General features: G+C 37.6%; 52 protein-coding genes, 1 pseudogene and 1 riboswitch (1 of these 54 running past the window's edge). Of the genes and pseudogenes, 25 read left to right on the plus strand and 28 right to left on the minus strand.

The features are described 5' to 3' along the window. From RMO03_RS13630 to RMO03_RS13645, 4 genes and pseudogenes are all read left to right on the plus strand, one after another. A pseudogene (locus tag RMO03_RS13630) lies at positions 1-549 on the plus strand (ribonucleoside-diphosphate reductase subunit alpha); the annotation flags it as partial. A 253-nt stretch (positions 550-802) separates the two neighbouring features. Continuing rightward, a complete protein-coding gene (locus RMO03_RS13635) occupies positions 803-2,146 on the plus strand; it encodes a deoxyguanosinetriphosphate triphosphohydrolase (RefSeq protein ID WP_309642658.1) in 1,344 nt (447 codons plus the stop codon). 75 nt (positions 2,147-2,221) lie between these two features. Beyond that, a complete protein-coding gene (locus RMO03_RS13640; protein ID WP_309642659.1) occupies positions 2,222-4,918 on the plus strand; it encodes a T9SS-dependent M36 family metallopeptidase in 2,697 nt (898 codons plus the stop codon). Positions 4,919-5,056: 138 nt separating this feature from the next. Beyond that, on the plus strand, positions 5,057-7,732 hold the full coding sequence (locus RMO03_RS13645) for a T9SS-dependent M36 family metallopeptidase (RefSeq protein WP_309642660.1): 2,676 nt from the start codon (positions 5,057-5,059) through the stop codon (positions 7,730-7,732). Positions 7,733-7,775: 43 nt separating this feature from the next. On the opposite strand, the gene RMO03_RS13650 is transcribed toward RMO03_RS13645, so the two are convergent. Further along, complete coding sequence (locus tag RMO03_RS13650; RefSeq protein ID WP_309642661.1) at positions 7,776-9,545, minus strand: 1-deoxy-D-xylulose-5-phosphate synthase; 1,770 nt, start codon at positions 9,543-9,545, stop codon at positions 7,776-7,778. 44 nt (positions 9,546-9,589) lie between these two features. Then, complete coding sequence (locus RMO03_RS13655; RefSeq protein ID WP_309642662.1) at positions 9,590-10,243, minus strand: hypothetical protein; 654 nt, start codon at positions 10,241-10,243, stop codon at positions 9,590-9,592. On the opposite strand from RMO03_RS13655, the gene RMO03_RS13660 reads away from it, so the two are divergent. After that, the gene (locus tag RMO03_RS13660) at positions 10,242-10,688 is read left to right on the plus strand and encodes a nucleoside deaminase (protein WP_309642663.1); all 447 of its coding nucleotides are present in this window, start codon (positions 10,242-10,244) and stop codon (positions 10,686-10,688) included. The two genes, RMO03_RS13655 and RMO03_RS13660, sit on opposite strands and share 2 nt — an antisense overlap. 204 nt (positions 10,689-10,892) lie before the next feature. On the opposite strand, the gene RMO03_RS13665 is transcribed toward RMO03_RS13660, so the two are convergent. Continuing rightward, positions 10,893-12,437 carry a ribonuclease E/G gene (locus RMO03_RS13665; RefSeq protein WP_309642664.1) on the minus strand — a complete coding sequence of 515 codons (1,545 nt, stop codon included), beginning with the start codon at positions 12,435-12,437 and terminating at the stop codon, positions 10,893-10,895. 396 nt (positions 12,438-12,833) lie between these two features. Beyond that, on the minus strand, positions 12,834-13,124 hold the full coding sequence (locus tag RMO03_RS13670) for an HU family DNA-binding protein (protein WP_166333787.1): 291 nt from the start codon (positions 13,122-13,124) through the stop codon (positions 12,834-12,836). 132 nt (positions 13,125-13,256) lie between these two features. Here RMO03_RS13670 and mutY point away from each other — a divergent pair, with 132 nt between their 5' ends. Genes mutY through gldD form a run of 4 tightly spaced genes read left to right on the plus strand, consistent with a single transcriptional unit; the run spans position 13,257 to position 16,656 of the window. Beyond that, positions 13,257-14,297, plus strand: a complete 1,041-nt coding sequence (gene mutY / locus RMO03_RS13675) for an A/G-specific adenine glycosylase (RefSeq protein WP_309642665.1) — start codon at positions 13,257-13,259, stop codon at positions 14,295-14,297. Between the two features lie 46 nt (positions 14,298-14,343). After that, positions 14,344-14,769 (plus strand): single-stranded DNA-binding protein, encoded by a 426-nt coding sequence (locus RMO03_RS13680; RefSeq protein ID WP_309642666.1) that lies wholly within the window; start codon positions 14,344-14,346, stop codon positions 14,767-14,769. Positions 14,770-14,792: 23 nt separating this feature from the next. After that, positions 14,793-16,088, plus strand: a complete 1,296-nt coding sequence (locus RMO03_RS13685; protein WP_309642667.1) for a gliding motility-associated protein GldE — start codon at positions 14,793-14,795, stop codon at positions 16,086-16,088. Between the two features lie 4 nt (positions 16,089-16,092). Next, complete coding sequence (gldD, locus tag RMO03_RS13690; RefSeq protein WP_309642668.1) at positions 16,093-16,656, plus strand: gliding motility lipoprotein GldD; 564 nt, start codon at positions 16,093-16,095, stop codon at positions 16,654-16,656. A 50-nt stretch (positions 16,657-16,706) separates the two neighbouring features. Here the strand turns inward: gldD and RMO03_RS13695 are convergent, their stop codons facing one another. After that, complete coding sequence (locus tag RMO03_RS13695; RefSeq protein ID WP_309642669.1) at positions 16,707-17,075, minus strand: heavy metal-associated domain-containing protein; 369 nt, start codon at positions 17,073-17,075, stop codon at positions 16,707-16,709. A gap of 125 nt (positions 17,076-17,200) precedes the next feature. Between RMO03_RS13695 and RMO03_RS13700 the strand changes: the two genes are divergently transcribed. Then, positions 17,201-18,067, plus strand: coding sequence for a DMT family transporter (locus tag RMO03_RS13700; protein ID WP_309642670.1), 867 nt, complete (start codon positions 17,201-17,203; stop codon positions 18,065-18,067). Between the two features lie 46 nt (positions 18,068-18,113). Here RMO03_RS13700 and RMO03_RS13705 read toward each other — a convergent pair whose 3' ends face one another. Further along, positions 18,114-20,231, minus strand: coding sequence for a pitrilysin family protein (locus RMO03_RS13705; protein ID WP_309642671.1), 2,118 nt, complete (start codon positions 20,229-20,231; stop codon positions 18,114-18,116). Between the two features lie 4 nt (positions 20,232-20,235). Further along, a complete protein-coding gene (locus RMO03_RS13710) occupies positions 20,236-21,558 on the minus strand; it encodes a pitrilysin family protein (protein WP_309642672.1) in 1,323 nt (440 codons plus the stop codon). Between the two features lie 180 nt (positions 21,559-21,738). Here RMO03_RS13710 and rplU point away from each other — a divergent pair, with 180 nt between their 5' ends. Beyond that, positions 21,739-22,113, plus strand: a complete 375-nt coding sequence (rplU, locus tag RMO03_RS13715; protein WP_309642673.1) for a 50S ribosomal protein L21 — start codon at positions 21,739-21,741, stop codon at positions 22,111-22,113. Positions 22,114-22,136: 23 nt separating this feature from the next. After that, positions 22,137-22,397 (plus strand): 50S ribosomal protein L27, encoded by a 261-nt coding sequence (gene rpmA, locus RMO03_RS13720; RefSeq protein ID WP_309642674.1) that lies wholly within the window; start codon positions 22,137-22,139, stop codon positions 22,395-22,397. 60 nt (positions 22,398-22,457) lie between these two features. On the opposite strand, the gene RMO03_RS13725 is transcribed toward rpmA, so the two are convergent. Both RMO03_RS13725 and ahcY read right to left on the minus strand, forming a co-directional pair. Further along, complete coding sequence (locus tag RMO03_RS13725; RefSeq protein WP_309642675.1) at positions 22,458-24,452, minus strand: endo-beta-N-acetylglucosaminidase; 1,995 nt, start codon at positions 24,450-24,452, stop codon at positions 22,458-22,460. A 127-nt stretch (positions 24,453-24,579) separates the two neighbouring features. Next, complete coding sequence (gene ahcY / locus RMO03_RS13730; RefSeq protein ID WP_309642676.1) at positions 24,580-25,896, minus strand: adenosylhomocysteinase; 1,317 nt, start codon at positions 25,894-25,896, stop codon at positions 24,580-24,582. A gap of 274 nt (positions 25,897-26,170) precedes the next feature. Between ahcY and RMO03_RS13735 the strand changes: the two genes are divergently transcribed. The 6 genes from RMO03_RS13735 to RMO03_RS13760 all read left to right on the plus strand — a co-directional run bounded on the left by RMO03_RS13735 (position 26,171) and on the right by RMO03_RS13760 (position 33,243). Next, a complete protein-coding gene (locus tag RMO03_RS13735) occupies positions 26,171-26,809 on the plus strand; it encodes a 4'-phosphopantetheinyl transferase superfamily protein (protein WP_309642677.1) in 639 nt (212 codons plus the stop codon). Between the two features lie 60 nt (positions 26,810-26,869). After that, positions 26,870-27,586, plus strand: a complete 717-nt coding sequence (locus RMO03_RS13740) for a geranylgeranylglyceryl/heptaprenylglyceryl phosphate synthase (protein ID WP_309642678.1) — start codon at positions 26,870-26,872, stop codon at positions 27,584-27,586. A gap of 3 nt (positions 27,587-27,589) precedes the next feature. Beyond that, positions 27,590-28,219, plus strand: a complete 630-nt coding sequence (gene pnuC / locus RMO03_RS13745) for a nicotinamide riboside transporter PnuC (RefSeq protein WP_309642679.1) — start codon at positions 27,590-27,592, stop codon at positions 28,217-28,219. Then, positions 28,174-30,288 (plus strand): DUF4301 family protein, encoded by a 2,115-nt coding sequence (locus RMO03_RS13750; protein ID WP_309642680.1) that lies wholly within the window; start codon positions 28,174-28,176, stop codon positions 30,286-30,288. Before pnuC ends, RMO03_RS13750 begins: the two co-directional genes overlap by 46 nt. Next, positions 30,288-30,701, plus strand: coding sequence for an alternative ribosome rescue aminoacyl-tRNA hydrolase ArfB (arfB, locus tag RMO03_RS13755; RefSeq protein WP_309642681.1), 414 nt, complete (start codon positions 30,288-30,290; stop codon positions 30,699-30,701). The genes RMO03_RS13750 and arfB overlap by 1 nt, the downstream gene beginning before the upstream one ends. A gap of 68 nt (positions 30,702-30,769) precedes the next feature. Beyond that, a riboswitch (TPP riboswitch) is annotated at positions 30,770-30,866 on the plus strand. A gap of 82 nt (positions 30,867-30,948) precedes the next feature. Beyond that, on the plus strand, positions 30,949-33,243 hold the full coding sequence (locus RMO03_RS13760; RefSeq protein ID WP_309642682.1) for a TonB-dependent receptor domain-containing protein: 2,295 nt from the start codon (positions 30,949-30,951) through the stop codon (positions 33,241-33,243). Positions 33,244-33,287: 44 nt separating this feature from the next. Here RMO03_RS13760 and RMO03_RS13765 read toward each other — a convergent pair whose 3' ends face one another. Beyond that, the gene (locus RMO03_RS13765) at positions 33,288-33,713 is read right to left on the minus strand and encodes a hypothetical protein (protein ID WP_309642683.1); all 426 of its coding nucleotides are present in this window, start codon (positions 33,711-33,713) and stop codon (positions 33,288-33,290) included. Between the two features lie 163 nt (positions 33,714-33,876). On the opposite strand from RMO03_RS13765, the gene greA reads away from it, so the two are divergent. Together greA and RMO03_RS13775 are read left to right on the plus strand one after the other, a co-directional pair. Next, positions 33,877-34,350 carry a transcription elongation factor GreA gene (greA, locus tag RMO03_RS13770; RefSeq protein ID WP_309642684.1) on the plus strand — a complete coding sequence of 158 codons (474 nt, stop codon included), beginning with the start codon at positions 33,877-33,879 and terminating at the stop codon, positions 34,348-34,350. A gap of 2 nt (positions 34,351-34,352) precedes the next feature. Then, on the plus strand, positions 34,353-34,742 hold the full coding sequence (locus RMO03_RS13775; protein WP_309642685.1) for an HIT family protein: 390 nt from the start codon (positions 34,353-34,355) through the stop codon (positions 34,740-34,742). Between the two features lie 131 nt (positions 34,743-34,873). Here RMO03_RS13775 and RMO03_RS13780 read toward each other — a convergent pair whose 3' ends face one another. Together RMO03_RS13780 and RMO03_RS13785 are read right to left on the minus strand one after the other, a co-directional pair. Further along, positions 34,874-36,019 (minus strand): HAMP domain-containing sensor histidine kinase, encoded by a 1,146-nt coding sequence (locus tag RMO03_RS13780; protein ID WP_309642686.1) that lies wholly within the window; start codon positions 36,017-36,019, stop codon positions 34,874-34,876. A gap of 224 nt (positions 36,020-36,243) precedes the next feature. After that, positions 36,244-38,601 carry a starch-binding protein gene (locus RMO03_RS13785; RefSeq protein ID WP_309642687.1) on the minus strand — a complete coding sequence of 786 codons (2,358 nt, stop codon included), beginning with the start codon at positions 38,599-38,601 and terminating at the stop codon, positions 36,244-36,246. A gap of 374 nt (positions 38,602-38,975) precedes the next feature. On the opposite strand from RMO03_RS13785, the gene RMO03_RS13790 reads away from it, so the two are divergent. The 4 genes from RMO03_RS13790 to ald all read left to right on the plus strand — a co-directional run bounded on the left by RMO03_RS13790 (position 38,976) and on the right by ald (position 42,155). Then, complete coding sequence (locus RMO03_RS13790) at positions 38,976-39,863, plus strand: flavin reductase family protein (RefSeq protein WP_309642725.1); 888 nt, start codon at positions 38,976-38,978, stop codon at positions 39,861-39,863. A gap of 21 nt (positions 39,864-39,884) precedes the next feature. Then, on the plus strand, positions 39,885-40,262 hold the full coding sequence (locus RMO03_RS13795) for a DUF3127 domain-containing protein (RefSeq protein ID WP_309642688.1): 378 nt from the start codon (positions 39,885-39,887) through the stop codon (positions 40,260-40,262). 99 nt (positions 40,263-40,361) lie between these two features. Further along, the gene (aat, locus tag RMO03_RS13800; RefSeq protein WP_309642689.1) at positions 40,362-41,000 is read left to right on the plus strand and encodes a leucyl/phenylalanyl-tRNA--protein transferase; all 639 of its coding nucleotides are present in this window, start codon (positions 40,362-40,364) and stop codon (positions 40,998-41,000) included. 81 nt (positions 41,001-41,081) lie between these two features. Then, positions 41,082-42,155: an alanine dehydrogenase gene (gene ald, locus RMO03_RS13805; protein ID WP_309642690.1), complete on the plus strand. Its 1,074-nt coding sequence runs from the start codon at positions 41,082-41,084 to the stop codon at positions 42,153-42,155. A 5-nt stretch (positions 42,156-42,160) separates the two neighbouring features. Here the strand turns inward: ald and RMO03_RS13810 are convergent, their stop codons facing one another. The 16 genes from RMO03_RS13810 to RMO03_RS13885 form a co-directional block, all read right to left on the minus strand. Continuing rightward, positions 42,161-44,047, minus strand: a complete 1,887-nt coding sequence (locus tag RMO03_RS13810) for a DUF3857 domain-containing protein (RefSeq protein ID WP_309642691.1) — start codon at positions 44,045-44,047, stop codon at positions 42,161-42,163. Next, positions 44,044-45,936, minus strand: a complete 1,893-nt coding sequence (locus RMO03_RS13815) for a DUF3857 domain-containing protein (protein WP_309642692.1) — start codon at positions 45,934-45,936, stop codon at positions 44,044-44,046. Before RMO03_RS13815 ends, RMO03_RS13810 begins: the two co-directional genes overlap by 4 nt. A 13-nt stretch (positions 45,937-45,949) precedes the next feature. Further along, complete coding sequence (locus RMO03_RS13820; protein ID WP_309642693.1) at positions 45,950-46,522, minus strand: DNA-3-methyladenine glycosylase I; 573 nt, start codon at positions 46,520-46,522, stop codon at positions 45,950-45,952. Continuing rightward, the gene (locus RMO03_RS13825) at positions 46,522-47,169 is read right to left on the minus strand and encodes a queuosine precursor transporter (RefSeq protein ID WP_309642694.1); all 648 of its coding nucleotides are present in this window, start codon (positions 47,167-47,169) and stop codon (positions 46,522-46,524) included. Before RMO03_RS13825 ends, RMO03_RS13820 begins: the two co-directional genes overlap by 1 nt. Positions 47,170-47,265: 96 nt before the next feature. Beyond that, on the minus strand, positions 47,266-48,246 hold the full coding sequence (locus RMO03_RS13830) for a hypothetical protein (protein ID WP_309642695.1): 981 nt from the start codon (positions 48,244-48,246) through the stop codon (positions 47,266-47,268). A 12-nt stretch (positions 48,247-48,258) separates the two neighbouring features. Further along, positions 48,259-49,188 (minus strand): DUF6175 family protein, encoded by a 930-nt coding sequence (locus RMO03_RS13835; RefSeq protein ID WP_309642696.1) that lies wholly within the window; start codon positions 49,186-49,188, stop codon positions 48,259-48,261. Between the two features lie 44 nt (positions 49,189-49,232). Further along, positions 49,233-49,712: a hypothetical protein gene (locus tag RMO03_RS13840; RefSeq protein WP_309642697.1), complete on the minus strand. Its 480-nt coding sequence runs from the start codon at positions 49,710-49,712 to the stop codon at positions 49,233-49,235. A gap of 13 nt (positions 49,713-49,725) precedes the next feature. Beyond that, positions 49,726-50,244, minus strand: coding sequence for a hypothetical protein (locus RMO03_RS13845; protein WP_309642698.1), 519 nt, complete (start codon positions 50,242-50,244; stop codon positions 49,726-49,728). Between the two features lie 21 nt (positions 50,245-50,265). After that, positions 50,266-51,483, minus strand: a complete 1,218-nt coding sequence (locus tag RMO03_RS13850; RefSeq protein WP_309642699.1) for a hypothetical protein — start codon at positions 51,481-51,483, stop codon at positions 50,266-50,268. Positions 51,484-51,493: 10 nt separating this feature from the next. Next, positions 51,494-52,072, minus strand: a complete 579-nt coding sequence (locus RMO03_RS13855) for a porin family protein (protein ID WP_309642700.1) — start codon at positions 52,070-52,072, stop codon at positions 51,494-51,496. 128 nt (positions 52,073-52,200) lie between these two features. After that, positions 52,201-53,025, minus strand: coding sequence for a translation elongation factor Ts (gene tsf / locus RMO03_RS13860; protein ID WP_309642726.1), 825 nt, complete (start codon positions 53,023-53,025; stop codon positions 52,201-52,203). Positions 53,026-53,123: 98 nt separating this feature from the next. After that, complete coding sequence (gene rpsB, locus RMO03_RS13865; protein WP_309642701.1) at positions 53,124-53,972, minus strand: 30S ribosomal protein S2; 849 nt, start codon at positions 53,970-53,972, stop codon at positions 53,124-53,126. A 166-nt stretch (positions 53,973-54,138) separates the two neighbouring features. Continuing rightward, positions 54,139-54,525 carry a 30S ribosomal protein S9 gene (rpsI, locus tag RMO03_RS13870; protein ID WP_309642702.1) on the minus strand — a complete coding sequence of 129 codons (387 nt, stop codon included), beginning with the start codon at positions 54,523-54,525 and terminating at the stop codon, positions 54,139-54,141. Further along, positions 54,525-54,980, minus strand: a complete 456-nt coding sequence (gene rplM, locus RMO03_RS13875) for a 50S ribosomal protein L13 (RefSeq protein ID WP_309642703.1) — start codon at positions 54,978-54,980, stop codon at positions 54,525-54,527. Before rplM ends, rpsI begins: the two co-directional genes overlap by 1 nt. A gap of 201 nt (positions 54,981-55,181) precedes the next feature. After that, positions 55,182-56,009: a ferritin-like domain-containing protein gene (locus RMO03_RS13880; protein ID WP_309642704.1), complete on the minus strand. Its 828-nt coding sequence runs from the start codon at positions 56,007-56,009 to the stop codon at positions 55,182-55,184. A gap of 24 nt (positions 56,010-56,033) precedes the next feature. Beyond that, positions 56,034-56,789 carry a ferritin-like domain-containing protein gene (locus tag RMO03_RS13885; protein WP_309642705.1) on the minus strand — a complete coding sequence of 252 codons (756 nt, stop codon included), beginning with the start codon at positions 56,787-56,789 and terminating at the stop codon, positions 56,034-56,036. A gap of 375 nt (positions 56,790-57,164) precedes the next feature. On the opposite strand from RMO03_RS13885, the gene RMO03_RS13890 reads away from it, so the two are divergent. Then, positions 57,165-57,671: the 5' end (the start) of a LacI family DNA-binding transcriptional regulator gene (locus RMO03_RS13890; RefSeq protein WP_309642706.1), read on the plus strand. Its footprint extends 519 nt past the window's final position; 507 of the gene's 1,026 nt are visible here — the first part of the coding sequence; its start codon is at positions 57,165-57,167; its stop codon lies beyond the right edge, outside the window.

Below are 57,671 nucleotides of genomic sequence, written 5' to 3' on the forward strand. Positions count from 1 at the left end.
AACATTTATACCCGACGCGTATTGTCTGGAGAGTTTATCGTAGTCAACAAACATTTGCTAGAAGACCTAGTAAAACAAGGATTGTGGAACGAAGATTTGAAACAAGAAATCATGCGTCACAATGGTTCCGTACAAAACATCGATGCCATTCCTGAGGATTTGAAAGAATTGTACAAAACCGTTTGGGAAATGTCGATGAAAGATATTATCGATATGTCGCGCCACAGAGGATATTTCATCGACCAGTCGCAATCATTGAACCTGTTCATGCAGGATGCGAATTATTCAAAACTGACCTCGATGCATTTCTACGCCTGGCAGTCAGGATTGAAAACCGGAATGTATTATCTCAGAACCAAATCAGCCGTAGACGCGATCAAGTTTACGCTGAACAACGATAAAAAAGCAGAACCGACTCAAGAAGTAGCCGCCGCAGTAGAAGTGGCAGAGCCGAATGAAACGGGTGAAATGTCTGCCGAAGATTTCAAAGCCATGATCGAACTAGCAAGAAATGCTGGTCCCGATGATTGCGAAATGTGTGGATCGTAATTTTTGAGACGATTACAATCCCATCAAAAAACAGCTATCTTTGGGTAGCTGTTTTGTTTTTTAGAAGCTTATCCTGCTATCCGCTAAATCTTTTGCGCCGAACGCCGGCGCAAAAGGATATCGCTGCTATCAGGGCTAGGAAATTGACTATAAGATTTTAAGACTATAAGACCAAATCTAAAAATCTTACAGTCTTAAAATCTTACAATCTAATTGTCTAACAATCCAAAAATCCAATAATCCAACCATCCAAATGAACTGGGAACAACTCTTATCACTAAAACGTCAAGGCGACACAAGCAAACGCTTGCGCAAAGAACAAGACGACACACGCTTGGGTTTCGAAGTCGATTATGACCGTATTATATTTTCTGCGGCTTTCCGAAGTTTGCAGGACAAAACGCAAGTGATTCCATTATCCAAAACCGATTTTGTGCACACGCGACTTACGCATAGTTTGGAAGTTTCTGTCGTTGGGCGTTCACTCGGAAGATTAGTCGGCAAGAAAATCATCGAGAAGTATCCGTATTTGCAAGAAGTGCATGGTTTTCACATGAATGATTTCGGTGCGATTGTGGCAGCTGCTTCTTTGGCACATGATATCGGAAATCCACCGTTTGGGCATTCGGGTGAAAAAGCCATTGGCGAATATTTTTCGATTGGCAAAGGGCAACAATTCAAAGACCAACTTACCGAAAAACAATGGCAAGATTTGATTGATTTTGAAGGCAACGCGAATGGGTTTTCAGTACTTACTGCGAGTCGACCGGGCATTGAAGGCGGACTCAGAATTTCATACGCTACTTTAGGAGCCTTTATGAAATATCCAAAAGAAAGTTTGCCCAAAAAGCCAACCAAAAACATTGCGGATAAAAAGTATGGTTTCTTCCAATCGGACAAAGAATTCTTTCAAGATGTGTCATCAGAATTAGGATTGATTTCAAATAAAACCGGAAATGATATCGGTTTCGAAAGACATCCGTTGGCTTATCTCGTTGAAGCTGCCGATGACATTTGCTATACGATTATTGATTTCGAAGATGGTATTAATCTCGGATTGGTTTCTGAAGATTACGCTTTAGAATACCTAATCAAATTGGTCAAAGACACGATTGATACAGCTAAATATAAAACATTAACCACACGCGAAGATCGCATCAGTTATCTGCGCGCGCTGGCGATTGGCAATTTAATCAATGATGCGGTTCGTGTTTTTGTCGACAATGAGGAATTGATTTTGCAGGGAAAATTTCCTTTTGCACTAACAGACAAAAGCCAATACAAAGCCCAAATGGATGACATCATCAAACTTAGCGTGAAGAATATTTATCAAAGTCGCGAAGTCATCGATAAAGAACTCAAAGGCTATCAAATCATCAACACACTTTTGGATAAATTCATTACAGCATACAACAATAATTTTGAAGGAAAACCTACGAGTTATGACAAGTTGTTATTGCAGATTTTACCAGAAAAGCATCACCTTGAAAAAGAGACATTATACGACCGTTTGCTGCATATTTGTCATTTCATTTCATTGCTTACCGATGGCAATGCGTTGCTGTATTATCAAAACATTATAGGATTTAAGCATTAGATTGTTAATGTTTTAGAGTATTGTTTGAAATATTAAAAAAAATGAATTAAGTTTGTTTCTCAAAATTTAAAAAACATGAAAAAAATTACACTATTAACCGCTCTATTGTTCTCTTTTATAGGCTTTTCGCAGTCGAATAAGAAGACGATTCAAACCTATTTAGAAACCAATCGCGCCCAATTCGGATTGACAACTCAGGATATTGCTGATTTGACTATTCAAAACGAATTTCTAGGTAAAGGAACAAAAATAACCAGTTGTTATGTAGTTCAAAGACACCAAGGAATTGAGATTTTCAACAGTCAATCTAATATTTCTATTAAAGATGGAAATGTTATGAAAGTTGGAAGCAACTTACAAAGCAATATTGCACAAAAGGTCAATACAACATCACCTTCTTTGTCAGTAATTGAAGCATTAAACAAAGCTTATGTTTCGTTGGCATACAGTGCTTCAAACTTTTCGATTTTACAATCTGCAGATGGTAAAAAATTCAACATTACAGATGGCGTTCATGAAGATCCTATCGTAGCGCAATTAGCTTATCAAAGTACATCTGATAACAAATTGAATTTAGCTTGGGGATTTCAATTCTATTCTCCGGACGCAAAACATTATTGGGATGTTAAAATTGATGCCGTAAACGGTAAAGTTTTAGACAAAAAAGATTTGACCATCAGCTGTAATTTTGGTGATGGAACAAATAAAAAACACGATCATAAAAATGATTTCAGTTTTGAAAGAAATGCTTTCAATGCCACAAATAATTCTATGTTAGTGGTAACTCCGGGTACCTACAGAGTAATTCCTTTTAATTATGAAAGCCCAAATCATCATTCGTTCGATTTGATTACTACTGCAGGTGATGCTTTGGCTTCTCCAAACGGATGGCATGATGCTAATACTACCATTGGAGGAACTAGTGCTGCTTTAAAATTTACTTACACCAGAGGAAATAATATTCTTGCTCAAGAAGATGCTACCGGAGATAATGGAAATGGAATTAGAGCTGACGGTGGTGCTGGTTTAGTTTTCGATTTCCCTTATGTTAATGGCGTTTCACAAACACAACAGCCAACAACTTATACTTCTGCAGCTACGACCAATTTGTTTTATATGACTAACATCATGCACGACATTTGGTATCAATACGGATTTGATGAAATCAATGGTAATTTTCAACAATCAAATCTAGGAAGAGGCGGAACAGTATCAGCTACTGGTGATAACGTATTGGCTGATTCTCAAGACGGATATTCTCAAACTGTACCAACACTTGATAATGCTAATTTCACACCTACGAATGATGGTGTGAGACCAAGAATTCAAATGTTTATGTGGACAACTGGTGCGCCACCAACGGATTATATTCAAATTAATTCTCCCGCTACAATTGCAGGACCAATGTCTGCAACAACCAATGTTTTTGAAGGTACTGATAGAATCCCAGTGCCGGCAGCTCCAAACGGAATTACGTCTGACCTTGTATTATATACAAACACACCGGTTGTTCCTACGCAAAACCCTAACAGTGCATGTGCAGCTGCTACAAATCCTTTTGAAGTATCAGGTCATATCGTTTTAATCAAACGAGGTGGGTGTTTCTTCAGCAATAAAGTCAAAGCAGCTCAAGATGCTGGAGCAACTGCAGTAATTGTTACTGATACAGTACCTAACAATACGGTAAGATTGTCAATGAGTTCTACAGGTTTGTTAGGGATTACTATTCCTGCGGTTTTTATATCTAAAGAAAAAGGAGATATATTACTTGGAGAAATGGCCAATGGTCCTGTAAATATAAAATTGGAAGTGCCTTCTAATTTGTATTTGTATGCTGATGGTGATTTTGACAACCTTATTATTGGTCACGAATACGGGCATGGTATTTCTAACAGACTTGTCGGTGGAGGATTAGCTGGGGGAATGAATAACCAAGAACAAATGGGAGAAGGTTGGTCAGATTTCTTTGGTCTTATCAATCAAATTAAAGTGGGCGATGTTGGAACGACTCCAAGAGAAGTCGGTACATATGTTATCAACCAACCGGTCGATGGATTTGGATTCAGAGATTTTCCATATACTACAGACATGACTTTGAACCCTAGAACCTTTGCAGATTCTAATGCAACTTTTGATGCACTTGGTGCTTACAAATATAAAATCGGAGAATTTTGGGCTTCTTGCTTATGGGATTTGACTTGGGCTTATATTGACAAGTATGGTTTTGATCCGGATATCTATAATGGTAATGGTGGAAATAATAAGGTTATGCAATTGGTTATCGATGCACTAAAATTAGAAACTTCTGGGGCTACTAATATTGTAGCAGGTAGAAATAATTTATTTGCAGCCGAACAAGCTACAAGCGGTGGAGTAGATTATTGTATGATTATGGAAGTTTTTGCTAGAAGAGGTGTTGGAATGAATGCGTCATCTGGAGATTCTAATCTTTCAGATGATCAGGTTGAAGATTTCACTTCATTTCCAGCAGGACCAAACTGTTTGTTGGCAGTAAATGACTTCAATAAGGAAAATATGATTAGAGTATATCCGAATCCGTCAAATAGCATAGTAAATGTTAGAGTTAATAAATTTGTTGGAAAGCTTGCAATTCAACTGATTGATATTAACGGTCGTGTTATTTTGAATCAAGTAGATGATAATTTTAATATTGAAAAAGCGATTAATATTAGCAATTTACAATCAGGAATATACATAGTAAAAATCACAGGAAATGATTTAAATTATTCTCAGAAGTTAATTAAGAATTAATCCACATTAATAAGTTATACTAAAAAATCCAAATCGAAAGGTTTGGATTTTTTTTTATTCAATATGCACCTAATGTATACCCGAGTTTTAACTTTCGAATGGAAAAATAATATATGTTTGTAGAATATAATTTAAGCTATGAAAAAAATCACTTACCTAGTATTGTTCATTTTCTCAATGACAAGTTTTGCTCAAACCAACAGGCAAATCATCAAATCGTATTTAGAAAATAGCAGCGCCCAATTAAAACTTACCAATTCAGATATTTCGGATTGGATTATCGAAAGTGAAGTTCAAGGTTCGGGAACAAAAATTACGAGTTGTTATATTGTTCAACGATACCAAGGGATAGAAATTTATAATGCGCAATCCAATGCGTCTTTAAAAGATGGGAAAATGCTGCGTTTCGAAAATAAATTCTTACCTGAAATCGCAAAAAAAACCAATGCAACTTCGCCGTCTTTGTCAGTAATACAAGCGATTTCTAAAGCTTATTTATTATTGGAAATTCCTAATTCAAACGCATTTTCGATTTCGGAAACTATCAATAACAGAACATTTAAATTGACTGACGGATTGCAAGAAGATCTTATCAGCGCCAAATTAGTATATCAAATTGCGAGTTCGAATGCTTTAAAATTAGCTTGGGCATTTCAATTTTATTCACCCGATGGAAAGCACCTGTGGGATTTAAGAATCGATGCTTTAAACGGAACTATTCTAGAGAAAAATGACTTAAACTTAAGCTGTAATTTCGGACAAACTAACCGCAAAAACCTTGATTATACAAAGGCATTTAGTTTTACTAAAGCAGCTTTTCAAAATAAGACAGTTTCTCCTATTCAAATCAATGCTGGGTCATACCGTGTTATTCCATACAATTATGAAAGCCCAAATCATTCTCCTTTTCAATTAATTACAACCGAAGGAAATACTTTGGCTTCCCCGCAAGGATGGCATAATTCAAATGCTTTGGGTGGTACAACTGCGGCATTAAATTTCACTTATACAAGAGGTAATAATGTACTAGCGCAAGAAGATGCTAATGGCGACAACGGAAACGGAATTAGAGCCGACGGAACCGCAGCTTTAAATTTCGATTTTCCGTATGTTAATGGCGTGTCACAAACCCAACAACCAACTGCGTATACTGCTGCTGCGACCACCAATTTGTTTTACATGATCAATACCATTCATGACATATGGTATCAATACGGATTTGATGAAGTGGGAGGGAATTTCCAACAAAATAATTATGGCAGAGGCGGAGCAACATCGGCAACAGGAGATTATGTATTAGCGGATGCTCAAGACGGATATTCTCAAGCGGTTGCTAGCTTAAACAATGCCAACTTCTCAACACCTAATGATGGTTTGCGGCCAAGAGTTCAAATGTTTTTGTGGGATACTGGAGCACCACCTACAAATTTTATCACAGTGAATTCTCCTGCAACTATTGCCGGACCAAGAGTAGCTACGACCAATGTTTTTGAAGGAACAGATCGCATACCAGTTCCTGCTGCACCCAATGGCATTACCTCTGATTTAGTATTGTATAATAATAACCCATCGCCTCCAGGATTTCACTCGGCTTGTCAAGCAGCGACCAACGCATTTGAGTTGTCCGGAAAAATAGTGTTGATAAAAAGAGGCAGTTGTTTTTTTAGTAATAAAGTTAAAAATGCTCAAGATGCCGGAGCGACTGCTGTTATTGTAATGGATTCGATTGCAAATAATACGACAAGACTATCCATGAGTTCTACCGGTATTTTAGGAATTACGATTCCGGCTGTTTTTATTACCAAAGAAATTGGGGATGAATTATTGGCAGAAATGGCGAATGGCCCTGTGAATGTAAAATTGGAATCACCATCTGGTTTGTATCTTTTCGCAGACGGAGATTTTGATAATGGTATTATCGGACATGAAGTTGGACACGGTATTTCGAATCGATTGATTGGTGGCCCGGCCAATTCATCTTGTATGACTAACGGAGAACAAATGGGTGAAGGCTGGTCTGATTGGTTTGGTCTGATGTTACAAATAAAACCTGAAGATAATGGAACCGAAGCAAAAGGGATTGGTACTTATGCCATCAACGAACCTATAACTGGTGGTGGTATCAGAGCATTTCCTTATTCAACCGATGTTAGTATTAATCCTTTGACACTTGTAGATTCCAATGACGCAGAACCTCACAATAGAGGAGAAACATGGACAGCAGTACTTTGGGATTTGACTTGGGCTTATATTCATAAATATGGTTTTGATCCGGATATTTACAACGGAACTGGTGGAAATAATAAAGTAATGCGATTGGTTATTGATGCTTTAAAATTACAAACCTGTAATACAGCTTCTTTTATCAGTGCAAGAGACAATCTGTTCGCTGCAGATCAAGCCACTACCGAAGGTCAGGATTATTGTATGATTGCTGAAGTTTTTCAAAAAAGAGGTATGGGTTTGAATGCTTCTTCTGGAGATGCAAACAACGCTACAGATCAAGTGGAAGATTTTACAGCTTTCCCTGCAGGACCAAATTGCACGTTGGCGGTTGATTATTTCAATAATGAAGATATGATTCGAGTCTATCCAAATCCAACCCATGGGATGTTGAATATTCGCATCAACCAATTCGTAGGCGATGTTTCAATTGAAGTTGTTGATGTCAATGGAAGAGTAGTTTTCAACCAAATGGACCAAAATTTCAATATGGAGAAACCCATCAATTTAAGTTCTTTACAAAAAGGAATGTATATTTTGAAATTGAAGCATTCAAGTATCAATTACACAGAGAAAATCATCATCAAATAATTTGATTTTAAATAAAAAAGCCTGTACTCAATACAGGCTTTTTTTATGCTTCATTTTTAAGTAATTGTACTAAACTATCAACATCAATGCTGCAAATTTTTTGCAATTCGAGAATCGATCCATGTTCGATAAACTGATCAGGAATACCTAATGTTTTGATTGTAGTTGTGTAGTGGTGTTCTTTTCCAAATTCAACAATAGCACTGCCGAAACCACCTTTAATAATACCATCTTCTATTGTAATTATCAATTGGAATGTATTGAAAATAGTGTGCAATAATGTCTCGTCTAAAGGTTTTATAAAAGCAAAATCATAATGAGCAATAGTTTCATTCTGTTCTACCTTTGATAATGCTTCAATGACATTATTGCCAATAGCACCATTGCTTATTACGGCGATTTTTGTTCCTTGTTTTAGACAGTTGCCTGCGCCGATTTCAATTTTTTCAAAAGGTTTTTGCCAATCAATACTAACGCCACGACCTCGAGGATATCGAATCGCAATCGGATGATTCAATCCCAATTGCGCGGTATACAAAATATTTCGCAAAGCCATTTCGTTCAACGGTGCGTAAATAATCATATTCGGAATGCATCGCAAATAAGCGATATCAAAAACGCCATGATGTGTTGCGCCATCTTCACCGACCAAGCCCGCACGATCCAAACAAAAAATCACAGGTAAATTTTGTAAAGCCACATCGTGTATGACTTGATCATAAGCTCTTTGAAGAAAAGTAGAATAGATATTACAAAAAACCACCATGCCTTGCGTAGCCATTCCTGCGGATAAAGTGACGGCATGTTGTTCGGCGATTCCAACATCTAGTGCCCGTGTTGGGAAAGCATCCATCATATATTTTAAGGAGCTTCCGGTGGGCATTGCCGGTGTGATACCCACAATTTTTTCGTTTAATTTGGCTAACTCTACTATGGTAAGCCCAAAGACATCTTGGTATTTTGGAGGTAAATTTTCTTCGGATTTGTAATGAATTTCACCCGTCGTTTTATCAAATTTTCCCGGCGCATGATATTGTACTTGATTTTCTTCAGCTTGTTGCAATCCTTTGCCTTTCGTGGTGAGCAGGTGGAGAAATTTTGGGCCTTTAATTTTTTGCAATCGTTTTAATTCTTTGATTACCGCAAAAATATCATGGCCGTCGATGGGTCCGGAATAATCAAAGTTCAAGGATTTGATCATATTATTTTGCTTCGGATTTTTTCCTTCTTTGACGGCAGTGAAATAATTTTTTAAAGCACCGACACTTGGGTCAATTCCAATGGCGTTGTCATTTAAAATCACCAATAGATTTGCTTCAGTAACGCCGGCATGATTCAATCCTTCAAACGCCATTCCTGAAGCGATAGAAGCATCGCCAACAACTGCAATATGCTGTTTTTCGAAATCGCCCTTTAGATGCGATGCCAATGCCATTCCGAGCGCAGCTGATATGGCTGTAGAGGAATGACCAACACCAAAAGTGTCATACACACTTTCACTTCGCTTTGGAAAACCTGATATGCCGCCGAGTTGTCGGTTGGTGTCGAATTTTGCTCTTCTTTCGGTTAGGATTTTATGTCCGTAAGCTTGATGTCCTACATCCCAAACTAGTAAATCTTCGGGCGTATTGAAAACGTAATGCAAGGCAATGGTAAGTTCTACAACACCAAGACTGGCGCCTAGATGACCTTCTTTTACGGAAACGATATCGATGATAAAATCGCGTAATTCTTGGGCGAGTTGAGGAAGTTGATCTTCTTTTAACAACCGTAAGTCATTCGGATTTTGGATATGTGAAAGCAATTGCTGCATGTGAAATTATTGATGCGCTAATTTACAACAATCGGTTTAGTTTCTTATTGAATTGTATCAATATGTAATTTTACTTTGCCTTTGATGGGTTCTTCTTTATACTTTGGCGGTGGAGGTTGCTGACGGGACGGAGAAATTGCAACGTCTCCTGTAGTTACCGTAGGTATTGGCAGTACTTTCTGCGTTTGCGTTGCTTCTGGTGTTTTTGAAATTATAGAATCATTTTGTGGTCGAATAGGTATTCCCATGACTACATTTTCGCTTGGGTCTTCTTCAACGATTTCTATCTTTCCGATGCTTTGTTTGTCCCCATTAGTATTCGAGCAGCTTAAAAGGGTGGTGCCCATCGACACAAACACTGCAAGTAAAAAGATTTTGTGGAATTGTGTCTGAGAATACATCACGCGCGAGGGAATGCTGATTCTAATCGATTCGAGTTGATTGTTATTGAATCTTCCGCAGACTTTTTTGCCTTGATTATTGATGAAGTATTGCTGAATTTCGGGCGCTTTCATTTTGGTGAAATCAACTACGCTTTTGGCGCAACTGCCACAGAACCGGCCTTGCTCATTTGGGGTCATTGCATTCCAATCCTCGTGACAAGGTTTCGGAACCTGAATTTTGAATTGTGTTGCCATCGTTTTTAGTTTGTTTCTAACATAACGCCATTTATTCCTAAAACCGTATTTTTGACGCATGGAAAATATGTTCACCGACGAATACTTCATGAAGAAAGCTTTGCAGGAAGCCGAAGTGGCTTTTGAAAAAGGCGAGATTCCTGTAGGTGCGATTATCGTCATTGATAATAAAGTCATCGCGCGTTCGCATAATTTGACTGAGATGTTGCATGACGTTACGGCGCATGCGGAAATGCAATCGATTACGGCGGCGGCTAATTTTTTGGGTGGAAAGTATTTGAAAGATTGCACGTTGTATGTGACTTTAGAGCCTTGTCAGATGTGCGCAGGTGCTTTGTATTGGAGTCAGATTTCTAAAATTGTATATGGGGCTTCGGATGCGCAGCGTGGGTTTATGGCAATGGGAACGAAATTGCATCCTAAAACTACAATTGTTTCTGGTGTTTTGGGTGATGAAGCGGCGGATTTGATGTTGCGGTTTTTTGCGGAAAGAAGAAAAAATTAGCCCGCAAAGACGCGGAGACGCAAAGGTTGAAAAGGATTTCCATGAGATTGAAATGCCCTAGCCCGGATAGGAACGGCATCCTTTTTTGCCGGCGTTCGGCAGAAAAGATTTAGTGGATAGCCGGAATAGCTTCTAAAAAAAGAAACTGAAATGAATTCAGTTTAAATAAAAAAACCGCCAATCTTACGAAAGGCGGTTTTGTTTTTAATCTAAAATATCTTTTCCTGACTTGTCATAGAAATGATATTCTAAGAACGTGTAAGCGTCACGAGGTATGATTTTCACCCATTTCTTATGCTCCAAATACCATTTGAAACGTAAGGATGGAAAACCTTTACTGAGGTATGCAGCCACAAACGGATGTACGTTGAGCACAACGGTTTTGTGGGTTTTTAGTATTCTTTCAAGGTTGAAATTGATCTTGTCAATGATTTGAATTGGTGCTTCTATTTCACCATTTTCATTGTTTGGATCTTCTTCCCTGGTTTTAATGTTGACTTCTGGTCTTACTCTTTGTCTGGTAATCTGGACTAGCCCAAATTTACTCGGCGGTAAGATCTTATGCTTCGCTTTATCATCGCTCATTTCTTCTCTTAGGAAGTCGAACAACACTTTGCGGTTATCGGGATTTTGCATATCGATAAAATCGATGACGATGATGCCGCCCATATCACGCAGACGCAATTGTCTGGCGATTTCAGCTGCAGCGATCATGTTGACTTCCATAGCGGTATCTTCTTGGTTGGTGGCCTTGTTAGAACGGTTTCCGCTGTTGACGTCGATGACGTGTAAAGCTTCAGTATGTTCTATGATTAGGTACGCACCTTTACTCATCGATACTGTTTTCCCGAAGGAAGTCTTGATTTGTCTCTCTATGTTGTATTTCTCGAAAATTGGCGTGTCTTTAGATTGATAAAACTTTACAATTGATTGTTTGGATGGTGCAATTTCTTCCACGTAATCCTTGGTTTCGTTATACAACTCTTCATCATCGATATGAATACCACTAAAGGTATCATTGAAAACATCTCTTAATATCGAAGAGGCTCTGTTGAGCTCTCCTAATACTTTGGAAGGATGATGAGCGGTTGGTAATTTTTTACACATTGCAGTCCATCTGCTGAGCAGGTTCTGCAAGTCTTTTTCTATTTCGGCTGTTTTTTTGCCTTCGGCTACTGTGCGAACAATAACGCCAAAACCTTTTGGTCTGATGGTTTGTACGAGTTTTTTGAGTCGGTCTTTTTCGCCCTTTTCCTCAATTTTTTGGGAAACGGAAACGCGATCTGAGAACGGCACGAGCACGATAAACCGGCCTGCGAGTGACAGCTCTGAGCTGATTCTTGGACCTTTGGTTGATATCGGTTCTTTGACGACTTGTACTAAAACGGATTGATTGGAATTGAGCACATCGGCTATGGTTCCGTCTTTGTCAATCTCTTTTTCAAACTGAAAGTTTTTTAGGGAGAAATCTTTTATTTTACCTGCGCTTACAAGTTTTATGAATTTCAGTTGGGAAGTAAGGTTCGGTCCTAAATCATGATAATGTAAAAAGGCATCTTTTTCGAAGCCTACGTTTACAAAAGCGGCGTTAAGTCCGGCAACTGGCTTTCTGATTTTGGCAATGAATATATCGCCTACTTGAAAGTTGCTTGCTTCTTGTTCCTTGTGTAATTCAATTAGTTTTCCATCTTTTAATAAGGCAAAATCTACGGCTTCAGAACTAGATCGGATGATTAATTCTTTATTCACACGTTAAATTTTTATCCAGACTTTCAATTTTAGATTTTAGATTTTAGATTTTTCAATCTGAAATCTGCCTTCTGAAATCAAATGCGCGGATGGATTAAACAATATTTTTAACAGGTATTAAACCCGGTGAAAATTGGATTGTGAGACTTTAGGATTTTAAGATTTTAAGACCGAAACTTTCCTTTCCATGTCTCATCATCTTATTGTCTTATCATCTTACAGTCTAATCTTCCATTTCAATGAACGTTTAAAAAGAAAAAAGTAGTGGTGAGACTACTTTTTCTTCTTGTGACGGTTTGCTCTCGCACGTTTTTTTCTTTTGTGCGTCGCTACCTTATGTCTTTTTCTTTTTTTACCACTTGGCATAGTTGGTGATTTTGTGATTAATAAATATTTTTATTTTGCTTCGTTATTCGTTTTTACTCCTTCAACAAATACTTTTGCAGGTTTGAATGCCGGAATGTTGTGAGCAGGAATTTTGATAGTAGTGTTTTTAGAGATATTTCTACCTGTTTTTTCAGCTCTTGTCTTGATAATGAAACTGCCAAAACCTCTTAAATAAACATTATCTCCTGTTTCTAATGAAGTTTTCACTTCTTCCATAAAAGATTCTACAGTGGCTTGAACATCTCCTTTTTCAAGACCTAACTTTTCTGAAATTTTTGCTACGATATCTGCTTTCGTCATTTTCTTTCTTGTTTAATATTTTTTTTGATTTATTTGAGGGTGCAAATATAGGAATTAAAAAAACAATTAATCAACCTAATTGATTAAAATTTAATTACATAAACTTTTACTTTTGCTAACCAAAAATTAATCATGGATTTTGCTAACTCGTTAACACAATGGTATCTAAAAAACAAACGCGATTTGCCTTGGCGGAACACGCGAAATCCTTACTTCATTTGGCTGTCAGAAATCATGCTGCAGCAAACACGAGTAGCACAAGGAATGCCTTATTTTTTTTCATTCACCAATGCTTTTCCTACAGTTTTTGATTTAGCGAACGCTTCTGAAGAGCAAGTTTTGAAGTTGTGGCAAGGCTTGGGATATTATTCTCGCGCCAGAAATTTGCACAAAACAGCACAATATATTGCTTCCGATTTGAATGGCATCTTTCCGAATACTTATAAGGAATTATTACAATTAAAAGGCATCGGTGAATATACCGCTGCCGCTATTGCTTCTTTTTCTTTTGATGAAAATGTTCCCGTCGTTGATGGTAATGTGTTTCGTGTTTTATCAAGATATTTTGATGTTGAAACTGATATCTTATCAAGCGGAGCCAAAAAAGAATTTGCAGCGTTGGCTTACGAATTAATGCCTAAAGATAATCCGGCTTTATTCAATCAGGCGATTATGGAGTTTGGCGCGTTGCAATGTGTGCCTAAAAACCCAAATTGTGAAGTTTGCCCATTCAATAATAGTTGCCTCGCTTTACAAAAAAACAAAATTGATCAGTTGCCCGTTAAATCGAAAAAAGCAAAAGCCAGAAATCGGTATTTCAATTATGTAATTTTTTCTGATGACTATCAAAACACCGTCATTCAAAAACGATCTAACAAAGGAATTTGGCATAATTTGTATGAATTTCCGTTAATTGAAACTGAAAAAGAAGTTGATTTAGACTATGTTGTTGAACAACTACAACAGCAGCATTTTGTTGAAAATAGTATTGTTTCGATAGCACAAATGAATAGTGTAAGTCAAATTCATAAACTGACACACCAGCATTTATACATCAAATTTTGGAAAGTTACCGTAGCCGGAAGCTTAGATAATGCTGTCGATTATTCGACATTACTTTCGTTTCCTTTTCCGATTGTGATTTTTAATTTTATAGAAAAGGATTGGAAATAGTTTTTAAAAATTCATTACATTTGAATAAAATACAATACCACACAAAATGAGCGGAACGTTAAACAAAGTTATGTTGATTGGTCACTTAGGTGAAGATGTAAAAATGCACTATTTCGACGGCGGTAATTGCATAGGAAGATTTCCTTTAGCAACCAACGAAACCTACATCAACAAATCGACCAATGAGAAAATTACATCCACCGAATGGCATAATTTAGTGGTTCGAAACAAAGCAGCCGAAATATGTGAAAAATATTTATCCAAAGGCGATAAAATATATGTCGAAGGCAGAATCAAATCGCGCCAATGGCAAACCGAAGATGGCGTAACCAAGTATACTACGGAAATTCAAGTAACAGAATTTACTTTCCTAACCGTTAAAAAAGAAATCGAATCCAGTCGCGGTATTGATAAAGCACCAAGTTTCGATTCGAATCAGAATCCAATGCCTGAGAACGATATGCCGTTCTAATTGTTTAACCAATTGAATTTAATTTGGACCCAGAGCCCAGTTTTAATTTATTTTCAACCATCGATTCAGATTTACTCTTTGGTTTCATAGGCATAATCCTATTGCTTTTTTGTTCTGCTTTAGTGTCAGCTGCAGAAGTTGCCTACTTTTCATTGACACCAAAAGACCTCGACGATTGCGCTCAAGACAATCCGGCTAAAACTCAAATTATTACCTCACTTTTAGAAAAACCTAAAAAATTGTTGGCTACTTTATTGGTGGCAATCAACTTCATCAATATTGGGATTGTCATTTTGTTTTCCTTCATTGGTAATAATTTATTCGAATCGATTGCTTCTCCGTTATTGAAGTTTACCGTTGAAGTGATTTTGGTTACGTTTTTAATCTTACTCTTCGGCGAAGTTGTACCTAAAGTATATGCCAGTCGAAACAATGTAAAATTCGCCAAGTTTTTCGCTTATCCATTGTCGGTTTTAGATAAAATCCTTTCACCTATTAGTATGCCGATGCGTGCGCTCACGATTTATTTGCATGATAAATTGGGTAAACAGAAAACCAATTTCTCGGTAGATCAATTGTCACAAGCACTCGAGTTGACTTCATCAGACGATACTTCTCATGAAGAACAAAAAATTCTGGAAGGCATTGTTTCTTTTGGGAATACCGATACGAAGCAGGTGATGAGTCCGCGCATTGATATTTTTGCGCTCGAAATTAATGAGTCGTTTTTAGAGATATTTCCCAAGATTTCTGAAAAAGGATATTCGAGAATTCCCGTATACCGCGACAGCATCGATCATGTTGAAGGCGTTTTGTTTGTGAAGGATTTAATTCCACACATCAACAAAAAAGAATTCGATTGGAACACTTTGATTCGCGAGCCGTTTTTCGTTCCTGAAAATAAAAAACTCGACAATTTGCTCAAAGACTTTCAAAGTATGAAAAGCCATTTGGCCATTGTGGTTGATGAATACGGCGGCACATCTGGTTTGGTTTCGTTAGAAGATGTCATCGAAGAAATTGTAGGCGATATTAGTGATGAATTTGATGATGAAAACATCAATTATTCTCAAATTGATGATAAGAATTTCCTTTTCGAAGGTAAAATCAATTTGAAAGATTTTTATCGAATTATCGATGTTGATGAAGATGCTTTCGAAGACAGAAAAGGCGAAGCAGAAACCTTGGCCGGATTTTTATTGGAAGTCTTAGGAAATTTCCCAAAGAAAGCGCAGAAAATACAATTCGATAAATACCGTTTTACCATTGAATCGGTCGACAAAAAACGCATCAAACAAATCAAAGTAACGATTGAATAAGCTTATGTTTCGAAAAACAATTCCAGTCATTTTACTTGCTACGATATTTCTTTCAATCTTCAGTTGCAAGAAAGAGGTATTGCCGAAGCCGTCAAGCCAATTGCGATTAGAATATCCTGTAGCAGAATATGCTCATTTTGAAAATGCATGTCCGTTTACTTTCGACATCAATTCGGAAGCGATTATCAAAGAAAAATCGAATTGCAATTTCACGATTGATTATCCTAAAATGAAGGCTACAATTTATTTGAGTTACAAACCCGTCAATAACAACATCAACATTCTTTTGCGCGACGCTCAGAAACTCACTTACGAACATGTGATTAAAGCCGATGATATTTTAGAACAACCGTTCATCAATAAGGATAATAAAGTATATGGAATGTTTTATCAAGTGAATGGCAATGCTGCTACAAATGCGCAGTTTTACGTTACAGATAGTGTCAAGCATTTCTTAGATTGCTCGGTTTATTTTTATGCAAAACCCAATTTCGATTCTGTGATGCCAGCGGCGAGTTACGTTAAAAACGATATGCAGCAACTCATGGAAAGTCTGCGTTGGAAATAAAAAAAGGAACCCGTTTGGAGTTCCTTGATATCTTAAAATTCAGATTGTTCTTATTTCGACGCAATCATATTGGATACTTTGTATGTTTTTCCATCAGCTGTAGCTTCTACCAATTTTGTCAATGATTCCGGCGTTTGAATAGAACTATCATAAGAAACCGTTGCTTGTTTTTTATCGAAATCTACTGCCGCTTTTTGAACTCCATCCGTTTCTGACAATTCTTTTTCAATGGTTTTTGCACAACCTATGGCGCAGGTCATTCCTGTGATTGTAAAAGAAGCAGTTTGCACTTTTTCAGGATTGATGGTGTGTTTTGCTGTAGTTGCCGCATTTTCAGGCGGAGCGCTGGCTGTTTGCTTGCAACTTGTGAATAGTAATCCGGTAATGGATGCTGCGAAAAGTAATTTTGAAATATTCATGATGGGGAATTTTTAAATTATAAATGGGGCCACTTTATCGTGCTAAATTCGAGACAAAAATAACCAAAAAAAGAAGCGGTAATTCATAAAATTATTACAAATTTGAAGTCAATTAACAAACGATTATGATTAGCAAACAATTAAAATGGATTTTACTCTCCGTATTAGCGCTCATTTGGGGAAGCTCTTTTATCTTAATTAAGAAAGGATTGGTAGGATTGAATCCGTTTCAATTGGGTTCGTTGCGAATCATTTTTGCAGCCTTGTTTTTATTGCTGATTGGATTCAGAAGTTTGCCCAAAATACCTTTACACCAGTGGAAATATATTGCGCTTACGGCTTTGTTTGGCACTTTTATCCCAGCATATTTTTTTGCATTGGCAGAAACGAATATTGATAGCTCGATTACGTCAGTCCTCAATTCTTTGACGCCATTAAACGCATTGATTCTTGGTATTCTTGTTTTTAAACTGCAATTTAAAAGAGCCCAAATATTAGGGGTTATTATTGGTTTTATAGGAACAACAGTGCTAATTTTAAATGGTGCTTTACACCATCCGAGTCAAAATTATTTTTATGCCACCTTTGCGATTTTAGGCGCGGTTTGTTACGGAATCAATGTAAACTTAATCAAGAAGTACCTTTCAGATTTGAGTCCGTTGAGTATTACCACCGGAAATTTTATGATTATGTCAATTCCGGCAGGCATCATTTTATATTGTTCGGGTTTTTTTGACATTGTTCACGTTGCCAAAGTGCAACATTCGGCTGTGTTTATTTTGATTTTAGGTGTTGTGGGAACCGGAGTTGCGAATATTCTTTTTTACAAACTTATTCATATGTCATCACCGGTTTTTGCTACAACAGTGACTTATCTGATTCCGATTGTAGCTTTCTTTTGGGGTGTTTTGGATGGAGAATTGTTGACGTTTGTACAATATATAGGTGCTGCTATTATTTTATTTGGCGTGTACCTTTCGAGTAAAAAATAAAAAGCCGCCAATTATGACAGCTTTTTTTATTTGTTTTTTATTGAAATTACTCAAAATCCGATTCAGAAATACCCTCATTAATTTTCACATCCGTTGTGGTCAATAAAATCTCCATGCCAATATTGACATTCGTCACATAAGGAATTTTAATGCCATTCACCTCTCGATAATCACTAAAACTTGTGGTTTCAGATATCGATTGTCCTTCCATATCCATCGATTTCATTTCAGCCACTTTGAGTCCCGATTTAACATCGTAATAATATTTCCCAGTGCCGTATTTTACGATATAAGTATCAGCATCATTATAATTTTCAATGCTTTCCAAAACAATGTTGGGTTGATTTAATAATTCCAATTCATCAAACGGAACGGCACTCGATTTCATTTCTTTGAATTCATCGCCGGTAATTTCTTTTCGATGACCTTGTTGAACAATATATCCGATTTTATCATTCACCACTTGTTTCATCATCGACATGCCTAAAACTTTGAGTTCACGCATTTGTTTGTGCGATGAAGTAGCTTTGGAAGTCAACTCGACCGGTGCGCCTTGAACCGTTCCTGAAGAAATGGTAACTAGCGATTTTACATTACGTATAGCTTTTTCTCCACCAATGGCTTTGATATAATTTTCGATTACAAATTTCGCGGTAACTCCAGTTGGAATCGCTCTTTTGTAACTCGGTTTTTCAGTAGGCGTTCCATATTTATCGAAATAGAAAATCGGGATTTTAAGTTTTTCCAGTGCAGGCAAAATCTCTTCGCCTTTTCCGACAATCACAATACGGGCTTGCTCGGGATGAAAATATTTATTGGCCACACGCATCACATCATCGGCAGTAACAGCGCTGATGTTTTTGATATAATTTTCATAGAAATCTTCCGGCAATCCTTGGGTTTTGATTCGCAAGGCATAACCAGCAATAGTTTGAGGTTTTTCGATTTGCATTACAAATTGTCCTATATAACTGGCTTTTACATTTTGTAATGTTATGTCCGAGACTTTCTCAAGTCGCATTCGTTTGATTTCATTTAATGTTTCTACAATGGCGCTATCGGTTACGGCGTTTCGAACTTGAGTATAAGTGATAAACCGTGTGATATATTTGCTTGCTCCTAAGTTCGAACCCGCATCGTAGGTCCAAGCGTGTTTTTCTCTTAAGTTCGCCATTAAATAACTGTTGTAATCGCCGCCTAATATTTGAGTAGCCACAATCACTGCAAAATAATCTTTGTCGGTCATTTTCAAATTGTTCAGATTCATCACCGAAATTTCGGATTGCACTGCGTTGGGCATATCTACAAAACTAATCTGTGTATATTGCACATCTTTCGCATTCGTATAAGTCAGGTTCGGCGCAGCGGCTTTTACCCAAGTTTCGAATTGGGTTTCAATTTGGACTTTGATATCATTAAAATCAACATCGCCGACAACTACCAAATACGCATTTTCAGGAACGAAATAGGTATTATAATTCAAAATCACATCGTTCAAAGTAATATTGTTGATGCTGGCTTCTGTCATAAATTCACCAAACGGATGATTTTTCCCGTAGCACAAAGCATTTTCAACGCGCCGCGAAACCGAAGTAACACTTTTCTCATTCGCTTTGAGGCTTTCGATGAGTTTGGTTTTCTGTTTGTCGAATTCATCTTGGGTAAAAATCGTATGCAACGCACCATCGGCCATCAATTCTAAAATGCGTTTGGAGTATTTTGATAATCCGCTGGCGTAGGCACCGCTGTTACTGAAATTAACGTCGGCGCCAAGAAAATCAACTTCTTCATTAAAAGTGTCTTTGGATGTTTTTTCACTTCCGCTGCCAATGAGCATGCTGGTCAAACTCGCAACGCCTTTTTTATTGCCTTCCGCATAGGGAGCGTTATCAATCGTTAAATTAAAAGAAACTCGGGGCAATTTATGATTTTCGACGACCATTACTTTCAAACCATTGGTCAATTCAAAGGTTTTTGGTTTGCCGATATTGATGGATGGTGCCGGACCAGCTTTGGGTTGTATGTCGTTTTGAGCTTGAGCCATAAAACTCAAGAAGCAGCTTAATAAAAGGAATATATTTTTACTCATGCTAAGTGAATTGTTTTTTTTGTATTCGTGACCCGAGCCTGTAAGGCGAACTGATGTAATAATCTGCGATTTCATGCTATTAGTTTTTGGATTTTTCGGTAGCCGGAACATAGTCGAGCAACAATCTCTGATTTGGATTTAAATATTTTTTAGCGACAGATCTAATTTCTTCACGTGTGATTGAACGATACATTTCGATGTCGGTATTGATGAGATTGACATCGCCATGCAATAAATAATAAGTTGCTAAATTTTCGGCAATGCCGTCAATGGTGGCGTTGTTGTTGACAAAATCATTTTCAATGGTATTTTGAAGTTTTTGAAAATCTCTTTCCGAAATCAAATCGGTTTGCAGTTTGACAATTTCTTCGTCGATTTCTTTGAGGATGCTTTCTGTAGTATTTTGACCTAATGGAAGTCCGTAGAGCACATATGCGCCATAATCTTCTTGGCTCAAGCTGAACGCACCGATTTGCAACGCCATTTTTTTATCATCCACAATTTTCTTGTATAATCTTGAACTTTTGCCATCGCTCAATAAGGTAGAAATCAATTCTAAAACTCTGGCATCGCGCGTTTTCATGGAAGGTGTTCGATACGCAGCTACAATACCTGGAATTTGAATGTTGGGGTCTTCAAAACGCGCTTTGATGGTTTGGGTTATGGGTTCTTCTGTAATATTGATGTTTTCTACAGCTACACTTTTCTTGATAGGTTCGAAATATTTTTTAATCCATTGTTTGGCTTGCGCGGATTCGAAATTACCCGCAACGACTAAAACTGCATTGTTCGGAATATAAAATTTTTTGTTGAAAGCTTGAAATTCTTCTAAAGTCGCAGCATTGATATGCTCTGCAACACCATCAATATCCCAACGGTATGGATGCTTGAAAAACAAATGACTTTTGACTTCTTTGATGACATTGCCATAAGGTTGATTATCGACTGTAAGTCGCTTTTCTTCTTTAACGACCTCTTTTTGTGTATCGACACCAATTTGGTTGATGACGGGATGCAACATGCGTTCGGCTTCCATCCACAAACCAAGCTCTAAGTTGTTTGAAGGAAAAACTTCATAATAATAAGTTCGATCGACCGAAGTATTCGCATTGTTTATACCGCCATTTCCGGAAACGATTTTCATCCATTGGCCGCGACCGATATTTTTGGTACCTTCAAAAAGAAGGTGTTCGAAGAAATGCGCGAAACCGGTTCGGTTCGGATTTTCGTTTTTGGTACCGACATGATACATGACCGAAGTGATAATTACGGGAGCGGATGTGTCTTGATGCAGAATAACGTGAAGGCCGTTGTCTAAAGTGTATTCTTCAAAAACTACTTTCTGTGCCGAAGCCATATGCACAAAAGATAAAGCGCATAAAGCGAGTAGAGCGTTTTTCATATAAAGAAATTAAGATGCTTTTTTGGTAGCCGGTTTTGCAAATGTGTTACGTCAAAAATACTTTTTTAATTAAAAAGAGTATGTTTTTAGGGCGAAATATTTTTTTTCTTCAAGTAGTTGCGAGAATGGGATTTAGTTGTATATTTGCATCCATTTTATAAACAAATAAACATCATTGTTATGTACGCAATCGTAGAGATAGCAGGGCAACAATTTAAAGTAAGCAAAGACTTAAAGGTTTATGTCAATCGTTTATCTAGTGAAGAAGGTTCAAAAATTTCTTTTGACAAAGTTCTTTTATTAGATGACAATGGCACAATCACTTTAGGCGCCCCGGCTGTAGAAGGAGCTTCAGTAGAAGCCAAAGTGTTACAACACTTAAAAGGAGATAAAGTAATCGTTTTCAAAAAGAAAAGAAGAAAAGGATTCAAAAAGAGAAACGGTCACAGACAGTATCTTACTCAAATTGTAATCGAAGGAATCAGCGCGACTGGTACAAAAAAGAAAGCTGCTGCTAAAAAAGCGGATGTAGCTGAAGCAACAACTGAAGAATAATTAACATTAAAAACTAATACGTCATGGCTCACAAGAAAGGTGTCGGTAGTTCCAAGAATGGTAGAGAATCAGAATCGAAACGTTTAGGTGTTAAGATTTTTGGAGGTCAAGCTGCTATTGCAGGGAACATCATCGTAAGACAAAGAGGTTCTAAACACAACCCTGGTGAAAACGTTTACATCAGTAAAGATCACACACTACACGCAAGAGTAGATGGAGTTGTACAGTTCCAAAAGAAAAAAGATAACAAATCATACGTTTCTGTAGTTGCTTTTGAAGCATAAGAAATTCAGATTTTGATATTAAAAAACCCGCTTCTTTCAAAGCGGGTTTTTTGTTGGGTTTTATTTGATGATGATTTTCTTGGTTTCTCTATGATTGTTTTGGTCTGTGAATTTCACAATGTAAGTCCCTGCCACCATTCCATTGGTTTGGAAAGGAAAGTTGGTAGTAGCATTTAAAGAAATTGTATTTTCTATTACAACTTTTCCTTGCATATCTGTAATTGTATATTGAAGTTGTTTTACTGACGGCCAATTAATATTGAAAATAATCAGATTGTCCCGGTCAATAGGATAGCTAATTGTCACAAAGGAATTATTTTTTGCATTTTCAACCGTATCCATATTAGGATCTTCATATGCCTTTAAATTTCCGAGGTTAAAGCTACAATTACTATTTGCTGTCAGTGGTGTTATCATAAATCCTATAACAGCAATTTCCCTTCCTGCAAACGAACCTAAAGACAGTGTTGCTGTTGTCCAATCATTCGAAGGATTATCTTCTATCCCGAAGACATAATAACTCGTCGGTTCATCGCTAAAAATTATCAGCCACGCAAGTATTGGTCTATCGATGCCGTTCTTGTAGGTTATATCGATGCGGGTTGTGTTAGAAATAGGAAGTTTCGTACTATACAGTGGCATATCAATCGAACCGGGCAAGATACCGCCGATTTTCAATGAATTCCCTCCGTTATATGCTGTTGAGAAATCCCATTCCCCTTTAAAGTTGATAAGATTTTGCCCTAAAGCGAATTGCCATGTCGGCAAAATATCCTGTTTATTCATATCATGCCAACTGTCGGAACTGATTTGTGTGCCAAGTTGGAATTTTTTCATTCCATGCCCAGTGCAAAAATTAGTCTCAAACGGCAATGTAGAAATCACCGAAGCTTCTGGAATCCAATTCGCCAAACCTTTAAAACCTATAGCATCCACAGTTGCGGGATTGTTGTCATCGCCTGAGAACAAATGGTTTTCTGCATTGTAAAAAGAAGCAAAATCGGTTGGGTCATTATTGAAATTGGTATAAGTTGAATTATTATAAACACAATTTGGAGCAAAAAGCCCTAGTGAGGTAAAAGGTGTGGTGGCATTTTCGTGCAAATACGTCATAAAAGTATTGCCGTTGGTTTCGAAGTTGCCTTGATTTCTGCCCGGCCAGATATCGGCTCCAGTGAAAACATCAAACGAAGATCGGCCAATTAAGTTGGCTCGCGTTCTTGAAGCCGTAGGAAAAGCATTGCTACTCCAGAAAAAATTAATAAAAATGCTACTGCTTACTCGTGTTTCAAACGAGCCGTTAATGTCTTGATCATCTTGAACAAACGGACTGTTGGCGGCATTGAGTCGGTTTTGCCAACCTACGGCGCCACTGAGTCGCATCGCATCATACCACATGATTTCCTTGCCAACGATTTCCGCTTGAGCCGTTAAATCTCGAACAAAATCATGCATCAACACTGCTGTCGCTGCATTGGTTGCTGTTTCTTGATTGATAAACCAACCGTCGAAATTATAGTATTGCATCATTTCAATCATCTTTGGAATCACCACAAAATGCGCGTCGATATCTTGCTCAAGAAAATTCGTTAATGTAGCTGTCGAACCACCAAAAGCCGTTGGAGAAAAGAAAACGTTTCCAAAAACTTTAACCCCGTTTTTATGCGCGGCATTCGTCCAAGGTGATGATGGCAACTGAATCGTTTGTGTCGAAGTGCCTCCAAACCAAACCAATTTATCAAGGTAAGCCCAATGGGTGAAATTGTATAAATTAAATTGACTTTGTTCACCATGATAGTTTCCGAAATTATTCATCCCATCCGGTAAATAAGCAATTTTCATATCATCAGATAATGCCGGATTAAATTGTGTCGCAGCATTCGTAAAACGCGGCGCGAGATTCACAGTCGCAATCAAGTCGGTCGAAGCTGTAGCTCCGGTTGTTGTCCATTGTTTTAATTCGTCTACCGTCAGAATGTAAGGAGCTGTGTTGATAATCTGCGAAAAAGAATGTGTTCCAATCAGTAGCAAAGCGAGTAGTGTAATTTTTTTCAAAGTAGTAGTAGTGTTGTAGTTAATAATGAAAGTAAATATAAATAAAAAACCCTCACTTTTCAGCAAGGGTTAATATGATAGCATTAAAATCTAAGAATCTAACAATCCAAAAATCTAACAATCCAATTTAGTATCTGTAATACTCAGGCTTAAACGGCCCTTTCACATCCACACCAATATAAGAAGCTTGGTCGTCTCTTAAAACTTCGAGCTCAACACCCAATTTTTCTAAGTGCAAAGCCGCTACTTTTTCATCTAAATGTTTAGGCAACATATACACTTCATTGTTGTAGTTCGCGCTGTTTTTCCACAATTCGATTTGCGCTAAAGTCTGGTTCGTGAATGAATTACTCATTACAAAACTTGGGTGACCTGTAGCACAACCCAAATTCACCAAACGACCTTCAGCCAAGATAAGGATATCTTTTCCTGCAATCGTGTATTTGTCTACTTGTGGTTTGATTTCAATTTTAGAAGCACCGTGGTTTTTGTTTAACCAAGCCATATCGATTTCATTATCGAAGTGACCAATGTTACAAACAATCACTTTATCTTTCATTTGCTCGAAGTGACTTCCCAAAACGATGTCTTTATTTCCTGTAGTAGTGATGATGATGTCAGCATTGTCAACTACAGTATTTAATTTTTTCACTTCAAAACCGTCCATCGCAGCTTGCAATGCACAGATTGGGTCGATTTCGGTAACCGTAACGATAGAACCTGCACCCCTGAAAGAAGCTGCAGTACCTTTACCTACGTCACCATAACCGCAAACCACTACACGTTTTCCTGCCAACATAATATCAGTAGCACGACGAACCGCGTCAACAGCAGATTCTTTACAACCGTATTTGTTATCAAATTTTGATTTGGTAACCGAGTCATTCACATTGATTGCGGGCATTACCAAAGTTCCGTTTTTCATTCTTTCGTATAATCTGTGAACACCGGTTGTAGTTTCCTCAGACAATCCTCTGATTCCAGCTACCAATTCCGGGTAACGATCAAAAACCATATTCGTCAAATCGCCACCATCATCCAAAATCATGTTCAATGGTTGTCTGTCTTCACCGAAGAATAATGTTTGCTCAATACACCAGTCGAAATCTTCTTCATTCAAACCTTTCCAAGCATACACCTGAATTCCCGCAGCAGCAATCGCAGCAGCAGCCTGATCTTGTGTAGAGAAAATGTTGCAAGAAGACCAAGTTACATCAGCGCCCAAAGCAATCAATGTCTCAATCAAAACTGCCGTCTGAATCGTCATGTGTAGACAACCCGCAATACGCGCACCTTTCAAAGGTTGCTCGTTTTTGTATTCTCTGCGAAGCGCCATCAATCCCGGCATTTCAGCTTCCGCCAATTCAATTTCTTTTCTTCCCCAAGCGGCAAGAGAAATGTCTTTTACTTTGTAAGCCACAAAAGGCATCGTCGTAGTACTCATTTATGTTATATTTGTTGTTATAAAATTTTGCGCAAATTTAGGCATTAACTTAGAAATTAAAAAACATTTGTTCATAATTATAAGTTGTTTAGTGTGCTAAAGTTTTAAAAATCAATAAAATAATTTTTTTCAGGAGCTATTTCCCGCTATCCGCTCATATCTTTTGCGCCGAACAACGGCACAAAAGGATAACCGCTACAAACGTAGTTCACCGAACTCCGCTTAAAATGGAAATCAAGTGAGGTAATCGGGGCTAAAAATCCGAATTCCCAAGATGCCTCTATACAAAACCATATCTGTCAATCCAACGACCAAAATCCTACTTTGGAAAATCACCGAATCTTTCGAAGAAATCTCGAGTGGAATGCAACTCAAGGAAAAGAGCGCCCTTCGACTCAACAACATGAAATCCGAATTGCACCAACGTGCTTTCTTAAGTGTTCGAAAGTTGCTTCACGAAGCCGGTTATTCCGATTTCGATTTGCATTACGACGCGTTCGGAAAACCGTATTTTGATGATGGCAAACACATTTCCATTTCGCATTCGCACGAGTTTTCTAGTATCATTCTGAGCAATCAAAATGTCGGCATCGATCTAGAAATGCAACGCGACAAAATCACAGCAATCGCACACAAATTTGCAGAAACCGAAAGCCATTTTTTAAATCCAACCGAAAAAGATTACATTCAAAAACTAACGGTAATTTGGGGCGCCAAAGAAGCAATATTCAAAATCAGAAATGAAGTCGGCATCAGTTTCAAAGACCACATCAGAATTCACCCATTTGAAATCAATCAAAAACAAACCAACGCCACACTAGATTTCGAAAATAAAAAAACCCAATACGCTATCTTTTTTGAAGAAGTAGAAAATTTTACCTTAGTTTACGCCTTTGAAAAAAGTGGTCAGTAAACAGTAATTAGTATTCAGTTCTATCCTATTAAACTTTGCGCCTTTGCGTCTTTGCGAGCAATGAAAAATCTATACAACGATATCTTACAATCAAAAGCAACCAAACAAAAACTGCTTGCCATTCTAATCGATCCTGATAAAATCGATTTGGAAAGCATTCCAATCTTATCCCAAAAAATCAATGCTTCTCCAGCGACTCACATTTTTATAGGTGGGAGTATCGTTGAGCATAACATCATCGACGATTTAATCATTCAATTAAAACAAAAAATAAATTTACCGATGCTACTTTTTCCGGGAAATCCATCGCAAATTTCAAACGAAGCCGACGGTATTTTATTTCTCATGTTGCTTTCAGGAAGAAACTCGGATTATCTGATTGAACATCAAATTCAAGCGGTACCAATTTTAGAAAAAACGAATCTTGAAATTATTTCGACGGGTTACATCCTAATCGAAAGCGGTAATGAAACTGCCGTTGAACGCGTCAGTCAAACGAAACCATTGTCAAGAAATAATTCAGATTATGTAGCACAAACTGCAAAAGCAGGAGCATTGATAGGCAACAAACTGATGTATCTCGAAGCCGGAAGTGGTGCACAATTATCCGTTCCAATCGATATGATTGCGCAAGTTTCAAAATCCATCAGCATTCCATTGATTGTTGGCGGAGGCATTCGTTCCCAAAAAGAAATTCAATGGGCTTATGATGCCGGTGCCGATATAGTAGTCATCGGAACTGCATTCGAAAACAATATTGATTTTTTTAATTCATAACCCATGATAGATTTCTTTTTAAATGCCTACAAAGAAGCATCGACAACACAGATTCTACTTGAGTTTATGGCTTTTGTGTTGGGTATTATGAGCGTTTGGTTTGCGAAGAAAGTCAATATTTTAGTTTATCCGACGGGCTTAATCGCAACAGTAATCACGACGTATTTGTTGTATGTTGCCGGATATTTGGGCGATATGATTATCAATGGTTATTTTTCAATTATGAGCATTTATGGTTGGTATCAATGGTCGCGTAAAAAAGAAAACGACAAAACCAAACCCATTTCAAGAACCAATTTTAAAGAAAAAATAATCGGAATCATGCTGTTTTTTATTACAATTTTTGTAGTTTTCGCAGTCTATAAAACCTGTGATTACAAAATAAAACCAGACAATTATGTTGACATATTGGCGTCGGGAATTTTTTTCACTGGTATGTGGTATATGGCCCTCAAAAAAATAGAAAACTGGACACTTTGGATTATCGGTGATATCATTGTTGTTCCTTTGTATGCCTACCGCGGATTGGGAATGTTGGCATTACAGTATTTAATTTTTACAATTTTAGCTATTGCAGCTTACTTAGAATGGAAGAAAATCTTAAACAACAACATTCAATCATATCAAAAATAGCTTTGTTTGGCCCGGAATCTACGGGCAAAACAACTTTAGCAAAGCAATTGGCAGCCCATTTTCAAACGGTTTGGGCGCCTGAATTCGCTAGAGATTATTTGCAACAAAAATGGGACGCCAAGCAACAAATATGTGAACCTGAAGATTTATTGCCAATAGCTATCGGACAGACACAAGCAGAAAATGAGGCTTTACTCACAGCCAACCGCTTTCTGTTTTGTGATACTTGTCTTATGGTGACCAAAGTATTTTCTGAAATCTATTATAATTTTTGCGATCCTGTGCTCGAAAAAGCGGCACGCAAACACAAATACGATTTGTTTTTTCTAACGGATGTCGATGTGCCCTGGGAAAAGGATGACTTGCGAGATACATCCGATGATCGTGAAATGACCTTTGCCATTTTTAAACAAGCATTGATTGATAACGACAAACCTTTTATTACCCTGTCGGGTGATGCCAATGCAAGATTAAAGAAAGCCATAAAAATTATTGAAGATTTAGAAAAATCCAAAAGCATGGGATTTAGTCCGCTTGATTTTGTGCAGATTTATAAGAAAGGGATTTATTTAGACAACATCAATAGCCATCTGGATATATTCAAGCATGGTATTTCGAAAGCAATTTTAGTAAAACCGGCAACTAAAAATGATGGTATTTTAAGATTAGAAGAAACGCAATTTCAAGAATTTTCGGATTACTTCGATTCTAAAAAAGAATCGTTAAAACTACTCAAATTTGTTCCGGCTTCCGGAGCTGCCAGTAGAATGTTTAAATTTTTGAATGAGTTTCTAAATGAATTCGATCTCGAAAACGACACCATCAACAGTTATATCAATAAAAAGAATTTATCCAATCTCACAGTTTTCTTAACAGGAATTGATAAGTTCCCATTCTTCGATACGATTGATACCATACTCAAAGAATTGCATACTGATTTTAAGACATGGGAAAGTGATAAAAAAAACTATCATTTTATTAAAATGCTTTTGGATACTGAATATTTCAATTTCAGTAACAAGCCCAAAGCGATTTTGCCTTTCCATAAGTATACGACACATACTGCAACACCAATCGAGGAGCATCTCAATGAAAGTGCCTTATACGCAAGTTCGAACGGGATTTCAAACCTGCATTTTACGATTTCAGACATTCATCAATCGCAATTTGAAAAAATTATCGAAAATGAAATTCGGAAAGTGGAAGACAGAACCCAAACGAAAATCAACATCACGTTTTCTTTTCAAAATCCGTCTACGGATACTATAGCTGTTGGTTTAGACAATGTTCCTTTCAAAAATGAAATGGGGAAATTGGTTTTTCGACCAGCCGGACATGGTGCTTTGATTGACAATTTAAATCAAATGGAAGCCGATGTTATTTTCATCAAAAACATCGACAATGTTATTCAGAATCACATCGAACTCATTACGTTGTATAAAAAAGCATTGGCTGGCATATTGTTGAAACTTCAAGAGCGTGTCTTTCAAATATTGAATCAGATAGAAAACCGGACGCTTTACGAACATGAGATATTGCCAATCATTGATTTTATTCAAAAAGATTTGAATATTGCGATGATTGAAGATTTTTCGAAATATACTGTCGAGAATAAAATTTTATACATCAAAGACACGCTCAATCGGCCAATTCGCGTCTGCGGTATGGTGAAGAATGAAGGTGAACCAGGCGGTGGACCATTTTGGGTGCGCGATGTCAAAGGCAATGTGTCGCTACAAATTATTGAAACGTCACAAATCGATTTGAATAACACACATCAGCAACAAATTTTGGCAGATTCGACGCACTTCAATCCTGTTGATTTGGTTTGTGCCATCAAAGATTTTCAAGGCAATAAGTTCGACCTAAATCTATTCGTAGATCACAACAGCGGCTTCATCGTCGATAAAAATAAAAACGGGCGTGATTTGAAAGCCTACGAATTGCCGGGATTATGGAACGGCGCGATGGCAAAATGGATCACTGTTTTTGTGGAAGTGCCATTAATCACATTCAATCCTGTAAAAACGGTGAATGATTTACTCAAACCCGCACATCAACCGCAATAATGGATTTAGATAAAATCATATCCGAGCTACAATATAAAGCGGTTCGCAGTTCAGGTGCTGGCGGTCAGAATGTCAATAAAGTCGCTTCAAAAGTGGTATTAACATTCGATATCGAGCAATCTCAAGGTTTGTCTCATGAAGAAAAAAACAGAATCAAAATCAAGTTAGCACCGCGATTAACTTCCGAATTTCTGTTGATTTTAAACGGAGAAGAAGACCGCAGTCAACTAAAAAACAAAACTTTAGTAACAAAACGCTTTGTGGAAATTATCAAAACCGCATTGATCGTTCCCAAAAGCAGAAAAGCAACAAAGACCCCGAGATCAGCGATTGAAAAAAGAATCAAAACCAAACGGTCGACTTCCGAAATCAAACAATCAAGAAGAAAACCCAATATTGATTCGCCAATCTAAAAGATTCAGAAATCTAACAATCGAATCATCGAACAATCTAAAAATCTAAAAATCTTCCTTATATTTGTCGCGTCTCAAAGGGGTGCTCTAAATAACGAGCTGAGATTATACCCAATGAACCTGAACAGGTAATGCTGTTAAGGGAAAAATGACAAAACATAACGTATACGCTATACATTGTCATAGGAAACAATCAATTAATTTTTAACCAAGAGTAATTGCCCCTTTTATTCGTAAACTTTTACGAATGAAAACTTTACTACATTATTGCCACAAAGGCAAAAAAAACCGAAAGAAACAACTTGCATTTTCTTTTCTTTTAGCTGTTGCTTCTTCAGCCGCATTCTCGCAAGAAGTACAAAAAGATTCCACCAAAACCATTCAACTTGATGAGGTTTTATTGAAAGCAACCCGAGTGAATGACAAATCTCCTTTTCCGTTTACCAATGTTTCCAAAGACAAAATCGAATCGGTCAATTTAGGACAGGATTTGCCGGTTTTATTAGATCAGTTGCCGTCGGTTGTTACGACATCGGATGCTGGTGCTGGCGTTGGTTATACCGGAATTCGTGTGCGCGGAAGCGATGCTACGAGAGTCAATGTTACCATTAATGGGATTCCGTATAACGATGCGGAAAGTCAAGGCACTTACTTTGTCGATTTGCCTGATTTTGTTTCTTCCGTTGAAGATGTTCAGTTGCAACGCGGCGTCGGTACATCGACGAATGGTTCGGGAGCTTTTGGCGCGAGTTTGAATCTGCAAACTTTGAAACCTTCCAAAGCGGCATACGCTACAATTACCAATGCAGTGGGTTCTTTTGGAACGAGAAAACATACTTTTAGTATTGGTACAGGAATCAAAAAAGGATTTTATGCTGAAGCGCGATTGTCGAAAATCGCAAGCGACGGTTATATCGACAGGGCTTTTTCTGATTTGAAATCATTTTATTCAGAAGCAGGTTTTGTCAATACAAAAACAGCATTCAAGGCGATTGTTTTTGGCGGCAAAGAGATTACGTATCAATCTTGGTACGGAACTCCTGAAGCAGTTGTCAATGGTGATGTAGAAGGCATTCAAGCATTTATTGGCAGAAATTATTCTTCCGATGCTGAAGCACAAAATTTGTTGAATTCCGGCAGAACGTATAATTTTTACACTTATGCCAATCAGGTTGACAATTATGAGCAAAATCATTTTCAAGCGCATTTTTCACACCAATTCAATGAGCGATTTTCGATAAATGTCTCGGGAAATTTCACGCCTGGTAAAGGGTACTACGAAGAATATAAAGCAGGTAAATCATTAGGTGATTATTTTCCAACTAGTCCAAATGCTGCCGAAGAAGGTGATGTCATCCGCAGAAAATGGGCTGCGAGCGATTTCTATGCGCTGGTTTATTCTTTACATTATAAGATCGAAAAATGGAATATGTTTTTAGGCGGTGGTTACAATCGATATGACGGCAACCATTTTGGTGAGATTATTTGGAGCTCTTTCCCAACGGCAGTGCCAATCCGTTCGAAGTATTATGATAACGACACCGATAAAAGAGATTTTAATATTTACCTCAAAGGCGAATACGATATTACTCCAAAATGGATTGTTTTTGGCGATGTTCAATTTCGAGATGTCGATTATAAAGCTGCAGGTTTGAGTTCAGATTTGAAAGTTTTGAACGTATCGAATAGCTATTCTTTTTTCAATCCAAAAGCAGGATTGACCCATTTGTTGAATGAGAAAAGTTCAGTGTATGCTTCGGTAGCTGTTGCCAATAAAGAACCCAATGGTGATGATTTGACTAAAAATCCAATCAAACCGGTAGCGGAACAATTGATTGATTTCGAATTGGGCTATAAATTCAAAAGCAAAAATAATTTCGTTGCCGTGAATTTTTACAGCATGAATTACAACAATCAGCTCGTATTGACAGGTGATTTAGATGATATTGGAAACCCGATTCGTCAGAATGTTGATAAGAGTTATCGAATGGGAATTGAAGTTCAAGTCGGTTATGAGTTTGTAAAACAATTGCGATGGGAAGTGAATGCAACTTTAAGTCAGAATAAAATCAAGCAATACCAAGATGTGATTTATGATACGCAGTACGATCCGAATACTTTTGAAACGGTTTCTTACAATCCGATTGCGACCGTTTATAAGAACACGGACATTTCCTTTTCTCCTGATATCATTGCAGCAAGTACAATTACTTTTACACCAATATCGAATCTATCGTTTGGCTTTATTTCGAAATATGTAAGACAACAATATTTAGACAATACGCAAACGGCAAGCAAAAGCATGGATGCTTATTTCATCAATAATTTCAACGCCTCATACACCTGGAAACCCAAATGGATTGGAGCTATAAAATGGCATTTGTTGGTGAACAATATTTTTGATAAAAAGTATGTTTCCAACGGTTATACTTACAGTTATTATTACCGACCACAAGGTTCGAGCGACAGCCCAATTACGGAAAATTTTTATTATCCGCAGGCCGGTATTAATTTCCTGACGGGATTAACGTTGAGTTTTTAATTTTAAAAAAAATCCTGAATTTTGAAGTTCAGGATTTTTTATGTTTAGTTGTAAACGCGAATCGTGCTGCTGTTGATGACTTCGACACGATACGGAATCATGGTATATTGTGTGGCAGCAGTTCCATCATACATGCTGTATTTATAGGCGTCCTCGCAATTGCATTTGGCATACAACCCGTCGATAGAAAGTCTCGAACAAGCTGTTGGCGATTGGTTCGGGCAGTTGCCGTTCCAGGCGCGGTAGTCTGTTCCGGCAACTTTCATGATGACAATATTAATATCACCATCTACGGTAATAGCGATTGGATTCGAATTAGAATTCAACCCACTGTAGCTTGGTAAATTCAAATTGAGCGTGGTTGAAAAACTATAATTGGGTAAATAAGGATTGTTGTAAGTCCTTCCCGAATCTTTTTCACAGTTACATAAGAACCCAATTAAAATAAAGGCTAAAAAATATTTTTTCATAAATAAAAAGTAGCAAATAATGATGCAAACAAATATAAATTAATTAAATTTGGCTTGGTTATGATTAACATTTAATTATTAACTAAAAGAAATTATAGTATCTTTGACCGCAAGGAATCCCGTAGATATGGGATTTTTTCTATTTATATAAATGACGGAAATTATGAGTGCAGTATCGTATTACACAGCAGAAGGATTAAAAAAACTAAGAGAAGAATTAGATTATTTGAAAAGCGTGGCGCGCCCGAAAGCGTCGCAAGATATAGCAGATGCCAGAGATAAAGGCGATTTGTCTGAGAATGCAGAATATGACGCAGCCAAAGAAGCACAAGGCTTGTTGGAAATGCGCATTGCCAAATTAGAAGAAGTACATTCGAATGCGCGTTTGATTGATGAGTCGCAATTAGACATGTCGAAAGCGTTGGTATTATCGAACGTAAAAATTAAAAACCAATCCAATGGTTTGGAGATGAAATATACTTTGGTTGCCGAAAGCGAAGCCGATCTTAAAACCGGAAAAATCTCAGTGACTTCTCCAATTGGAAGAGGATTGTTGGGAAAATCTGTAGGCGATGTTGCTGAAATTACAGTGCCAAATGGTGTTTTAAAATTTGAAGTATTGGAAATTTCAAGATAATCATGTCGACCATTTTTACTAAAATCATCAACGCAGAAATTCCGAGTTATAAAGTGGCCGAAGACGACCATTTTTTAGCATTTCTGGATGTCAATCCCAATGCAAAAGGACACACGTTATGCATTCCCAAAAAGGAAGTTAATAAGCTTTTTGATATGGATGATGCAGCGTATTTAGGATTGATGCAATTCTCTAAAAGAGTAGCGGCGGCTTTAGAAAAAACCATTCCATGCAAAAGAATCGGGATGGCCGTGATTGGACTTGAAGTGCCTCATGCGCATGTTCATTTAATTCCACTCAATGAAATGGATGAAATGCGTTTTCAAAACAAAGTGAAACTCACTCACGAAGAATTTGAAGCTTTGGCGAAAAGCATTCAGGAAAACTTATAAAAGCTAACACGGATTTAGCTCATCGGATTTTATTTATTTGGTATTCGCTGATTTTCAATTCACAGATTGTCACGGATAAAAAATCTGTGTGAATCTGTGAAATTCGTGTTGTATTTTTTCCAAATCCGTGTTTAAACGATCTTCTCAAAACTGACCTGCATTGTAGTTCCCTTATTCACTTCCGAACTCAACACTTTGATTTTACCTTTATGATATTCTTCCACAATGCGTTTCGTCAGCGATAAACCCAAACCCCAACCGCGTTTTTTTGTGGTGAAGCCAGGTTCGAAAACACTTTTAAACTGATTCTTCGGAATGCCTTTCCCAGAATCCGACACTTTTATTTTTACGAATTTTCCGTCTTCTTCAATCACAACGTTGAGTTTGCCTTTGCCTTTCATGGCATCAATCGCATTCTTAACTAAATTCTCAACCGTCCAACTGTGCAAAGCCGGATTCAGCGAAACCATAATTGGTTTTTTAGGTGCTTTAAATGAGAAAACCACTTGTTTAGAAAATCGCGACTGCAAATAATCATACGAATCCAAAGTTTCTTTGATAATGTCACGCTGTTCCAGTATAGGCTCAGAACCAATTTTAGAAAATCGATCCGTAATGGTTTGCAAACGTGTAATGTCTTTCTCAATTTCAGCAATCGTGGTCGGGTCAACATGATCCGCTTTCATAATTTCGAGCCAACCAATCAAAGACGACAACGGCGTGCCAATCTGATGCGCCGTTTCCTTGGCCATTCCGGCCCACAACTTATTCTGCGTCGCCATTTTAGTGCTTTTGTAAAAATTATACACCAAAGCACCAAACAACACAATAATTAAAACCAATGCAATCGGGTAATATTTGAGTTTGTTGAGCAACGACGAATCGCCATAATACAAATATTGGAATTTTCCCGGCACATATTCTATCGCAATCGGGTCGTTTTGATTTTTGAGTTTAGCGAGCAATTCAGCCGACTTCGATGCGTCATTCACAATACCTTCATCGATATTTTTGGTGCTCAAAATCTTTTTATTTTCCGTCAAAATAATTGGAATTCGGGCGTTCTGTATAATCTTTAAAGGCAATTCAATATCAGTGTCGACGCCAGCATTATTCAATGTTTTCTGCGCTTCTGCCCAATGTTCCATTTTCACGCGTTCTTCATCCTTAAAAATCTGGAAAAAGGAATATGTATTCCATAAAATTAAAGTAATAATCACAAACGAAGCAGCGATTAAAATCCAACGGGTTATATTTTTTCTGTTCGAAAATTCCATAAGTCAATTTGAGGCATAAATATAACGAAATATCACAAGTTTGATTGTAAAGTTTTTTAGGAGCCGGGAACCTGCTATCCGCTAAATTTTTCACGCCGAACGCCGGCGCAAAAAGATACCGCTACTATCAGGGCTAGGGCCACAGGATAATCAGGCGATACTTTTCAAAAAAAAGGCTCAAACAGTTTTTCCGTTTAAGCCTTAGTTTCAATATTTATTAACCTCTATTTTTTTAAAATTTGTTTAATTTCTTCCTGCCCATTTTCGAATGTCATTTGTAAAAAGTAAAGACCAGAACTTAAATTACTCATGTCGATGGCATTTTCAATTGGTTTTCCTTCTTTTAAAACAACCCCTTGAATATTCATCATCTTGTAATTATAAATGTTCGATTCCGAACTGATCTGCAAAACATCAACCACCGGATTTGGATAAAGGATTGTGGTATTTATCGGTTCGTTGGCAAGCATTCTTGCTGATGCACCCCAAGTATAAGAATAGCCATTGGTTTTGTTGAGTAAATCCGCAGTTTGATTTCCGGTTCCACTGTTGCCGTTATTGAAAACAATATTCACTGAAGTTGGTCCCACGATAGTATATTTATAAAACCCATTGACATCAGGAACCATCGTTATGCCGGGCCAAGTAGTATTAGCAACACTGCCTGTTGGAACTGCATTCCAATAGTGAATTTTTGGCGTAGTGGTCCATGTTGTTGGGGGTTTAAAATAGACCGTCATAGCTGTTGGACATCGGTTTGCCGGTTCCGAAGTTAACCAAGCGGCATCATAATAGCGTATTCCTGCTGTCGCTGTTAAATCAGCGGTTTGCAATGTTCCATCATTGAAAATTAAGTTGGATGCACTAACCGTCGAAGGGAACGTAAATTTATACCAACTGCCACAATCTAAAGTCATCGCAACGCCTGGCCAAGCAACCGCAGGAGTTGTTCCTGTTGTGTTCCAATAATAGATTTTGATGGCCGAATTCCAATTCGATGGTTTCTTGAAATAAACCGTAAAAGTGGTCGGACTCGAAAAGGTATAGACTTCAGTTCTTATCGCTGAACTAACTCCAACAGTATTTCGCACAAATGCCTTTAAAGTGGTCGTGCTTGTTATCGTTAATGATTTTGTTCCAACTGCCGAAGCCGAAGCAGTTGTTGGAGTCGAACCATCCACAGTATAATAAATGGTTGAAGCACTATTGTTAGCCGTCAACACCGCATTGACAATAGCTCCAGCAACAAAACTTCCACCAACCGGAGCAATAGTTAAACTCGGAACATCAGCGATAACTTCTCTTTCCCAAACCGCATAATCTGTTCCTGACGTTTTTAAAACCCAACCTGTTCCCGGATTCCACATGCCAGGACCAATTTTTACCACGACTTTATTGTCGATAGTCGCGGAGTAAAATGAACTCGCATTAGAAACCACCACGGCGCTGTATGCATTAATACCATTGGTTTTTCTAATCGCCATCAATTTATCAATCGCCGTTTGATTCGCAGTATAAGAAACCGTCACACCGTCTTTTCTATAGGTACCACCATAATAATGAGGAAAGAAAACACACGGAATTCCAGGATGTGTCAGAATATAAGCATAGCCTTTCATAATATTATCACTAGTCACGAAGCTTCCGGGTTTCACGAAAGTGTCGTGATTGTCTATAAACGTAACTGCTTTATCAGCATATCCAAATTGTCCGGCTAAACCTGGATTTCCAGAAAGCGCGGCGTAATTACCATTATTAATCGCCGGTTGTAAAGCATTGTAATACAAAGAAAAATCAAAAGCAGCAGATCGGTTGCCTGTTCCGTTAATCCATGATTTTAAGGTTGCAGTATTGCCATCCCAATATTCACCTACCGAAGCATAAGGCGAAGACGCATTGATATAATCTCCAAAATAACCCGCCGAAAACCCTTTAGCTACATCCCATCGCCAACTGTCAAAACCCAATGCTTTCAATCGGGTTAGGTATTCTTTAACGCCATTTTGAACTTGTAAATTCGTATGATCCAAATCTCTTGCGCCGTTAAAATCTTCTCCTGTATCCGGAGTTCCGCAGGGTCTGACACCGGTTATGGCAACAAAATTAGCTTCGTCGTTGCTGGTAATCGAATGACAATCCCAAGTCGGATTTGTAAAATCCGTCCAATTCGTAGTTCCGCCTCGGTGATTTACTACTATGTCAGCCATCGGATGAATTCTTGGTGTACTCGTATTGAAAGCAGTCAATAACGCCCGCAATTGCGCTTCAGAACCATAAACCGTTTGGGAAAAATTAAACAACTCAGTAGGAATATAACCCACGCCACCGGTTGATTTACTTGGTGGTGGCAACCAAATCACATTAAAACCCGCAGTGGCATATCCACTGGTTCGATTTTTCAAATAATTATACAATCCACCTTCACTCGATACCGAGGCTTGCGTATGCACATCCCAGCCAAATGCTTGTAACATGATATCGTTTACATTCGCCGACGATTGCGCATTCATTTTCGAAAATAACGCAGCACAAAAACACAGCATCATAAAGACCTTTTTTTGTAAAGATAATTTTGCTTTCATTTGATATTTTGGTTTTAGTTTAACTTTATGAAATTAACAATAAATTGTAAACGATTTTAAGATATTGCTATAGTTATGATTTTTTATTGTGAAAAATCGCAACTAAAACGTTATATTTGTGATAATTGTTGATAAATATATTTTTAAAAACGAGTTGCTTTTTAGGAGCTGTTTCCCGCTATCCGCTAAATTTTTTGTGCCACCCAAAACTTGGCGAACTGACGAAGAAAATGCCGGCACAAAAAGATACCGCTGCTATCGGGGCTAGGGCATTCCGGAAATCAGGCGAATACTTTTCAACAAACAACCATCTTATCAACAGCAATCCGAATGGTGTATTCCTATTTGCTATTTTTGTCGAAACTCAAAAATCCATGCTAAGCATCGAACCCAAAGACGTATCGCCATTAAAGCTGCAGGCTTACCTGCAAAGTGCTGTTGCGCCACGTCCGATTGCATTTGCAAGTACATTAAGCGCCAGTGGAAAACCGAATTTATCACCATTCAGTTTCTTCAATGTGTTCAGTTCGAATCCACCGATTTTGATTTTTTCTCCTGCAAGAAGAGTTCGTGATAACACAATCAAGCATACATTAATCAACGCAGAAGCCACCAAAGAAGTGGTCATTAATATCGTGAATTATGACATCGTACAGCAAGCTTCTTTGTCAAGTACAGAATATGCTGATGGCGTCAATGAGTTCCTCAAATCGGGCTTAACGCAAATTCCATCCGATATCGTAAAACCCTATCGCGTCAAAGAATCACCGGTGCAATTCGAATGTAAAGTCAATCAAATTATTGCACTCGGAACACAAGGCGGAGCAGGCAATCTAATCATTTGTGAAGTCCTAAAAATCCACATCGATGAAAAAATCCTCGATGCCAACGGCAATATCGACCAACACAAAATCGACTTGGTGTCGCGTTTGGGAAACAATTGGTATTCGCGCTCCAATCAAGGTTTGTTCGAAGTGCCAAAACCGATTGCCAATTTAGGCATAGGCGTCGATGCAATTCCTGAGTTCATCAAAAAAAGCAATGTTTTCAACGGCAATGATTTAGGAATGTTAGGCAATATCGAAGCCTTGCCTACACAAGAAGAAGTTGCTATATTTGTAAAAGAAAATTTCGCTGTCAAAGGCATTTTAAGCGGCGATGATGAGGTAAAAATCTATCAAAAAGCCAAAGAATATTTAAACAACCAAGACGTGCTTTCAGCATGGAAAGTCTTGCTGGCCAATACAATTTCAATAAAATAATCAACAATAAAATTACAGAAGATGGAAGTTACAGGGAAAATTAAAATGATCGACACCACCAAAGAAGTGGGTTCATCCGGATTTAAAAAAAGAGATGTTGTAATAACTACAGACGAGCAATATCCGCAACACATATTAGTACAATTCGTGCAAGACAAATGTGATTTGTTGAATGGTTTTGCGGTTGGGGAAGCTGTGAAAATCGATATCAATTTGCGAGGCAGAGAATGGGTAAATCCACAAGGAGAAACCGTTTATTTCAATACCATTCAAGGTTGGAGAATCGGAAAATTACAAGCAGAAGCACCACAACAACAAGCGCCTCCAATGCCAGCAGCACAAACTTTCGAACCGGCTCCGAGTTTTACCGAAGAAGAGCATGATGATTTGCCTTTCTAAGATAAAACATTTTAGAACCAAAAATTATATTAAATCAGGAATTAGCATGTCTAGTTTCTGATTTTTTGTTTAGTATATTGTCACTAAATTACTATTTCAATGTATCACGTTACTCCAATACTTTATTTCCCGCCAGTTGAAACTGCTTCGCCTGAAGGCATTTTGGCATTTGGCGGCGACTTGTCTACGCAGCGATTGCTATTAGCATACAAGAGCGGCATTTTTCCTTGGTTTGAAGCCGATGAACCCATATTGTGGTGGTCGCCCAATCCGAGGATGGTTTTGTTTTTAGACGAGTTGAAAGTTTCGAAAAGCATGCGCAATATTTTGAAAAAGGAAGTATTTCAAGTGACTTTCAACCAAAATTTTAAAGCAGTGATTGCCAATTGCCAGAAAATAAAACGCGACGGGCAAAACGGCACTTGGATTACCAACGAAATGATTGAAGCTTATAACAAACTCCACGAACTTGGCATCGCAAAATCGGTTGAGGTTTGGCAAGATCAAAAATTAGTTGGCGGTTTATATGGCATCGATTTAGGTCATGTTTTTTGCGGAGAAAGTATGTTTTCTTTAGTCTCAAATGCATCAAAAGTGGCTTTCATCAGTCTCGTCAATCAATTAAAAACGGAAAACTATCAATTATTGGATTGTCAAGTTTATAATGAGCACCTCGAAAGTTTAGGATGTCGTGAAATTAATAGGGGCGATTTTATTAAAATCATAAAACGAACGTAAAAGCACAAATTTTTAAACGTCAACCCCTAAAATTAATTAGGCTTCAATGTATATTTGATGTACAATCAATACATTCTAGTCATGAAAATAGGGGTGCCAAAAGAAATCAAAAATAACGAAAATAGGGTTGGACTAACACCAGCCGGAGTTTTTGAACTTATAAAAAACAAGCATACCGTTTATATTCAAAACGGAGCAGGCGAAGGAAGCGGTTTTTTCGATGATGATTACCAAGATGTAGGCGCCATTTTACTAAAAAATGCTAAGGAAATTTATGCCATCAGCGATATGATTGTCAAGGTCAAAGAACCCATCGCCGAAGAATATCCGTTGATTCAACCGAATCAAATTCTGTTTACCTATTTCCATTTCGCTTCGAGTAAAGCATTAACCCAAGCCATGATGACTAGTAAAGCAGTATGCATAGCTTATGAAACCGTTGAAGACGAAGACGGAACGTTGCCTTTATTGACCCCAATGTCGGAAGTTGCAGGAAGAATGGCGATTCAACAAGGCGCAAAATATCTTGAAAAACCCATTAAAGGCAGAGGCATTTTATTGGGTGGCGTGCCCGGTGTTCCGCCCGGAAAAGTATTGGTACTTGGCGCGGGCGTAGTAGGAATTCAGGCTGCAAAAATGGCGGCGGGTTTGGGCGCGCACGTTACGATTCTCGACATCAATATGAAAAGGTTGCGTTATGTTAATGATGTTATGCCCAACCATGTGGTGACCGAATTTTCAAGCGAATACAACATCAGACGACATATCAAAAATCACGATCTTATTGTCGGAGCGGTTTTGGTAACCGGCGGAAAAGCACCGAAATTAATTACAAAAGACATGCTCAAGGAAATGAATCCTGGAACCGTTATCGTAGACGTCGCTGTTGATCAAGGCGGTTGTTTCGAAACGACGAAACCAACAACGCATGAAAATCCAACATATATTATTGATGATGTCGTGCATTATTGTGTGGCGAATATGCCCGGCGCAGTGCCGTATACATCGACTTTAGCATTGACCAATGTGACGTTGCCTTATGTGTTGAAGATTGCGAATTTAGGTTGGGAAGAAGCTTGCCAACGCCACCGTGATTTACAAAAAGGCCTCAACATCGTCAAAGGCGAAATTGTTTATGAAGGAATTTCGCTATAGCCCAATTAAGCTTTCAACAATACGATGGAGGATTTATAAAAATCGGCAGCACCATTAACCAACTCACGATATTCAGGATATCGGTCTTTTTCAAGATGCGTAAAATTATAAAACTCTTCAATAGTGATGGTCACAATGCCATTTTCAATGTTACCTTTCGATTCGAATAAACCGATAACAACGCCTTTTTCGTCTTTAAGTTCACGGTGAAAAGACAAGTTGTCAATGCTTTTAACAGTATAGCCTTTGGGAATATTGAAACGAATGGTGTGCTCATATTTCTTAGGATAATTTAAATCGATTGGATTTTCTCGTTCGGTTTCTTGATAAAAATTAAGCTGATTCCCAAGTACTTTTCCAATAGTAACAACATAATTCTTTCCGGCATTTTCTACCCACGACTCTTTTATTTGCACTTCAGTATTGAAAGTGAGCGGTTTTTCATCGTCGTAATTGTTGCGATATTCCTGATTTTCTATTGTATACGTATTGATGTCAACATCTACACCTTCGTAATTGATATTCTTCACATATTCTTTGAGTTTGTCCTGAGGAACCGTTTTCAAGGTAGACCGCAGCGAATAACTCGAATAGCCGGTAAAAGTCTTTTTCTTTTTAACCGTGACATTTTCCATAGCGTCATCAATAGAAATCTCATTCACAGAAGCCGACACATTATCATCCATAGAAATGCCGCCAATGATGATAAAGGAATAACTGCCTTGCTTTTCTTTTGTTCCATAACTTATACCAGTGTTGTCAAAAGTAACGGATGTTGGTGGTCCGTATGGAATCCAAAAATCGAAAGGACAGATGTATTTATCCGTCTCCGGAATATAAATCATGAGTTCAGACAACATGCCCGGAACGGCATTCTGTTGGTCGAAATGATTTTCAAACTTATCGGTTGAAGCGATGAATTCGTATGGAATTTTAAGGCTTTCCAAAACGTCTTTATACAAAAACAAAATCATCGAAGGCGTTACTTTTTTAGTTTCAAGAATGGTTTTGTAGCTTTTCTGCATGCGATCGACCTCGAAATTTTCTTTGATGTAAATATCCATTTTTTTGAGCCTTTCATCGAGTGATATGGAAGTGTCATCGAAACCGATATTTTTGATGAATGTCTTCACCATCGAGCGGGCATTCTCGCCTTCTGAATAGCGGTTGATGGTATTGTAAAAAGCATTCCAGCCAAAATCAGAAGCAATCGAAACCCTGTAATAGAGCTTGGCAAGATTGGCAAGATTTTCCGCGTATTTTTCCTCTTTGTACGCCGGTAAATCCTTTACAGTATAAATCTGATAACCACCAATAGTTTCGGGATGCATGCCATTGTAGGCATTGACAACCGTTGCGCCTTGACTGATATTATTGATTTGAAATTTGCCATCCATCACAGGAATGGTTCTCTGAAAATACTCAACACCTCTAAAATCCGGAAAGTCTTTAATCACATAATAGTATTCGATGATGTCACCGACTTCTACGCCTTCAAAAACAAATTGCTTTTCATCTGAATTGTCTTTTTCGATGATGCGATTCTGAGACAATTCTTCCACTTTTCCATTGGCTTTGATTACGCGTGCTTTCAAATCTCTGTAATCGCGTACATAACGATAGTTAATCGAAACTTTATTGAAATCGTTAATGCCTTCAGTCTGCTGAATTTTGATGGCTACATGTTTTACCACAAATGCTTTATAGGCATATTCACCGACACGATTGTCATACAACCTATAATCCTTAAGCACCACAGCCGGATACGATTTGAATTGCTCGGGAATCTCACGAAATTTCGGAACATCATCCCATTTATAATATTTTACTTCTTCTTGTGAAAAGGCAATAGCCGTTGCGAAAAGGAATATAAAGGCGATTAATTTTTTCATTTTTTAGCGAGGATAATATTTTGGTTATAATACTTGGTAATACTTTTAATGGCAGCATTCCAATTCTCGAAATCACTTTTGTTGAGTAAGATTGTATTGAGTGTCATGGTTTGTGAAACCATCAATTTATTTCCAACTTGGCTGTATAATATAGCAGCGCTGACCAGATTGGTGTCGAGTTTGAAATTTTCAGGAATGAATTCTGGCGTATAACCTTCCGGAAGTTCAAATTCATAATTGAAATCATACGACTTTTTAAAATCGAATTGGTAGGGCGCATTTCGCTTCACAGCATCAATTCGAGAATCAGAAAAAGGGAAAAATAATATGGGTTTGAGCAGCAATTTTCCGTCAATATTCTTGGCCCATTGATCAATTTTAAAATCACTTTTTATTGTTGTTGATTGCTCCGAAAGATCATTGTTGCTCACGGTAATTGCCGATGTACTAATTCTGTCTACAAAACGCGATAGGTAATTTTTGAGCAATTCATTCTTGTCGACAATCGAATTGTAATTGCCTACGAATTCAGATTTAACAAAGCCTTTTAACGCTAAATCAACATTTCCTTTAATGGCATTGCCTTCCAATGTAAACTTAATTTTCGCGGTAGTGTTATTGTTTTGTGCAGCAATAACCGGAACTTTGAGTAGTTTATAATGATCAGCATCGATTTTTAAAAGCGCTTGTTTACCTTGTATAAACGGCGATGGGTTAGGGAAAATAGAAAAATTTCCCGTAGCATCGAGAAAGTAATAGTCATTATCGATATTCGCTACAGCAATCATGTGATTGTCGACAATCGGCGTTGGTACTTCTTCGTAAGTGTAGTTGTTGTGGCGTGTGCCAATCCATGAAATATGCGATTCGATACCGACATGATTGAGCATTTCGTTGAGCAGGTTGGCAATGTCTTTACAATCGCCATACTTTTTTTGAAAAACATCAGCTGCTTCACGAGGGATAAATCCACCCATACCATCTTCAAAAGCGACATAATTCAGACTTTCTTGTACATAATCGAAAACCACTTTGGCTTTGTCTAAATTTTTGGTGAGCCCTTTTGTAAGCTCATCTGCCTTAGCTTTGAGTGCCACTTCGCTGGTTTTATTAATGTCTTTTGTGGTTTCGAAATAAAACTTGTAAAGATCGTCTACAGAGCCCAATACTTTTTGAACGCCACTGTTGGTTTTATAACTTTTAATGTAAAAAATGAGGTGTGGACTGTAATAAGAAATGGGCGGTGCTGAATCGAAAGTTTCTTCGTTTTCTGAGTCTTTGAGTTCCCAGTTGTATATGTTGTAATTGCCTTCAGAGCTTGTGGTAAATGCAATTTTATCGGTACCGTCGCCGTGCAGCAAGTATCCGATTTCTACATCTTTTGAGATTTTAAGACTGATGCGTGAATTTTTACAATCGAGGTTGTCTTTGAAATAAAATTTATCAAGGAATTGTGGCTTGCGGTAAAGTTTTTTGTAGGACGAATAGGTTTCTGAGCCTTCGGTAAGTCCATCAAAATAGTAATATTTGTATTTCATGTCGTGATAGAAAATATCTTCAATCTCAACATCTGCCGTTTGAATAAGTTTCACTTTTTGTTTTTTCTTATCGGGAGAAATGCTGAACGCTTCTACATCGGTGATGTCTTCAAACGCCGTCGTGTAGTCGATTCTGTTGCCTTTGACACGGTTGTCGTCTTTGTCGCCAATCCATTTTTTCTCTTCCGAAAACAACTGAATGTCGGGATGATTCGATCTGATATCTATCGTATAGCTGTCGGACTTACTGATGATGTAAGATTTTGATTTATTGTTCTGCGCCGAAAGTGTCGTTATTGTCAGAATAAAAATCAATCCTGATAAGATCAGCCTATTTAGTTTTAAAGTCATTTACTTTAGGTTTTTATGGAGCAACTCGAGTTCTTTTCCAGCAATCGGCAACATGATCATCGACCATTCCGGTGGCTTGCATGTGGGCATACACTACGGTTGAACCTACGAATTTAAATCCACGTTTTTTAAGATCTTTACTTAAAATGTCGGAAATGGCTGTTGTTGCTTTGATTTCTGACATCGATTTCAAATGGTTGATGATGGGTTCGTGGTTTACAAATCCCCAAATGTATTTGGAGAAACTGCCAAATTCTTCTTGCACTTGCAGGAACGCAATCGCATTTGAAATGGTGCCTCGAATCTTCAATTGGTTTCTAATAATGCCTTCGTCTTGCAATAGTTTTTGAACTTTAGCCTCGTCGTATTGCGCTACTTTTTTATAATCAAATTGATCAAAAGCGTTGCGAAAATTGTCGCGCTTTTTTAATATGGTATACCAACTCAAGCCTGCTTGAAAGGTTTCCAATACCAGAAATTCGAATAATTTATCGTCGTCATAAACAGGATTGCCCCATTCATTATCATGATAATCTCGGTATAAATCATCTTTTTCGCACCAAGCGCAACGTGTTTTTGTTTCCATTAATTACTGTGAATGTATTTTTCGATTAGATAATGCCCTAGATAAATTAATGGTGTGAGTAATATGGCTATAATTAATTTGACAAAATAACCCGTAAAAGCCGATAGTATAAAAACTTCGGTGGTCATTTTTCCGGTCATCCAAAAGGCAATCCCGAGTACAATGAAACTGTCGAAAAGTTGTGAGATTACGGTTGATCCTGTACTTCTAAGCCAAATCATTTTATCGCCGGTTCTGTTTTTGACGAAATGAAAAATGGTCACATCAATCAATTGCGACACGAGGAAGGCCGTGATGCTCCCAACAATAATCCACATGCTTTGCCCGAAAACGGCGGTAAACTGATTATCAGTCACTAAGTTTGAACCATTGACAGCAGGGATTTTCAAAGCAGCATATAGCAATACAAAGCAATAGGCGATCAAACTTGCGGTGATAACAGAAAGTCTTTTGACGCCTTTTTCTCCGAAATATTCATTGATTAAATCAGTAGATATAAAAACGATGGGCCAAGGTAATATTCCAATACTCATTACGGCTGAACCTACATGAATGAGTTTTCCGCCAATCAATTCAGCCACTACCGCATTGGTGATGAAGATGCCTGCTAGGACAACGTATACGGTATCTTTTTTAGATTTAAACATGGCTAAATTTAGTAAAACGAATGATTCTAATCTACTTTTTTGATAAAAAAAAACCTCGATTCGTATTAGAATCGAGGTTTTTTCAGTTAAGGCATTTTAGTGGTGTCCCCAACCGATAATGTTGTAAGTCATACTTTTTGGTTGTCCGTTTCCGTATGCTACACCAATATCACGGATGGCTTTGATGCGGTCTCTTTCTAGGTTGACATCAATTTCCATTTTATAGTTCCATTCTCTTTTGTCGATTTCAAGCACACGTTTTCCGATTTTGTCATTCAAAGCTTTCGCTTCTTTATAACATAAAGCTTCAGGATCGATAGCGCTCAATATGCCTCCAACCTCATTAGCGGTTTCCCAGCTTTGGTTCGCATTCCATTTGCTGTTGGCTTCGCTCATTTTAAGTTTACAGTCACGCTCGATATACTTTTTCCACAAAGGTGCAACCGCTGTCATACTTTTGTTGTAGCATTCGGTAGCTTCTTCTGGTACAGAAGTCAGTTTCATAAGTGCACCTTCATAATTAGATTGAGATTCTAAAGCTTTAGATTCATTGATAATCTGACCGCATCTTTCATTGTAATAATTGATGATTTTGGTTTTCGCTCCAGCAACAAAACTTTGAATTCCTGCATCATTTGGTTTGATGTTTTTGATGGCATCCATGTAAGCTTTGGTTTCGTTGGTTCCAACACCTTTCACGGTGACAGTTTGTGTGGAATATTTTTTTCCATCATAACCATCTCCGATATAAAGGTTTACATTTAAAGTTAATGCTATCATCGGCGGTGCCGTACCCAACATATCTTTAGTTGCGACATCAATATCCGGTGTAATGATAAATCTAGAATTGATTCCTGAACCTGAAATACCATTCGCAGAAACAATCTGGTTTAGTTTATTCGCCAACATATTAGCGGCAGCCGGTGGCAAACCTTCCAATTGATCTGGGACATAAGGAGTAATAGAAATCCTGCCTAACGCACCAGCACTTGTAGATGACTCCTGAGCCATTGTCAAAGTAGTAAATCCGAATACTGCTATACAACAGCAAGTGATTTTATTGATTAAATTTTTCATATTGCTTATTTTTTATTTTTCGCCCAGGACAATTACAGCTTGTCCTAAACCTTTCATCATTAATTTATTGGTAATAGCATATGGTGGTGCTTTTAGGAAAGTTTGAAGTCCTTTTAAGAAACCTCTAGCATCAGTAGCTTTTCCTGAAGCATCGTATAAAGGAATACGAACTTGCTCATACAATTGCATACCCTCGGTTGAATCGCTCAAACTGTATCTTCCTTTAACGGTATTAGCAGTCATCCATTCTTCAATGACCGTTCCTAATTCTTTTCCGTCGAATTCTTTTTCTAAATCATCCGGCCAAGAATCGAATTTCTTGATTCTTACGATGATTTCACGTCCATTGGCAAACATATCATCGAAATGCGCTTGCAATTGCATATTGAAATTATCGATATGCGACAATACAGCTTCTTCCAATAATACTGGTAATTCAGCAGAAAATGATGGAGCACCAGTCCCGGTATCTCCAGCCACTTGCTTGTCTGTATAGGCGTCAAGTCCTTTTAAAGTATAGGTTATGGATTTTTTTGGGCCCGTAGTGTTCACGGTCCAAGTCAATTCCATAATGATGTCAGCTTTTGCAACTTTTTTCAATTTGTCGATTGGCGTTTCAGCAACACCAGCGCCGCTTTTAGAACTTAACATAGCATTTTCTGCACTTTCAGACTCTAAAGTTTTCAGTGCTGAAGCCATATCTTTTAATGGAAATCCTCTGTCTGCCATCAACGTATTGATTTTAGCGATTACTGCAAGCAAGTCTGCATTTTCTTGAAATGCTTTTTTGAAATCAGGAATTTTAGTGATTGTTCCTTGATTATTAAAACTCATCATGTAGCCATTGGTGTTACACCAAACATCACTTGGAACTACCATAATGGTAGGTTTCTTAGCTTGTCCGAAAGCAAAGCTTAAACAAAGGACAGCCACTAGGGTCATTATTTTTTTATTGAATTGATTTTTCATCATGTAAAATTGCTAAATTATTTAATAATGCCGTCAGCGATTAATTTCGCTTTTAGTTCAGAACGAAGGACTCTTACGATAAATCCGTTGGTTACGCTACCACGTCCTTTTTTCTTATCACGGCTCACTTTGTCTAGGATTCTTTCATCACGAAGCGAAATGAAATCTTTAAATTCTCCGCCGTCAGCAAAAAATTTATTGAAATAATCTTCGTATTTCTCTTCTGCATTGACTTCAAAAATCAATGGTTTTTGTTTGCAATCCTGTTTTCCTTCTACAAGTCCGTAGAATATAATGTCTCGGATGGCGTTCTTTTTCGCTTGCTCTACAGCATCCGATCTGTTTCGTCCATTTCCCCATGCTTTCACGGTTGCTGAACCATCGCCTTCAACGCCCATGCATTCGGTTTTATAGCCGTAATTTCCAGCTATTTTCTTTTGTGAATAGAGCGCCGATGCCGACAACAATATTGCAAAAAGTACTATTTTAATTTTCATAACTATATATTATTTAAAATCCAGATGACAATCCTCTAATAATTCCTGCAGCTTCTAAATCTTTACGTAAAGCATCTTTAGAAACAGAAACAATCACACCAATTTTGTATTCTTTACCGACTTTTACTCGGTCGCCTGCATCAACATTTCCGTCTGAAGATTCGGATACGTATTTCATATATTTTCCACCTTCTTCAAAAAACGGATCAAAGAAATCTGCTTTTTCTTCTTCAATATTGGGGTTTGAAGCCAGTGCTTTTTGAGAAGTGCATCCTTGTCCACCGCCTGAAAACCCTTTAAAAATAACACCATGAACGGCATTCTTTTTAGCTTGTGTAATGGCAATATCTGCTTTTTTAGAATAGGACCAAACCTTGATTAGATACGTTCCGTCTTTGCCAATACCGGCACATTCAATTTCATAACGCCATTCTCTTGTGGCTTTGTCGGCTTTTTTTTGTTTTCCTGATTGTGCAAAAAATGCAGTAGTAAAAACTAAAAGCACAAGAGTCATTAATTGTTTTGTTTTCATTTTTAAATTGATTTTAAATTATTATTTTCCTTTCTTTTGAACGATCAGCATTCCGGCATAAAAAGTTCCTCCACTTGTTTTCTTGAAGAAAGTTTTATCGGTTGTGCTGTTTGGGTTTTCTTCGTCAGCACCGTAACGGTTGTCCCAGATGGGTTGGCTGTCGTCTACTTTCAAAGAACCTACGACTACATATTCGGTTTTACCGTTTTTGTCTTGACGTTGTTCCAAAACATCAAATTTTGATTTTTCTGACACACCTTCTTTCAAACCAATTTTGGCTGTGATTGGTTCGCCACTATACAAAGGTGTTTTGGTTTTGAATTCATCATGATTTTTTTGAAGCTTAACAATTACAGCATCCACAGCTTTGATGGTTGCTTTTTCGATAAGTTGTTCTTCTGTTTTCTTTGTAAAAACGGATGATTGTACATCAGCCCATGAAGTATCAGATCCGATAAGTTCTAATTTAAAAATATTAGAGTCTTCAAACGCTTTCTTTTTTTCAGGAGTAATCGTTTTGTCATCAGCCCAATAATCATTGTAGAAAATAGCGGCAGTTTCATCATTCCAAACCAAGCGATATAAGTAAGCTGTGGTTTTAACTACATACCCTTTACCGGCTACAGTAACCGCACCAGAGGTTAATGTTGCTGTAGCAGCAACATCGCCTAAGCCTGCTGAACTGGCAACACTGCCAATTTTGTCTAGCCAACCGTTTACTTTTTTAGCTACTTCTTCTTTAGAAACGTAGTTGTAATCATTCACTAAAACAAATGTGTTCTTGATTAATTCTTCACCGGCATCAGATAAAGTACTTAAGCCTCTTTCACTTGCCTTAGCTTTGGCAATATCGAGTGCTCCTGCATCATAACTTCCACGGGTTTTAATTAAATCCATGTTGAAACCACCGGTTGCAGATCTGTTGAACCATTTGGCTACAACATCTTTTGCAACGTGATTGTTTTCAAGAAAAACAGAAATGTTTCCTGATTCATCTTTTGCGTTTGAGGTAGGAATAACACGACTTCCAAGGTTGTGGTCGTTGAATTTTTCCGGAATTGGACCTTTTTCGAATGATTCTCTTATCACACTTGCATAAGGTCGGGTTTGGTCATCAATCATCATCGTGTAAAGTGAACTTCTACGATATTTTGTAACTGGATTGGTTGCTTCTGTCTGGGCGGTTATTGTGGAAGTCCATGAGAGAACGGCAATAACAAGGAGTATATTTTTTTTCATCAAAGACAGCTTAAAATAATTTTCCAATAGAAAATTGGATTACGGCATTACTAGCTCTATTGTTGTCACCTAAGTATCCTAAATCAGACAATCCTAAATTATATCTAGCTTGAAAAAACACACCATTTTTCAATTCATAGTCTAGTCCTGCATCCAAACCAAAATCGATGGTTTTAATATTATCAATTTTTTCATTAGAATCATTGGTTTTGTATTTTCCAGAAACTAAGAATCCGACTTGTGGTCCTGCTTCTAAACTCAAACTTTTAGCGATTGGAAATTTTGCCAATACAGGAAGTATAATATAATCTATTTTAAGTCTTCCGCCGCCATCGCTTGTTACACTAGCTCCTTGCCCAGAATAGAGTAACTCGGGTTGTATTGAAAATTTGTCATTAACAATAATCTCAGCAACTAAACCGGCATGGATACTTGTTCTGATGGCTACATCTTCAACATCTCCCATTAAATTAGCAACGTTCAATCCGCCTTTGATACCCAGTTTGATGCCTTCCTCGCGTTTGTTTTTTTGTGCATTTGCTACCACGATGGAGCATAATGCAAATAATAAGATAAATGATTTTTTCATGATTCGTTTGTTTTTGTTTTTTATGTTCTGATTTACAAGTTTATAACTTTTTTTTAAATTACACAATAAAAAAAGAGATGCTAAAATTTATTCAACATCTCTTTTAAATATTTAAGTAAAATAGGGGATTATCCTAATGCTGCTCTCTTAAATCCGGTAACGGTTAAGTTTGTGTCAACTGATTTTATGTAAGCAGAAACACTCATTGCACTGTCTTTGATGTAATCTTGATTTACCAAAGTATTGTCTTTGAAGAAACGACCTAATTTCCCTTTCGCAATATTTTCGATCATAGCTTCAGGTTTTCCTTCTTGACGCAACAAATCTTTAGCAATTTCGATTTCTTTTGCAATGGTATCAGCATCAACTCCAGCTTCGTCTAAAGCGATTGGGTTCATAGCTGCAGCTTGCATTGCTACGTTTCTTGAAGCTTCTTCAGCTCCGGCAACGTTAGCAGAAAGTGCTACCAAAGTAGCAATTTTGTTTCCGGCGTGGATGTAAGATCCAACAAAAGCACCAGACAATCTTTCGAAAGAACCGATTTCGATTTTTTCTCCGATTACACCGGTTTGCTCGATTAATTTTTCAGCTACAGTGATTCCGTTGAAATCAGCAGCCAAGAAAGCTTCTTTTGTATCGAAGTTCAAAGCCAAAGTGGCTAAGTCTGTAGCTAATTTTACGAAACCTTCATTTTTTCCAACGAAGTCCGTTTCGCAATTTAATGTGATCACTACACCAGCAGTTTTGTCAGCATTTACAATAGCAATCGCAGCACCTTCTGTAGATTCTCTGTCAGAACGGTTGGCCGCTACTTTTTGTCCTTTTTTACGTAGGTTTTCAATTGCTAAATCGAAATCTCCGTCTGATTCAACCAATGCTTTTTTGCAATCCATCATTCCGGCACCGGTGATGGTTCTTAATTTATTTACGTCTGCAGCAGTAATTGTTGCCATTTTTTCCATGATTTTTAAAGTTAAAATGAATTACGAATTACAAATTAGGAATTACGCCTAAACATAATTCCTAATTCATAATTCGTAATTGTTTTGTTTTATTCTTCTGTTTTTTCAGCTTCTTCAGTTTCAGGAGCAGCTACTTCAGCAACCACTTCTTCTACTACCGGAGCAGCTTCAACAATTGGAGCTTCAGCTACTACTGCTGTAGTTTCTTCAGCAACTTCTTCAGCGTTTTCTTCCGGAATGGCATCAGCATTTCTGTTAGAAAGTCCGTCGATAACGGCAGCAGTCACTAAAGATAAAATTTTATCGATTGATTTAGAAGCATCATCATTGGCAGGGATTACGTAATCCACTTCACGTGGATCAGAATTTGTGTCTACCATTGCGAAAACTGGAATGTTTAATTTTTGTGCTTCTTTTATGGCGATATGCTCAGCTTTTATATCTACTACGAACAATGCAGCTGGTAGTCTAGACATATCAGCGATTGAACCTAGGTTTTTCTCTAATTTAGCACGAAGACGATCTACTTGCAAACGCTCTTTTTTAGAAAGGGTCATGAATGTTCCGTCTTTCTTCATTTTATCAATAGAAGCCATTTTCTTAACGGCTTTACGGATGGTTACGAAGTTGGTCAACATTCCGCCTGGCCATCTTTCAGTGATGTAAGGCATGTTGGCAGCTTTTGCTTTTTCAGCAACGATATCTTTTGCTTGTTTTTTGGTAGCAACGAATAAGATTTTTCTACCTGATGCAGCAATTTTTTTCATGGCTTCGTTAGCCTCTTCAATTTTAGCTGCAGTTTTATATAGATTGATAATGTGAATTCCATTACGTTCCATATAAATGTAAGGAGCCATGTTCGGGTCCCATTTTCTAGTCATGTGTCCGAAGTGAACACCTGCTTCTAGTAATTCTTTTACTTCTACTTTTTGTGACATTTTTTTCTTAGTTTACGTTCTGTTGAATTAGCAATTTCTAAGTAGCTCTTGCGATGGTCTTAAAAATTTAGATGCTAAACTAATTTCCTGATGAATCAGGACAACAACAACATTGTTTTTAATTTTACTAATCTGATGTCTTGCCCAATAGACAAGACAGGCAATATTAACGTTTAGAGAATTGGAATCTCTTACGAGCTTTCTTCTGACCGAATTTTTTACGTTCTACCATTCTTGGGTCTCTTGTTAATAAACCTTCTGGTTTTAAGATAGCTCTGTTTCCTTCGCCAACTTCACACATTACTCTAGCCAAAGCCATACGAACAGCTTCTGCTTGACCTGTTGAACCACCTCCGTATACGTTTACTTTTACGTCAAAGTTGTTTACGTTTTCTGTCATAGACATTGGTTGTAATACTTTGTACTGTAATGTAGCCGTTGGGAAATAAGTTGCAAATTCTTTTTTGTTCACGGTGATTTTACCTGTTCCTTCCGAAACGTAAACACGTGCCACAGCGGTTTTTCTTCTACCGATTTTGTGAATTACTGCCATTACTTAAGATCGTTAAGGTTAACTGTTTTAGGTTTTTGAGCGCCTTGTTTGTGCTCTGAACCTACAACAACATTTAAATTTCTGAAAAGTTCTGCTCCTAATTTGTTTTTAGGCAACATACCTTTCACCGCTTTTTCTACTAATAATGCAGGGTTTTTTGATTGCAATACTTTAGCAGTTAAAGTTCTTTGTCCTCCTGGATAGCCTGTATGACGCATGTAAATTTTGTCATCCATTTTTGTACCCGTAAGGTTAATTTTTTCTGAGTTGATAACAATGACGTTATCTCCGCAGTCCACGTGTGGTGTGTAACTTGGTTTGTACTTACCTCTCAAAATCATAGCGACTTTTGAAGCAAGACGACCTAAGTTGTGACCATCAGCATCTACAACAATCCACTCTTTCGTTACCGTGGCTTTGTTGGCTGACATTGTCTTGTAGCTTAATGCGTCCATAATATTATTTTAATTAAACATTCCATCCCCAATAAAGGGGTTGCAAAAGTACATTATTTTATTTTAAATCCAAATAGCTGTAAAAGATTATTTTAAGGTTTTTTTTGGCTCGTCATTTTTTTTGTAAATCAGACTTTTATACAGCATAAAAAAAGCCACCTAAATAATTATAGATGGCTTTATAATATATCAATTCTGGTATCAAACGATAAATAGATTTGCAATTGTAACTACTTGCTGTGTATTTAAAGCTTCATCAAATGATTCCGCACCAGCAAATCCCGGAATTGCCGGTCCTAAAGAGCCATTATTTACAGTTGAAGTGTTAAATCCTGCCTGCATGGTATTTTCCTCGCCGACATAGTTTGCATCGGCACGGGAATCTATACCATTAGAAGCTCCGGTGGCTCCTCCGATCCATCCTTTCTGACCTCGCATTCTTCTGATTTGAGAAGCGTGGCGTGCTTCAACGGAATGTATTTGAAGCGCGACAGTAAGAAGATCTGTACCAAGCAAGTTGCCAGCCTGTCCTTTATATGCTCTAACCCCCGTATCTTCAAATGCCTGTGCAACTGCCATAAAAGTAGCTGGGTTTGAAAAAACATCTGGAAACGCACCGCCAGCGGTAAAATCAAAAGTTGGTTTTGGGACAAAATTTGCACTTGCAGTGCCACCCAGACCAGCTATAAGATAATCCACATGGGCATTTTCATGCTGTGAAATTTTCGCGATTACCGTACGGTCAGCGAGAGAAATCAAACCTACTGTGTCAAGACCAATTTGATAAAATTCTTTTTCGAGGTATTCAAGCGTCAACGCCAACTGTAAAGCACCGGTCGGTGTGTTTGGCGTTGGGCCAATATCAGAAGCGAATGCTTTGTTTGATAAAGCGGAAAGCCCAAAAGGAATAGAAGCGAATGCTATTTTTTTACCAATATTTCCAAACTGTCCAAAACTTTCTCTTCTTGAGGCTTTTCCGGTCATCAAATTATCGTCGGAAAAAATCTCTAATAATTTTGAGATATTCATGATTTTTATTTTTTTAAATTAATTTTATGGTAAATACATCGCTGTGAATTGTGTCGTGATGAATGGGTCGGCAACAGGGATTACCAGTGAAGGTACTTTAGCAGTATCAAGCCCGGTAATTGGATCCACGATATCATCTCCGGCAAAATCTACCGAACCGGGATTTAGCAAATTCCTAATGGCCGATGCGTGTCTTGCTTCAACTGAAACAATTTTCCCCGCAATTAACAAATAGTCAGGATTTGTGATTATTTTTCCTGCGCCATTATATGCGCCGACTCCTGTGTCTTCCAATGCTTTCGCAGTATTAAGCACACTGCTACGACTATTAAAGTTTACAGAATCGTAATTAAAGGCCAATGCAGGAAGCAATTGTGTTCCTGGATCAGGCAACGCTCCGGTCAACGCAGTTTTAAAAAATTCTCTGTGGATGACTTCATGACGATACAAATCCGTCAAGACTGATTGTTCGTCGGCGTTAAAAATGGTCGTAAATTGAGAACTGTTGACCACTTTAGTGTAAAAGTCAGCCTCAAGTTGCTCTAAAGCATAGGCGTAAGTCAGGACTCCTAAATCGCCACCGCCCAAATCAAACACACCATTTCTGACACCTGGAAGTTGTGATGCAGCTGGTATAGTGGTGTTGTCATCATCATTGTTACATCCCACCAAAAGTAAACCTACTCCGACTGCTGACAAGCCGCTGATTTTTAAAAAATTTCTCCTGTCAGTGTGATAGCGCACAGGATGAACTTCATGAACTTTTACTTCATTTTTCATAATTTAGAGTTTAATATTCACATTCCGTTAATTAATCAAAATGAGAGCTTTGAAATATTGAATTTGATTGGTATTTCTTTAATTTACAGTTAAACTTTAGATTTCCTTCCAATTTTTTAATGACCTTTTTTTTGATTATGGTAAAGTTCCTCTTTGTACTTTATGAATACTTGTAGAATTCAAGCTATAACTTGTGAAATTCTTCAAAACGGTGACACTAAATATTCACAATATGTCATACTTAATCCTAAATCCTAAGCGTTTTTTTAAGGAATAGATATTATCAGCGATATATTTATCGTAAATCCTGAAACCGAAATGCATCGACCTGTTTATCAATTTAGTTTCTTATTTTTACGATTCAAATTAAGAGATATGAAATCGAAAGCCACCTTAAAACAAATCGCCAAAGAACTTCACGTATCGGTTTCTACCGTTTCGAAAGCATTGAATGACAGCCCGGAAATTAGTGAACAAACCAAAATCAAGATTAAGGAATACGCCAAACTCAAAAACTACAAGCCCAATGTTATTGGTTTGAATCTTAAAAATAGAAAGACGAAAACCATAGGCGTGATTATTCCTAATATACTCAATCCGTTTTTTGCCAAAGTGTTTACAGGGATTGAAAAAGTGGCTGAGGAAAAAGGATATAACGTGATTACTTGTATTTCTAACGAATCGCTTGAAAAGGAAATCAGCACCTTGGAGGTTTTAAACAATGGTACGATTGACGGATTTATATTGTCGGTTTCAGAAGAAGCGCAAAAATTGCAAGAGTACAATCACTTCAATGAGATTATCAATAGCGGAACTCCGATTGTGATGTTCGATCGTATTTCGGATCAAGTGGAATGTGACAAAGTGATCGTCGATGATTTT

It is taken from the genome of Flavobacterium sp. (assembly GCF_031411595.1).
Taxonomy (GTDB): Bacteria; Bacteroidota; Bacteroidia; order Flavobacteriales; family Flavobacteriaceae; genus Flavobacterium.

What these genes read in the sequence shown, in the direction of transcription:
- RMO03_RS13635 (WP_309642658.1), top strand. Translation starts at nt 803, where the DNA reads ATGAACTGGGAACAACTCTTATCACTAAAACGTCAAGGCGACACAAGC.
- RMO03_RS13640 (WP_309642659.1), top strand. Translation starts at nt 2,222, where the DNA reads ATGAAAAAAATTACACTATTAACCGCTCTATTGTTCTCTTTTATAGGC.
- RMO03_RS13645 (WP_309642660.1), top strand. Translation starts at nt 5,057, where the DNA reads ATGAAAAAAATCACTTACCTAGTATTGTTCATTTTCTCAATGACAAGT.
- RMO03_RS13650 (WP_309642661.1), bottom strand. Translation starts at nt 9,545, where the DNA reads ATGCAGCAATTGCTTTCACATATCCAAAATCCGAATGACTTACGGTTG.
- RMO03_RS13660 (WP_309642663.1), top strand. Translation starts at nt 10,242, where the DNA reads ATGGAAAATATGTTCACCGACGAATACTTCATGAAGAAAGCTTTGCAG.
- RMO03_RS13655 (WP_309642662.1), bottom strand. Translation starts at nt 10,243, where the DNA reads ATGCGTCAAAAATACGGTTTTAGGAATAAATGGCGTTATGTTAGAAAC.
- RMO03_RS13670 (WP_166333787.1), bottom strand. Translation starts at nt 13,124, where the DNA reads ATGACGAAAGCAGATATCGTAGCAAAAATTTCAGAAAAGTTAGGTCTT.
- mutY (WP_309642665.1), top strand. Translation starts at nt 13,257, where the DNA reads ATGGATTTTGCTAACTCGTTAACACAATGGTATCTAAAAAACAAACGC.
- RMO03_RS13680 (WP_309642666.1), top strand. Translation starts at nt 14,344, where the DNA reads ATGAGCGGAACGTTAAACAAAGTTATGTTGATTGGTCACTTAGGTGAA.
- gldD (WP_309642668.1), top strand. Translation starts at nt 16,093, where the DNA reads ATGTTTCGAAAAACAATTCCAGTCATTTTACTTGCTACGATATTTCTT.
- RMO03_RS13695 (WP_309642669.1), bottom strand. Translation starts at nt 17,075, where the DNA reads ATGAATATTTCAAAATTACTTTTCGCAGCATCCATTACCGGATTACTA.
- RMO03_RS13700 (WP_309642670.1), top strand. Translation starts at nt 17,201, where the DNA reads ATGATTAGCAAACAATTAAAATGGATTTTACTCTCCGTATTAGCGCTC.
- RMO03_RS13705 (WP_309642671.1), bottom strand. Translation starts at nt 20,231, where the DNA reads ATGAAATCGCAGATTATTACATCAGTTCGCCTTACAGGCTCGGGTCAC.
- RMO03_RS13710 (WP_309642672.1), bottom strand. Translation starts at nt 21,558, where the DNA reads ATGAAAAACGCTCTACTCGCTTTATGCGCTTTATCTTTTGTGCATATG.
- rplU (WP_309642673.1), top strand. Translation starts at nt 21,739, where the DNA reads ATGTACGCAATCGTAGAGATAGCAGGGCAACAATTTAAAGTAAGCAAA.
- rpmA (WP_309642674.1), top strand. Translation starts at nt 22,137, where the DNA reads ATGGCTCACAAGAAAGGTGTCGGTAGTTCCAAGAATGGTAGAGAATCA.
- ahcY (WP_309642676.1), bottom strand. Translation starts at nt 25,896, where the DNA reads ATGAGTACTACGACGATGCCTTTTGTGGCTTACAAAGTAAAAGACATT.
- RMO03_RS13735 (WP_309642677.1), top strand. Translation starts at nt 26,171, where the DNA reads ATGCCTCTATACAAAACCATATCTGTCAATCCAACGACCAAAATCCTA.
- RMO03_RS13740 (WP_309642678.1), top strand. Translation starts at nt 26,870, where the DNA reads ATGAAAAATCTATACAACGATATCTTACAATCAAAAGCAACCAAACAA.
- pnuC (WP_309642679.1), top strand. Translation starts at nt 27,590, where the DNA reads ATGATAGATTTCTTTTTAAATGCCTACAAAGAAGCATCGACAACACAG.
- RMO03_RS13750 (WP_309642680.1), top strand. Translation starts at nt 28,174, where the DNA reads ATGGAAGAAAATCTTAAACAACAACATTCAATCATATCAAAAATAGCT.
- arfB (WP_309642681.1), top strand. Translation starts at nt 30,288, where the DNA reads ATGGATTTAGATAAAATCATATCCGAGCTACAATATAAAGCGGTTCGC.
- RMO03_RS13760 (WP_309642682.1), top strand. Translation starts at nt 30,949, where the DNA reads ATGAAAACTTTACTACATTATTGCCACAAAGGCAAAAAAAACCGAAAG.
- RMO03_RS13765 (WP_309642683.1), bottom strand. Translation starts at nt 33,713, where the DNA reads ATGAAAAAATATTTTTTAGCCTTTATTTTAATTGGGTTCTTATGTAAC.
- greA (WP_309642684.1), top strand. Translation starts at nt 33,877, where the DNA reads ATGAGTGCAGTATCGTATTACACAGCAGAAGGATTAAAAAAACTAAGA.
- RMO03_RS13775 (WP_309642685.1), top strand. Translation starts at nt 34,353, where the DNA reads ATGTCGACCATTTTTACTAAAATCATCAACGCAGAAATTCCGAGTTAT.
- RMO03_RS13780 (WP_309642686.1), bottom strand. Translation starts at nt 36,019, where the DNA reads ATGGAATTTTCGAACAGAAAAAATATAACCCGTTGGATTTTAATCGCT.
- RMO03_RS13785 (WP_309642687.1), bottom strand. Translation starts at nt 38,601, where the DNA reads ATGAAAGCAAAATTATCTTTACAAAAAAAGGTCTTTATGATGCTGTGT.
- RMO03_RS13790 (WP_309642725.1), top strand. Translation starts at nt 38,976, where the DNA reads ATGCTAAGCATCGAACCCAAAGACGTATCGCCATTAAAGCTGCAGGCT.
- RMO03_RS13795 (WP_309642688.1), top strand. Translation starts at nt 39,885, where the DNA reads ATGGAAGTTACAGGGAAAATTAAAATGATCGACACCACCAAAGAAGTG.
- aat (WP_309642689.1), top strand. Translation starts at nt 40,362, where the DNA reads ATGTATCACGTTACTCCAATACTTTATTTCCCGCCAGTTGAAACTGCT.
- ald (WP_309642690.1), top strand. Translation starts at nt 41,082, where the DNA reads ATGAAAATAGGGGTGCCAAAAGAAATCAAAAATAACGAAAATAGGGTT.
- RMO03_RS13810 (WP_309642691.1), bottom strand. Translation starts at nt 44,047, where the DNA reads ATGAAAAAATTAATCGCCTTTATATTCCTTTTCGCAACGGCTATTGCC.
- RMO03_RS13815 (WP_309642692.1), bottom strand. Translation starts at nt 45,936, where the DNA reads ATGACTTTAAAACTAAATAGGCTGATCTTATCAGGATTGATTTTTATT.
- RMO03_RS13820 (WP_309642693.1), bottom strand. Translation starts at nt 46,522, where the DNA reads ATGGAAACAAAAACACGTTGCGCTTGGTGCGAAAAAGATGATTTATAC.
- RMO03_RS13825 (WP_309642694.1), bottom strand. Translation starts at nt 47,169, where the DNA reads ATGTTTAAATCTAAAAAAGATACCGTATACGTTGTCCTAGCAGGCATC.
- RMO03_RS13830 (WP_309642695.1), bottom strand. Translation starts at nt 48,246, where the DNA reads ATGAAAAATTTAATCAATAAAATCACTTGCTGTTGTATAGCAGTATTC.
- RMO03_RS13835 (WP_309642696.1), bottom strand. Translation starts at nt 49,188, where the DNA reads ATGACCCTAGTGGCTGTCCTTTGTTTAAGCTTTGCTTTCGGACAAGCT.
- RMO03_RS13840 (WP_309642697.1), bottom strand. Translation starts at nt 49,712, where the DNA reads ATGAAAATTAAAATAGTACTTTTTGCAATATTGTTGTCGGCATCGGCG.
- RMO03_RS13845 (WP_309642698.1), bottom strand. Translation starts at nt 50,244, where the DNA reads ATGAAAACAAAACAATTAATGACTCTTGTGCTTTTAGTTTTTACTACT.
- RMO03_RS13850 (WP_309642699.1), bottom strand. Translation starts at nt 51,483, where the DNA reads ATGAAAAAAAATATACTCCTTGTTATTGCCGTTCTCTCATGGACTTCC.
- RMO03_RS13855 (WP_309642700.1), bottom strand. Translation starts at nt 52,072, where the DNA reads ATGAAAAAATCATTTATCTTATTATTTGCATTATGCTCCATCGTGGTA.
- tsf (WP_309642726.1), bottom strand. Translation starts at nt 53,025, where the DNA reads ATGGCAACAATTACTGCTGCAGACGTAAATAAATTAAGAACCATCACC.
- rpsB (WP_309642701.1), bottom strand. Translation starts at nt 53,972, where the DNA reads ATGTCACAAAAAGTAGAAGTAAAAGAATTACTAGAAGCAGGTGTTCAC.
- rpsI (WP_309642702.1), bottom strand. Translation starts at nt 54,525, where the DNA reads ATGGCAGTAATTCACAAAATCGGTAGAAGAAAAACCGCTGTGGCACGT.
- rplM (WP_309642703.1), bottom strand. Translation starts at nt 54,980, where the DNA reads ATGGACGCATTAAGCTACAAGACAATGTCAGCCAACAAAGCCACGGTA.
- RMO03_RS13880 (WP_309642704.1), bottom strand. Translation starts at nt 56,009, where the DNA reads ATGAATATCTCAAAATTATTAGAGATTTTTTCCGACGATAATTTGATG.
- RMO03_RS13885 (WP_309642705.1), bottom strand. Translation starts at nt 56,789, where the DNA reads ATGAAAAATGAAGTAAAAGTTCATGAAGTTCATCCTGTGCGCTATCAC.